We start from the raw sequence: 41462 nt of genomic DNA on the forward strand, positions 1-41462 counted from the left end.
GCCGCCACCTGCCTGCCCGCCCCGCCGTCACCGGGCTCCTCGTCGGCGGCCGTCCCGGCCTTCGGCAGCCACCGATCCGATCATCGGCATCGCCGTCGCGCGAATGCGTGGACCAGAACGTCTATCTCAGACGCTACGAAGCTGATGACGTAGATGGATCAGGCAGCTCGGCTGCCGGTCCAGCCGGTCGAGCCGGTCCAGCCGGTCGAGCCGGTCCAGCCGGTCGAGCCGGTCGAGCCGGTGCGTGGAGGTGCGTGGAGGTGAGTCACCTACGTCATCAGCTTCGTAGCAGGTTCTCACGCCATCGTTGTCCCCAGCGCCGGCCGTTTTCCACAGGCTTGCCCACAGGCTTTTCCACAGGCTCCCGGCGGGATTTGAAGGCGGATGCGGCGGAATGGAGCATGCCAGTGTGACGGAGTTCAGGCCACCGGTCGACCTCGGGGTGACGTTGCGGGCGTTGCGCCGCCAGGCCGACCTGAGCCAGCGACAACTCGCCGAGCGGTCCGGGGTGCCGCAGGCGACGATCGCCCGGATCGAGTCGGGCCGGACGGCCGACCCGAGCTTCCGTACCGTCGAACGGCTCGTGGACGCGGTCGGCGGCGTCGTCATCTCCGTCGCCGGGACCTCCTCGGCCGCCCCGACCGCTGCGGAGGAGGCCCGTTCGCTGCCGGCCGTGCCGCACGAGGAACTGCGGGACGCCGCGGGGCGGCACTGCCCGGCCCACCTGGACGCCCGAGAGGTACGCGAGCCGCGGGACTGGCCGGGCGCCTGGTGGGCGCACTGGCACGACCTTCCCCCTCAGCGGTGGCCGATGGCGTTACCGGCCGTGACCTACGTACAGGATCGGGGCGAGCGGGATCGGCGGCGGCGGGGCGAACGGGTCCGGCGGGAGGTCCGGGTCCGGCGCTTCACGGGCGGGGGCCTCCCCGCGACCTCGTGGGGGTTCCTCGCCGAGCTGCCCGACGGGGAGCTGGTCGGCGAGCTGCGGGCGCACGAGCGCAGCGTCGACCTGCTGCTCGGGTACGACCTGGACGACCGGCGGGAGCTCGTGCTCGACGGCGTCCTGGTCGCCCCCGGACGGCGCCTGCTGGGCATCGGGCGCCGGCTGGTGGAGGCGCTGCGCGCCGAGATGGACCGCGCCGGTGTCGCCACCGTCCACGAGGTCGCCGAGTTCGGCGGCGCCGCCTTCCTGCGGGCCTGCGGTTTCCAGGTCGAGTGGCACCGGCCTTCGGCGCTCCGGCTGGACCGGTCGGTCAGCGCAGGGCGGCGGCCGCCTCGGTGAGGGCCGCGAAGGCCTCCTTCATCCGCCAGGCGCCCCGGTCCCGGGGTCCGATCGGGTTGGACACGGTCCGGAGCTCGGCGAACGGCAGGCCGGCCTGGGCGGCGGCGACGGCGACGCCGTACCCCTCCATGGCCTCGGCCACCGCGTCGGGGTGCCGCTCGGCCAACGTCTCGGTGCTCGCGGTCGTGCCCGTCACCGTGCTGACCGTGAGCACTGCGCCGACCGTCGCCGCCGGCAGCGCCGTCCGCAGCGCCGCGAGCAGCCCGGGATCGGCGGGGACGGTCACGCCGCCGCCCAGCAGCTCCGCCGGCATGCCCAGCTCGTCGACCGGGATGAAGCCCTCCGGCGACTCGGCGCCGAGGTCCGCGGCCACGCTGCGGGTCGCCAGCACGGTCCCGCCGACCGCCACCCGACCGGCGAAGCCGCCGGCGATCCCGGCACTCACCACCGCCCGGTACGGGCGTCCGGCCGCCTCGGCCAGCGCGAGCAGCCGGGCGGTGGCGGCGCCGGCGACCGCCGGGCCCACGCCGACCGGGACGACGGTGACGGTGGGCTCGGTGAGGCCCGCCCGCAGGGCCGCCGCCTCGGCCGGTACGGCCGTCACCACGAGCAGACCGGTCACGCCATCGGTCCCCGGGGCTCCCGCCGGTTCTCGTCCTCGGTCCCGCCCGGCCCGCCGACGGAGGAGGACGGACGGTAGATGTGGTAGCCCGGCGGGGCCAGACCGTCGTCGTCGACCGGGGCCGGCGTACCGCCGGGGGCCGGCGAGGTGGGCGTGGGATCGGCGAACTCGCCCTGCGGGTTCCCGGTCCTCAGCGGCCCGGTCTGCTCGGCGGTCAGCTCGTCGTCGCCGAGCGGCCGCCCGACCAGCCGCTCGTTGCGCAGCCGACCGGCCACCACCAGTGCCCGCGCGGCGACCAGGGCCGCGACGCCGGCCACCACCGCGACCCCGATCCGGCCGGTGAAGGGGACGAGCCCGAGCCCGCCGCCGGCCACGAACGCGAGCATCAGCGCGGTCTCCGAGTGGGCGAACGAGCTCGCCCGCAGCCGCTCCGGGATCCGCTCCTGGATCGACGCGTCGACCGCGAGCTTGGCGATCCCGCTCATCAGGGAGGTCACCAGGCAGAGCAGCGCCACCATGGGCAGCGAGAACTTCAGCGCGGCGAGGACCGCGACGCCGCCCACGATGAGCGTGCCGCTGGACTGGATCGCGGCCGGCCGGTGGATGCGCAGCCGGGTGCCGACCGCGGTGGCCAGGAAACTCCCCCCGACCAGCGCGCCGCCGACCAGGGCCAGCGCGCCCTGGGCGCCGAGGGTACGGCCGAAGAAGTCGGTGGTCAGGTCGCCCGCCTTGATCGCGAAGGCGAGGAAGAGCAGCAGGAAGCCGTACACCCCGCGCAGCGCCGCCGCCCCGATCAGCGTGGCGATCACCAGCCGCCCGGCCGGGCGGCCCCGGCCCAGCGGCCGTTCCCCGTCCCGCCGGCGCAGCGCCCGCAGCGGCTGGGGCACCCGCTCCGGCGGCTCCGAGTCGGCGCGCGGCGGCAGGCGCAGCGAGATCACCATGCCGACCAGGAAGATCAGCGAGGCGACCCGGAGCGGCCACTGCGCCCCGAACCAGAACGCGGCCAGCCCGATCGGGGCGACCAGCGCCCCGGCCACCGTGCCGTAGACGCTGGCCCGGGCGCCGACCTGGGACAGCCCGATCCCCTCCGGCAGCAGCCGGGGCACCGCCGCCGAGCGGGCCACCCCGTACGCGCGGGACAGGGCGAGCACGCCGAACGCGGCCGGGTACAGGCCGAAGCTGCCGATGTAGTCCGAGATCAACCAGGCGAGGAAGGCCCGGCCCAGCATGGTCGCCGCCAGGGCGTACCGGCGGCCGTGCCGGAAGTGGTCGAGCAGCGGCCCGACCACCGGGGCGAGCATGGCGAACGGCACCATCGTCACGAGCAGGTAGAGCGCGACCTTGTTGCGGGCCTCGCCGAGCGGCACCTCGAAGAAGATCGTCCCGGCCAGGCCGATCGCGATCAGGGTGTCCCCGGCGCAGGAGAGGGCGTGCAGGTCGAAGAGCCGGACCATGCCCACCTCGTTGCCGGCGCTGCTCGCCCGGGCCGACCCGGCCCGGCGGGTCATCCAGCGTCCGCCGCTGACCGAGCCGCGGAGCAGCAGGCGGGTGGCGCGGATGCCCGTGCCGACGGTCCGCCCGAGGACGGACCGCCCGGAGCGGGAGGACAGCGGCATGTGCACCATCCTCGCCCATCTGATCCACGTGTGCCCCACCACCCGGTGAGAACGACTCCGGGGAGTGCCTGTCGGTCGACCGTGGGCATGGGGAACAATGGTCGGGTGACCAGGCCCGCCTCCGCCCGTGCCGCCCGCCTCGACCAGGTCTGCGCCGCCGCCGTCGAGGTGGCCCGCGCCGGCATCACCGAGGTGGATCCCGCCGACGTCGGCGACCACCTGCAGGCCGTCGCCGAGGGCGACCGGCTCGTCACGCACTACTTCGAGTGCCGGCTCGCCGGCTACCGCGGCTGGCGCTGGGCCGTCACGGTGACCCGGGTGCCGCGCAGCCGCCACGTCACCATCTGCGAGACGGTCCTGCTGCCCGGCCCCGACGCGCTGCTCGCCCCGGGCTGGCTGCCCTGGCAGGAGCGGCTCAAGCCGGGCGACCTCGGCCCCGGCGACCTGCTGCCCACCCCGCCGGACGACGAGCGGCTGGCCCCCGGCTACGTGCTCTCCGACGACCCCGCCGTGGAGGAGACCGCCTGGGAACTCGGGCTGGGCCGGCCCCGGGTGCTCTCCCGCGAAGGCCGCACCGAGGCCGCGCAGCGCTGGTACGAGGGCGACCACGGCCCCTCCGCCCCGATCTCGATGGCCGCGCCGGCCGCCGCCCGCTGCGGCACCTGTGGGTTCTACCTGCCGCTCGCCGGCGCACTCCGGCAGTCCTTCGGCGCCTGCGGCAACTTCTACGCGCCGGACGACGGCCGGGTGGTGAGCGCCGACCACGGCTGCGGCGCCCACTCGGAGACGCTGGTGGAGGCGGCCGAGACGCCGGTCGACGAGCTGCCCACGATCTACGACGACAGCGCGGTCGAGGCTGTGTCGGTCAGCCGGGCCCCGGGCTCGGTGGAGTCCGCCGAGCCGGCGGAGCCGTACGGCCACTCCTGAGCGTCAGTCCTGACCGGCGGCCGCCCGGCGGCGGCGCCGGTTGGCGTCGTGTCGCATCATCACCGCGAGACCGGGAAAGCCCCACAGGAATCCGGCCAGGCAGGTCCAGAGCCAGTTCTGGTGCCCGTGCTCGGTGAGCCAACCCCGGCAGAAGATCAGCAGGACGAGCCCGACCACCGCCCAGCCGACCAGCCCGGCGACGGCGATCGGCACCATCGGGGGGTCAAGGGGTTCGGGCCGCGGCGGTTGCTCTTCTGGCACGGGGAAAGGGTACGCGATGGCCCCTTCCCGCCGGCCGGGTGATCTGGGACGATGCCCGCGACCGACGGCAGATCATCTGCGAGGACCTGATGGCCATTGCCCCGCCGGACGGCGGCACCCCACCCGATCCCACGCACCCCCGCAACCCGGTCGACCGCTTCTTCGAGATCTCCGCCCGCGGTTCGACCACGGGCCGGGAGGTACGCGGCGGCCTGGCCACCTTCTTCACGATGGCGTACATCGTGGTGCTCAACCCACTCATCCTGGGCGGCGCCGTCGACGGTGACGGACGGAAGCTCGCCATCCCCGCGCTGGCCGCCGCGACCGCGCTGGTCGCCGGCCTGATGACCATCCTGATGGGGGTCGTCGGGCGGTTCCCGATGGCGCTGGCCGCCGGCCTGGGCGTGAACGCGCTGGTCGCGTTCGAGATCGCACCCGAGATGACCTGGGCGGACGCCATGGGCCTGGTGGTGATCGAGGGTGTGGTGATCGGGGTCCTCGTCCTCACCGGGCTGCGTACGGCGGTGTTCCGCTCGGTGCCGACCCAGCTGAAGACGGCGATCGGCGTGGGCATCGGCCTGTTCCTGACGATCATCGGCCTGGTCGACGCCGGTTTCGTGCGGCGGGTGCCGGACGTGGCGAACACCACCGTGCCGGTCGGCCTGGGCATCGGGGGCAAGCTCGTCAGCTGGCCGACGCTGGTGTTTGTGGTCGGCCTGCTGCTGACGCTGGTGCTGGTGGTGCGCCGGGTGCGCGGGGCGATCCTGGTCGGCATCCTCGCCTCCACGGTGCTGGCGATCGTCGTGGAGGCGGTGGGGCACATCGGTCCGTCCTTCGTGAACGGCCGGCCCAACCCGAAGGGCTGGGCGTTGAACGTGCCGACGCTGCCGGAGAAGGTCGTCGACGTCCCGGACCTGTCGCTGCTCGGCAACTTCGACGTGCTGGGTTCGTGGAGCCGGGTGGGCTGGCTGGTCCCGCTGATGTTCGTGTTCACCCTGCTGATCACGGACTTCTTCGACACCATGGGCACGATGGTCGCGATCGGCCAGGAGGGCGGCATGCTCGACGAGCGGGGCACCCCGCCGCGGGCGAAGGAGATCCTGCTGGTCGACTCGATCGCCGCGGCGGCGGGCGGCGCGGCCAGCGTCTCCAGCAACACGTCGTATATCGAGAGCGCGGCGGGGGTCGCGGAGGGCGCCCGGACCGGGGTGGCCAACCTGGTCACCGGCGGCCTGTTCCTGCTGGCGATGTTCCTGGCGCCGCTGGCGGTGATCGTGCCGTTCGAGGCGGCGTCGACGGCGCTGGTGGTGGTCGGCTTCCTGATGATGACGGCGGTGCGGACCATCGACTGGACCGACTACGAGATCGCCATTCCCGCGTTCCTCACCATCGTGCTGATGCCGTTCACCTACTCGATCTCGAACGGCATCGGCGCGGGCGTCATCACCTACGTGCTGGTGAAGTCGGCGCGGGGGAAGGCGCGGGAGATCCACCCCCTGCTGTACGGAGTGGCGGCGCTGTTCGTGCTGTACTTCCTGCGCGGGCCGATCGAGTCCGCGGTTCGGTAACTCATATTCCTCCTGGTGAGCCTGGTCATATCGCATGTCGTTAGCCAGGCTCATTAGTTAAGCTAACGATTGTGACGGAGCGGACGGTGACGGCGAGACGCGTGCCACCGGCGCAGCTGGCCCCTCAGCTGCGTGATGCGATCACCCGGTTCAACCGGCGGGTCCGACGGGCCCGACCGGTCGGCGACCTCACGGTCACCCAGCTCTCCGCGCTCACCAGCCTCAAGCTGGCGGGCGCGCTGACGCCCCGGGAACTGGCCGACATCGAGCGGGTGCAGCCGCCGACGATGACCAAGATCGTCGCGAAGTTGGAGGAGCGCGGCCTCGTGCAGCGCACCCCCCATCCGACCGACGGTCGACAGGTCATCCTGGCGGCGACCGAGGGGGGACTTGCGGTGCTCGACCAGTTCGAACGGGCCCGCAACGAGTGGCTGGCCAGCCGGCTGGCCGCGCTCACCGAGGAGGAACGCGACACGCTGCGGCGGGCCGCGGAGATCCTCCAGCAGCTCGCTCGCGCCTGACTCGAGCGTCCCGCGGTCCGCGCCGTCCATCGTCGATGACGCGTACGACCGCGAGGAGGCGCACCAAGAGTGCAGGCCAAGCTGAGCACGATGTTCCAGTCCCTACGAGTCCGCAACTACCGACTCTTCGCCACCGGACAGCTGGTCAAACTGATCGGCGTCTGGATGATGTTCATCGCCCAGGACTGGCTCGTCCTCGAGCTTTCCGACAACTCCGCCACCGCGCTCGGTGTGGTCACCGCGCTCCAGTTCACCCCCGTACTGCTGCTCACCCTGCTCTCCGGCCGCCTCGCCGACCGGTACGACAAGCGACTGCTGCTCTTCGTCGCCAACGCGTTCTGGACCGTGCTGGCGCTCGGGATGAGCCTGCTGGTGATCACCGGGCTGGTGCAGCTCTGGCACGTCTTCGCGTTCGCCGCCCTGCTCGGCGTGGCCAACGCGGTGGAGACCCCGGTCCGGCAGGCGTTCGTCTCCGAACTGGTCGGCATGCCGCTGCTGCCGAACGCGCTTTCGCTCAACGCGGCGGTGTTCAACTCGGCCCGGATCATCGGCCCGGCCCTCGCCGGCCTGGCCATCGCCGCCTTCGACGTGGGCCCGGTCTTCCTCTTCAGTGCGCTCAGCTCGATCGCCCCGCTGGTCAACGTGGTCCGGATGCGTCCCGCCGAGCTGCACCGCAAGGACCTCCTGCCGGTGGGCCAGCGCGACCAGGCGAAGGTGGTCGACGGCCTGCGCTACGTCTGGCGCCGCCCCGACCTGCTGTTGCCGATGGCGCTGATGTCGGTGGTCGGGATGAGCCTGTTCAACTTCCAGCTCACCCTGGCCGCGCTGGCCAAGACCGTCTTCAACACCGGCGCCGCCTCGTTCGGCCTGTTCAGCACCGCCCTCGCCTGCGGCGCGCTGACCGGCGCGCTGGCCGGTACCGGGCGGCGCAGCCGCCCCTCGGTCTGGCTGGTGCTCGGCGCGGCGGTCGGCTGCGCCAGCTTCGGCACCCTGGTCGGGCTCGCGGGGGCGTACTGGCTGGTGGTGGCGCTGCTGCTGCCGACGGGCTTCTTCATGGTCTTCTTCGCCCAGGCGGCCAACCAGCGGGTCCAGCTCGGCGTCGACGCCGCCTTCCGCGGTCGGGTCATGGCGCTCTGGGTGCTGGTGTTCCTGGGCACCAACCCGGTGGGTGCGCCGGTGATCGGCTGGGTGGCCGAGACCTACGGCGCCGGGGCGAGCATCTGGATCGGCGGGCTGATCTCGCTCGCCGCCGCGCTGCTCGCGCTCGCCTGGCAGCTGCGCCGCTCCGGCGCCCGGCTCCGGATGCGGGTGCTGCCCATGCCGCGTTTCTACGTGGTGTCGCCCACCGGCGAGTGACGCCCGCGATCGCCCTCGAAAGACCGGTTCCCGTTGCGGGGGCCGGTCTTTCCCCATTCATTCGCGTCCGGATACCGGCAATCGGGTGGCGGGCGGTCACGGCGGGGCTTAGCGTCGATGTGTGGGATTGGGGCGGGGTCTGCTGCTGATGTTGGCGATCCTCGCCGTCTGCTGCCTGCCCGCCGCCTTCGCGCTGCTATTTTGCGCCGACGAGATCATGGATCGGGTGGCCTGCCGGTGGGCCGAGTGGCGGGAGCAGCGGAGCGAACGACGCGCCATCGCCGGGCTGGACCGGGCCATCGAGGCGGACGCGCTCACCCGCGACATCGACCTGACCGAGTTCGACCGGGACGACCGGCGCCCGTTGGAACAGATCGCCGCCGACCTGCGTCGCCTCGGCGGGCACCGGCTCGCCGCCGTCGAGCGGTCGGTGGTCTGGCACGGCGCGGTCATCGACGCGTACGACGAGCGGCTGCGGGCCGCCTGCCGGGCGCTGGGCATCCCCGAGCACCTGGCCGAGCTGGAGGGTGTGGACCGGGAGATCGAGCGGGTCCGGGTGGAGGGGCTGCTGCACGCCGCCGGCATCACCCTGCCGACCGCCCGGCCGGGGCACCGCCAGCGGCACCGCTGAGCGGGATCCCGATGCGGCTGTTCGTCGCGGTCTACCCGCCTCGACCGGCGGTCGACGACCTGACCGCCCGGGTGGCCGAGCTCCGGGTGGGCGCCGCCTTCGCCGCCGGCACCAACGTCCGGCTGGCCGACCCGACCCACGCCCACCTCACCCTCGCCTTCCTCGGCGACGTCGAGGAGGAGCGGCTGGTCGACGTGGAGAGCGTGCTCGGCCTGGCCGCCGAGACGTTCCGGGACGGGCGGGACAGCTCGCCCCGGCTGCGCCTCGGCGGTGGGGGCAGCTTCGGGCGGGGCCAGTTCACCGTGCTCTGGGTGGACCTCCGGGGTGACGTCGAGGCGCTGGCGACGCTGGCCCGGCTGATCCGGTTCGGGCTGCGCCGGGCCCGGCTGCCGCACGACGAGAAGCCGTTCCGGGCGCACCTGACCATCGCCCGCCCCGGCGATCGGATCGATCGCGCCGACGTGCTCGCCGACCGGGAGACCCTGGCCGGCTACCTGGGGCCGGAGTGGCCGGCGAGCGAACTGGTCCTGGTCCGCAGCCACCCGGGCCCCCGTCCGACGTACGACCGACTCGCCGCCTGGCCGATCTGACCACCCCACCTCATGACCCCGCCCCGGCGATCTTGCAGTTGCTGCCCCGCAGAAGCTACGGGAACGGGACTGTGGAGGAGTCACCACTGCAAGATCGACGGGAGCGGGAGCAGGGCTCGGATTGGCCTGCTCGGGGATGGTCTCACCCGAGCGGACAGGGCCCCCTGCTCCAGCGGAGCGTCAACAGGGGGCCCTGGGTACCGGTCAGGCGGGCAGGTGCCAGACCTGGTTGGCGCCGCCGAAGCAGTCCCAGATCTGCAGTCGGGTGCCGTCCGCGGAGCTGTTGTCGGTGGCGTCCAGGCACTTGTTCGCCTGCGGGTTGCGCAGCGTGCCGTTGGACTGGGCCTGCCAGACCTGCGCGCCGGTGCCGTTGCAGTCCCAGAGCTGGACCTTCGCGCCGTTGGCGGTGGAGCCGCTCGTCACGTCGGCACACTTGCCGAGCGCGCGCAGGGTCCCGTCGCTCGCCACGGTCCAGCTCTGCGCGGCGGTGCCGTTGCAGGTGTAGAGCTGGATGGCGGTGCCGTTGGCGGTGCCGGCGGCGGCGACGTCGACGCACTTGCCGCCGATGCCGGTGATCGGGCCGGTGCGGCCGCTCGGCGGCGGGGTGGTGCCGCCCATCACGGTGGTGTAGATCGCGCTGACCAGCGAGGTCGCGCCGGTGGTGTCCTGGGAGAGTTCCCAGTTCATCATCCCGCCGGCGTTGGCCAGTGCCCACTGGGTCTTGCGCTTGATGGTCGGGATGCCGTTGTAGCACTGCTGCGTCCCGCCGACCGTGGTGCAGTCCCGGTTGGCGTTGGCCGGGTCCATCCCGACCAGCGCGGAGTAGGTGTAGTAGCCGGGCCGGCTGTAGAAGGGCACCCCGAGCACCGCCTTGCCGGCGGGCAGGCCGCGCGACTTCCACCCGTTGACGCTGGCGATCGACCAGTCGTAGTTGGCGTGTGGGCTGCCGCCGTCGTACGCCATGATGTTCAGCCAGTCGACGTAGCCGAACACGGCGGTCGGCACGCCCTGCACGTAGTAGCCCTCGGAGACGACGGCGGCGGTGAGCAGCTTGCCCCGGCTGTGCAGGGCGCTGCTCAGTTGCTGCATCAGCAGGCTGTAGTTGGTGGCCGAGGCGCCCGGGTCGGGGTACTCCCAGTCGATGTCGACGCCGTCGAGGTTGTACTGGTTGACGAAGTTGACCACGTTGGTGACGAAGGCGCCGCGGCTGCCGGAGTTGGCGGCGAGCGCTTCGAACGCGGAGTCGTTGCCGTCGTTCCAGCCGCCGATCGCGATGGAGATCTTGACGTTGTTGGCGTGCCCGAGCGAGACCAGCGAGGAGAGCTTGCCGGGGTTCTCCACGGGGCGCAGGCTGCCGTCGTTGTTGGGCAGCGCGAACGCGTAGTTGATGTGGGTGAGCTTGCCGTACTGGACGGTGTTGACGTCGCCGCTCCAGGACGGCAGGTAGCCGACGCTCTTGAAGTTGTTCGGCAGTACGGCGGCCTCGGCGGCGGCCGGGGTCAGGGCGAGGGTGGCGCCGGCGGTGGCCAGCGCGAGCAGGCCGGCGGCGAGCGGCGAGCGGCGGCGGGGACGTGGTGAGGACATCGAGGGCCTTCCCGTGGACGGGTCGCGGCACCGTGCCGCCCGGCGGCGGTCGGATGGGCCGGCCGCCGCCGGGCGTACGGGGTGGGGACGGTTCCTCGAGGAAGCCAAATCTTAAAGAGTGTTAACTGTCACCGTCAATGACGGTTCTCGATGAAAGGGGGAAAGCCGCCGGCCCGAAAGCCGGGTGAGCGGGCGCAGGGGTGGGTCAGAAGGTGTGACGGAAGGTGCGGCGGTAGGTGGCGGGGGCGACGCCGAGGCGATGGTGGAAGTGCTGGCGCAGCGCGGCGGTGGTGCCGAAGCCGGCGTGGCGGGCCACCTGATCGACGGTCAGGTCGGTGGTCTCCAACAGCAGCCGGGCGTGCTCGGTGCGCTGCTGGAGCAGCCACTGCGCCGGGCTCAGCCCGGTCTCGGAGCGGAAGTGCCGGGTGAAGGTCCGTACGCTCATCCGGGCGTGCGCGGCCAGGTCGCGCAGCGCGACCGGCTCGTGCAGCCGTTGCCGGGCCCACTCCCGGGTCGCCGCGGTGCCGGTCTCCGCCGTCCGGGGGACCGGCCGCTCGATGTACTGGGCCTGGCCGCCGTCCCGCCACGGCGGCACCACGCAACGCCGCGCCGCCCGGTTGGCCACCTCGCTGCCGTGGTCGGTGCGGATGACGTGCAGGCAGAGGTCGATGCCGGCGGCCACCCCGGCCGAGGTGAGCACCCCGTCGTCGATGAAGAGCACCTCCGGGTCCAGGTCGACGTCGGGGTGCAGCCGGCGGAACAGGCTGGCGTACGCCCAGTGGGTGGTGGCCCGGCGGCCGTCGAGGAGCCCGGCGGCGGCCAGCACGAACGCCCCGGTGCAGATCGACATGATCCGGGCGCCCCGGTCATGGGCCGCCCGGAGCGCCGCCGCGACGTCCGGGTCGAGCGTGCCGTCGGTCAGCGCCGACCCGCCGTGGATGCCGGCGACGATAACCGTGTCGGCGGCCTCGATCAGCTCCAGGCCGTGGTCGGGATGCACCTGGAAGCCGGCGGTGCTGCGGACCGGCCGGCCGCCCGGAGTGCAGACGCCGACGGTGTAGAGCTGCTCGAAGTCGGCGGTGCGGGCGGTGCCGAAGACCTGGGCGGGGGTGCCGAGGTCCAGACCGACCACCTGGTCGAGGGCGAGCACCGCGATCCGGTGCGGGGCGAGGGACATGGCCCGATTATTGCGCACGATGGCTTTCCGGCCACTCGTCGTTCCGGCCGAGGTTGCCGAGACTCGTACCGTGACCCGATACCGCCGTCTCCACCCGGCCTGGTCCGTCGCCGCCGTCGCCTTCGTGGCACTGGTCGGCGCGGCCGGCTTCCGCGCCACGCCCGGGGTGCTGCTGCACCCGCTGCACGCGGAGTTCCGCTGGCCGCTGGCGACCATCTCCGCCGCCGTCTCGGTCAACCTCATGCTGTACGGGCTGACCGCACCCTTCGCCGCCGCGCTGATGGACCGCTTCGGCATCCGCCGGGTGGTGGCCGGCGCGCTGGTGCTGGTGGCGCTCGGCAGCGGGTTGACCGTCTTCATGACCGCGAGCTGGCAGCTGATCCTCTGCTGGGGCGTCCTCGTCGGGCTGGGCACCGGGTCGATGGCGCTGGCCTTTGTGGCGACCGTCACCGGGCGCTGGTTCGTCCGGCGGCGGGGGCTGGTGACCGGGGTGCTGACCGCGGGCGGGGCCGCCGGGCAGCTGGTCTTCCTGCCGCTGGTGGCGGTGCTGGTCCGCGACCACGGCTGGCGGGTGGCGGCGCTCGTCGTCGCCGGGGCCGCGCTGGCGGTCGTACCGCTGGTGGTCCGGCTGCTGCGCGAGCACCCGGCGGATCTCGGGCTGCCGGCCTACGGCGCGACCGAGGTGGCGCCCCCGGCGCCGCCGGCCGGCGGCGCGGCGGCCCGGGCGGTCGGCGCGCTGGCCCAGGCCGCGCGGACCCGGCCGTTCTGGCTGCTCGCCGGCGGCTTCGCGATCTGCGGCGCGACGACAAACGGCCTGGTCGGCACCCACTTCGTGCCGGCCGCGCACGATCACGGCATGCCGGAGACGACCGCCGCCGGGCTGCTCGCCCTGGTCGGGCTCTTCGACATCGTCGGTACGGTGGCCTCCGGCTGGCTGACCGACCGGATGGACAGCCGGCTGCTGCTCGGCATCTACTACGCGTTGCGCGGCGCGTCGCTGCTGATGCTGCCCGCCCTCTTCGCCGGTACGGCCGAGCCGAGCATGCTGGTCTTCATCGTCTTCTACGGCCTGGACTGGGTGGCCACCGTGCCGCCGACGGTGGCGCTGTGCCGGGAGTACTTCGGCGCCTCCGGTGCGGTGGTCTTCGGCTGGGTCTTCGCCGCCCACCAGGTCGGCGCGGCGGTCGCCGCCACCGGCGCCGGCCTGGTCCGCGACCGGCTCGGCGACTATGCCGTGGCCTGGTACGTGGCCGGTGCCCTGTCGATCGGCGCGGCCGGGCTCTCGCTGCTGCTGCGCCGCCGGCGGGGGCCGCTGCCCGTGCCGATCGCGCTGCCCGTCGCGGCGGGCGGCCGGGCCTGGAGCTACCGGGGCTGAGGCCATCCCGGTCCGGGCCGGCCCGGGGACGGAGCCGGTCAGCCGACCGCCCACTGCTGCTCGGGCGCGCCCGTGCAGGGGGCCTGTTCGAGCTGGTCGCCGGCCTCGGTGCCGGCGTCGTCGACCTGGGCGCACTTGCCGCTGTGCACGGCGACCAGCAGCACCGGGCCGGCCCCGGTCGGGGCGAGCCGCCACTGCTGGTTGGGCTGGCCGTTGCAGGACCACTGCTGCACGTCCACGCCGTCGTCGGTGCGCTGCCCGTCCACGTCCAGGCATTTGCCACTGGCCGCGCTGGTCAGGGTGAACACGTCGGCGGCGACCGCGGTCGCCACCCACTGCTGCTCGGGCCCGCCGGTGCAGTCGGCCAGTTGTGCGTCCGCGCCCTCGGGGTCGTCGTCGGTCACCCCCACGCAGAGCCCGGAGGCGGTGGCCCGGAACACCTTCGGACCGGCCGCCGGCGCCGGCGGGGTGATCGGCGCGGCGGTGGGCGACGGCGCGGCCGGGGTGGTCGGCGCGGCCGCGGTGGTCGGCGCCGCATCGGTCGGCCCGTCGGCCGGCGGGGTGGGCGCGGCCGCCGCGGGCAGCACCGGCTCGTCGTCGCCGCCGCCGAGCACGCCGGTGGCGAAGAACGCCCCGAGCAGTACGCCCACCAGCGCCACCCCCAGCGCGATCCGCAGGAGCGGGTCCCGCGGCAGGCCGGGGCGGGCCGTGCGGCGCGCGCCGTACACGGTGCCGGGCGGGTCGGTGTGTGGGTCGGACATGGGGGCATCCTGACCCACCGCGACCGCCGATGGCCAGCCGCCCCGGTGTCGGGGTGACTCAGTCGACGACCCGGACGTCCTTCCAGAAGGCCACCCGGTCACGCACCATCGCCGCCTCCGGTTTCGGGTCCGGGTAGTACCAGACGGCGTCGGCGCTGGTCTTCCCGTCGTGTTCCAGGCTGAAGTACGAGGCGGTGCCCTTCCACGGGCAGACGGTGTGCGTGGCGGAGTCGCGGATCAGGTCGTCACGCAGCGCCGCGCGGGGGAAGTAGTGGTTGCCCTCGACCACCACGGTGTCGTCGCTCTCCGCGACGATCAGGTCGTTCCAGACGGCTTTCGGCATGGGCCCCACGCTATGCCGCCCACGCGCCGGCGGCCAGCGGTCAGCGCGCGGGCTCGGGATCGGTGACGTCGGCGACCGTGGCTCCCAGCCACATGACGGCCGCGTCGGCGTCCACCGCGACGGCCACCCCGGGCTCGCCCGCGCCGAGCGTAATCTCCCGGCCGCGCAGCCGCTCGTCGGCGACGACCGGCCAGGCGGTGGTCGAGCCGAACGGGGTGATCGTGCCGCGCTCGTAGCCGGTGGCGGCCCGGGCGGCCTCGGCGTCCGGCATGGACAGCCGGCTCACCCCGAGCAGGGCCCGCAGCTTGGGCCAGGAGACGACCCGGTCGCCGGGGGTGAGCACGAACAGGTGGTCGTCCTCGCCCCGGCGTACCACGATCGTCTTGACCACGTCGGGGACCGCGACGCCGCGGGCGGCGGCGGCCTCGGCGAGGCTGGTGACCGGGCCGTGCCGGATGACCCGGTAGGGCAGGGCGGCGGCGTCGAGCGCGGCGAGCGCGGGGGACGACATGACCGCAACGCTAACCCGATGGTCGGATGTCTGACGCGAAATGGCCACCGTGGACATCCCACGGATCCGGTGCGTCGGGCGTAATGTGATCTCATGCACGCTGTCCGTGATCATGAGCGGGCGGTGGACACGCTGCGGCGGTCGTATGCCGCGGTGCCCGCCGGCGAGCCCGTACGGCTGGCCAAACGCACCTCCAACCTGTTCCGGCCCAGGTCCGCGCCCCGCGCCCCGGGGCTGGACGTCAGCGGCCTGACCGGCGTGCTCGCCGTGGACCCGGCCGCCCGCACGGCCGACGTGCAGGGCATGTGCACCTACGAGGACCTGGTCGACGCGACGCTGCCGCACGGGCTGATGCCGCTGGTGGTGCCACAGTTGCGCACCATCACCCTGGGCGGCGCGGTTACCGGGCTGGGCATCGAGTCCACCTCCTTCCGCAACGGCCTGCCGCACGAGTCGGTGCGGGAGATGGACCTGCTGACCGGGGCGGGCGAGATCCTCACCGTCCGGCCGGAGGGCGAGCACGCCGACCTGTTCCGGGCCTTCCCCAACTCGCTGGGCAGCCTCGGCTACGCCACCCGGCTGCGCATCGAACTGCAACCGGTCCGCCGGTACGTGGCGCTGCGCAACATCCGGTTCAACCGGCTGGAGGAGTTGACCGACGCGATCCGCGACGTGGTCGCCAAGGGCGAGTGGGCCGGCGAGCCGGTCGACGCGATGGACGGGGTGATGTTCAGCCCCGGCGAGGCGTACCTGGTGCTGGGGACGTTCACCGACGACGCGGAGCGGCCCAGCGACTACACCGGCCAGGACATCTACTACCGCTCGTTGCGCAGGCGCACCCGGGACGCCCTCACCACGTACGACTACCTCTGGCGCTGGGACACCGACTGGTTCTGGTGCTCGGCGGCGTTCGGGGTGCAGCACCCGGTGGTCCGTCGGCTCTGGCCGGCCCGGTACCGGCGCAGCGACTTCTACCACCGGCTGGTCCGGCTGGAGCACCGCCACCAGGTGGCCGCGCGGGTCGACCGCTGGCGGGGCCGGCCGGCCCGGGAGCGGGTGGTGCAGGACGTGGAGATCCCGCTCGACCGCACCGCCGACTTCCTGCGCTGGTTCACCCGGCACGTCGGGATGACCCCGGTCTGGCTCTGCCCGCTGCGGCTGCGGGAGCCGGCCGGCCCCGGATCCGCCCGGGCCTGGCCGCTGTATCCCCTCCAACCGGGCGAAACCTATGTGAACATCGGCTTCTGGGGAAGCGTGCCGATCGCTGAGGGCGCCGCCGACGGCGACGTCAACCGGGCGATCGAGCTCGCCGTGTCGGAGGCGGGCGGGCACAAGTCGCTCTACTCGGACGCGTACTACGACCGCGCGGCGTTCGACCGGCTCTACGGCGGCGAGACCTGGCGCGCGGTGAAGGACCGTTACGACCCGGACCACCGGCTCACCGGACTCTATGAAAAGGCGGTAGCACGGCAATGAGCCTCATCGACCGTGAACAGGGGGCGGCGAACGCCCCGTCCAGCCCGCCGGCGGGAGGCCGGCGCACGAGCCCGACCGTGGCGGACGTGATCCGCGCGGTCACCACCGGCGCGCTGCCGGTCCGGGTCACCGGGTACGACGGCAGCGCCGTCGGCCCCGCCGACGCCGGGATCACCCTGTCCATCCGCACCGAGCGGGGCCTGTCGTACCTGCTGACCGCCCCGGGTGACCTGGGCATGGCCCGGGCGTACGTCAGCGGCGACCTGGGGCTGGACGGCGTCCACCCGGGCGACCCGTACGAGGCGCTGCGGGTGCTCAAGGACGAGATGCCGCTGCGGTTGCCGTCGGTGGCGGAGGCGCTGGCCCTGGTCCGGGGGCTCGGCTGGGAGAAGCTGATGCCGCCGCCGCCCCCGCCGCAGGAGGCGTCGCCGCGTTGGAAGCGGGTGATGAACGGGCTGCGGCACTCCCGCATGCGGGACAGCACGGCGATCTCCCACCACTACGACGTCTCGAACGCCTTCTACGAGAAGGTGCTCGGCCCGTCCATGACGTACACCTGCGCGGTCTTCCACAGCCCGGACGACACGCTGGAGCAGGCGCAGCAGGCCAAGTACGACCTGGTCGCGAACAAGCTGGCGCTGAAGCCGGGTATGCGGCTGCTGGACGTCGGCTGCGGCTGGGGCGGCATGGTGCGGCACGCCGCCCGGGAGTACGGCGTGAAGGCGCTGGGGGTGACCCTGTCGAGGGCGCAGGCGGAGTGGGCGCAGGCGGCGATCGAGCGGGAGGGGCTGGGCGAGCTGGCCGAGGTGCGGCACCTGGACTACCGGGACGCCCCGCGCGAGCAGTTCGACGCGGTCTCCTCGATCGGGCTGACCGAGCACATCGGGGTGCGCAACTACCCGGTCTACTTCGGCTTCCTGCGGGACCGGCTGCGGCCGGGCGGCCGGCTGCTCAACCACTGCATCACCCGGGCGGACAACCGGGCCCCGCACCGCTCCGGCGCGTTCATCGACCGGTACGTCTTCCCGGACGGCGAGCTGGCCGGGCCGGGCCGGCTGGTCGGCGAGATCCACGACGCCGGGCTGGAGGTGCACCACGAGGAGAACCTGCGGCAGCACTACGCGCTGACCCTGGCGGGCTGGTGCCGCAACCTGGTGGAGCACTGGGACTTCTGCGTCGGCGAGGTGGGCCACGGCACGGCCCGGGTGTGGGGGCTCTACATGGCCGGTTCGCGGATGGCGTTCGAGCGCAACGGCATCCAGCTGCACCAGGTCCTCGCGACCCACAACGGGCCGGACGGCGTCAACGGCTACCCGCTGCGTCCCGACTGGACGCCGTGACGATCTGACGAGAGGGGCGGCCGCGCGGCCGCCCCTCTCGTCATTCCTATTGACAAAGAAGTTTTGTACGTACAAACTGATTTTGCCATGAGAGACGTCCTGTACCTGGAGCAGATCGAGCAGGCCGAGGCCCTGCTGAAGCCGCAGCGCGTCGAGGTGCTGCGGCACCTGGCCGAGCCACGCACCTGCACCGAGGTCGCCGCCCTGCTGGGGCAGACCCCGCAGCGCGTCTACTACCACGTCAAGCAACTCGCGGCGGCCGGCCTGGTCGAGCAGGTAGCCACCCGCAAGGTGCGCGGCATCAGCGAGGGCATCTACCAGGCCGCCGCCCGGTCGTACTGGCTCTCGCCGCGGCTCGTCGGGCGGATCGGCGGGCTGCGCCGGGCCCGGGACGAGCTGAGCCTGGGCTACCTGCTCGACCTGATGGAGGAGGTCCAGGCCGACGTCGCGGCGCTCGACCGCACCGCGCCGGAGCTGCCGTCCATCGGCGTCTCCGGCGAGATCCGGGTGCCGACCGAGCGCCGCCAGGAGTTTCTGCACGACCTGCAGTCGACGCTGCAGGACCTGTTCACGCGCTACGGGGGTGCCGAGGGAGACGCCTTCAAGCTCGCCGTGGCCTGCTACCCGAAAGGCGACAACCATGAGTGACCTGCTGACCGTGCGGGCCCGCCTGGCCGCGCCGGCCGAGGCCGTCCGCCACGCCCTGACCGACCCGGCCGAGCTGCGCGTCTGGCTGGCCGAGCACGCCGAGGTCGAGCTGCCCCAGCGGTACGCGTTCTGGGGCCGCTTCACCCCGGAGGGCGACAGTCCGCGGCAGCGCCTTCTCCACGTCGACGAGCACATACTGCGCTTCGCCTGGTTGCTCGACGGGGTGGAGACCACCACCGAGTTCGAGCTGACGCCCGAGGGCGAGAGCACCGTCCTCACCCTGCGGCAGAGCCACTTCGACTTCGCCGAGGCGATGAGCGGCAGCAGTATCCGCGGCGTCCTGCAGACCTACTGGGCCCTGGGGATCGCCAACCTGGCCGCCCACCTGGAGGGCCGGCCGCTGCTGCCGCGCACCGACTTCACCTCCGCCGACCTGCGCGGCGAGCTGACCATCGCCGCGCCGGTGGACCGGGTGTGGGAGTCGCTGACCGACTCGGCGCAGGCCAGCGCCTGGTTCGGGTACCCGATCGGCATCGAACCCTGGGTCGGCGGCCGGTACGCCATGGGCGGCTTCGAGGCCGGCCACGCCGCCAAGGTGGTCGACCTGGAGCCCGGCCGGAAGATGTCCGTCGACTGGGGACCGGTCGGCGTCAGCACCTGGGAGCTGGCCGAGTCCGGCGGGAAGACCAAGCTGACCTTCGTGCAGAGCGGCTTCGACGAGGGCAACCCCCCGTACGCGGCGTGGAGCGGGTCGGTCGCCGGGCTGGCCGAGCTGCGCCGCTACCACGAGATGGCGGACTGGCAGCCGATCTGGCTCTCGGTCGAGATGCCGACGGCTGACGCGACAAGCTGACCACGGATCAGCAGGCCAGGGGTTCCCGTCCCTTCGGGCGCGCCCGGCAACCAGGGCCTTGACCAGCGGAAACGGTGCCACGGCCCTGGTGCTTCCCTGGGCGGTGGAGCCCGGCGAGCGGGCGGCCCTGGGGTTCATCGCCGGTGGTGCGCCGCCAATCTGCTCGACCGGCTCGTCCGCGCCCCGGGAGTGGGCCATGGTGAGTTAGTGGACTTCCTGTGTCTCGACTGGTGGCCGACGCTCAACCGCGCCGACACCGCCGGCGGCCGCGTTGGGCGCTAAGGTCGAGACCACCGTCACCGGTCGGGGCGCCGGGGCTCGTATCGCCCTCGCGCTGGCGGTCGCCGCCCCGGCAGTGATCATGCGGCTGGCCGGGGTGGAGTTGGCGCCGGTGGCGGCGGTGGCAGTTTTCGGCGCCGCCGTGCTCGCCTCGGTGGCGCTGCTGATGTGGGCCTCGGAGGCCGCGCGGGTGGACATCTCCGGCAGCCTCGCGCTGGCCATCCTGGCGTTGATGGCGATCCTGCCCGAGTATGCGGTGGACATCTTCTTCGCCTACACCGCCGGTCACGACCCGGCGTACGCCGCCTACGCCGCGGCGAACATGACCGGCGCGAACCGCCTGCTCATCGGGGTGGCCTGGCCGCTGCTGGTCGTCTTCGCGATCGTCGCGGTACGCCACCGCGGCGTCCGCGGCGAACGCAACGCCGTGACCTTGCAGGCGCACCGCCGCACCGAGATCCTGTTCCTCGCCGTCGCGACCAGCTACGCCCTGGTCATACCGCTGACCGGCCGGCTGGCCTGGTACGACTCGCTGGTGCTCGCCGGGCTGTTCGCCGCCTACCTGTGGCGGCTCCGCGGCAAGGAGGAAGCCGAGGAAGAACTGGCCGGCGTGGCCGCCACCATCGCGGTTCAGCCGGCCACCCGCCGCCGTGGCACCGTCGCCGCACTGTTCGTCGCCGCCGGGATGATCATCCTGGCGACCACCGAGCCCTTCGGCGACGCCCTCGTCGGCGCGGGCGCCGAGCTGGGCATCGATGAGTTCCTGCTCGTCCAGTGGCTGGCCCCGATCGCCTCCGAAGCACCCGAGGTCATCGTCGCGATCACATTCGCCCTACGCGGACGCGCCGACGACGGCATGGGCGCACTGCTGGCCGCGAAACTCAACCAGTGGACCCTGCTGATCGCCTGCCTGCCGGTCGCCTACTACCTCGGCGGGGGAGAGTTCGCCGGGTTGCCGCTGGACGCCCGGCAGACCGAGGAACTGGTGCTCACCACCGCCCAGACGCTGCTCGGCGTGGCCGTCCTGACCGACCTGCGACTGACCCGCAGTGAAGCCACCCTGCTGTTCGGCCTGTTCGCCGTCCAGTTCGTGCTGCCCGCACCGAACATCCGCTACGTCATCGCCGTCGCCTACACCGTGCTGGCCATCGTGCTGTTCATCCGGCAGCGACGCCACCTCCCCGAGCTGATCAAGTCCCGGTGACACCGGTCCGGGCGGCTTCGGAGCGGTAGCAGGCACTGACGATGGGGGATTTGGCGCAAGACCCCGTACTCCCCTAACGCCAAACGCCAGCCATGCCCTAACCCGGCCCGATAAGGCTGGGGTACACCCCCGATGTCCGATACCGCTGTTTCGGCCTACGGTCGATCCCGGGTCGGGCGATCTTGTCCCAGACCACGTGCCAACAACACCTATCGAGGAGACCGGCAACATGAATGCAGGCGCCAGCACCAATTCCACCGCCGACGTGAACTCGACCTCTGCCGCCGATTGGAACGGCAACACGGAGGTGACCGCCGATACGAGCGCGACCACCAGTGCGGATTCCGCCCCCACTGCGGGGTCGACCGCCGACCTGGGCGCAGCCGCTGGAGTGGTGTCGCCGCAGAGCCTGCAGGACTTCGTATTCGGCCTGCTCACGAACGTCGACGCCCGAGCGGCGTACGAGGCGGACCCGCAAGGCGCGCTGGACAACGCGGGCCTCAACGGCGTGACCCTGGCCGACGTGCAGGACACCGTTCCGCTGGTCGCCGACTACCTTCCAGTTCAGGGCCTCACGGCCGTTCTCGCCGGGGACAGCCTCGGCGTCAGCGCGGGGGCCACCGTCGATGGACTGGGGCTCAGCGGCGTGACCGGTACCCTCGACAGCACCCTCGGCGGACTCGGTCTCACCGGCGTGACCGGCGACGTCGGCGCCACCCTCGACAGCGTGAGCCTGAGTGGCGCGACCGGCACTGTCGACGGCACTGTCGGCGGGCTGGGTGTCAGTGGCGTGACCGGCGATGTCGGGGGCACCGTGCACGGTGTCACGGGCCTGGCGGGCGGCGTGACCGGGGACGTCGGTGGCACTCTCGACGGTGCCGTCGGCGGCCTGGGTGTCAGCGGCGTGACCGGCGACCTCGGCGGCACCGTGCATGGTGTCACGGGCCTGGCCGGCGGCGTGACCGGGGACGTCGGTGGCACTCTCGACGGTGCCGTCGGCGGGCTGGATGTCAGCGGCGTGACCGGCGACCTCGGCGGCACCGTGCATGGTGTCACGGGCCTGGCCGGCGGTGTGACCGGCGACGTCGGCGGACTCGGTGTCAGTGGCGTGACCGGCGACCTCGGGGGCACCGTGCACGGCATTGGCGGCGTCACGGGTGACCTCGGTGTACATGGCGACGCGTTCGCCGGCATGGACGGTGGACTCCTGGGGGCCTGACCGTTGGCCCCCTTTCAGCTGGGGCTCTGCTTGAGGCGGAGGCCGGGCCGAGCGGAAACGGCTCGCCCGCCGGGCGGGAGGCGGCGCCGTCACGGGCCCCCGGCGGTCAGGTCGTCGGCGCGCTTGAGCAGCGCCCTGCGTTCGGCGGCGGACTGCACCAGAGCGGCAGCGGCCCGGAACAGCGCGGCGGCCCGGACCGGGTTGCCCGTTCGGGCGGTGAACTCGGCCTCCGCCGTCAGCGCCGGCGGGTAGCGGTCGAGCGCACCGCCCGCGCGGGCCTCGGCGAGCAGCCGCAGCCCGGCCGTCGGGCCGTAGGCGAAGCCGTGGGCCACCGCCCGGTTGAGCAGGATCACCGGGGTCGGGCGGAGCCGCACGAGCTGGTCGTACCGTCCGGCGATGGCCGGCCAGTCGGTGTCGGCGGCGGTCGGCGCGGTGGCGTGGCAGAGGGCGATCCGGGCCTGGAGGGCGTACTGGCCGTCGCCGGCCCGGTCCAGCAGCGACCGGCCCTCCGCGATGGCGGCGTGGTCCCAGCGGGAGCGGTCCTGCACGTCCAGGGCGAGCAGGTTGCCGTCGGCGTCGCGGCGGGCCGCCCGGCGGGACTCGTGCAGCAGGAAGAGCGCCAGCAGCGCGGCCACCTCGGGCTGGTCCGGCATCAGCCGGTCGAGCAGCCGGGCCAGCCGGATCGCCTCCGCGGCGAAGGCGGGCTCGCCGTCGGCGTCGTACCCCCGGGTGAAGAGCAGGTAGAGCACGGCCAGGACGCCGGGCAGCCGCTCGACCAGCGCGGGCCCGGTCGGCACCTGGTACGGGATGCCGGCGGTGGCGATCTTCGTCTTGGCCCGGGTGATCCGGCGGGTCATGGTGGACTCGGTGACCAGGAAGGCGCGGGCGATGTCGGCGGTCGGCACCCCGGCCACGGTGCGCAGCGTCAACGCGACCCGGGCCTCCAGGGCCAGCGCCGGGTGGCAGCAGGTGAAGATGAGCCGGAGCCGGTCGTCCACCACGTCCCCCTCCGCCTCGGGCGACGCCGGCTCCGGGTCGGTGAGCCGCGCCAGCTCGCGCAGCTTGCGGCGTTCGACGCTGGCCCGGCGCAGCACGTCCACGGCCCGGTTCCGGGCGGCCGTCATCAGCCAGCCGCCCGGATTCGCCGGTACGCCGTCGCGCGGCCAGCGTTCCAGCGCCGTGGCCAGCGCCTCCTGGGCGCAGTCCTCGGCGAGCGTCCAGTCGCCGGTGACGCGGATCAGTGTCGCCACGATCCGCGGGTACGCCTCGGCGCCCGCTTCGGCGACGGCTCCGGCCACATCTCCCATCCGGTCAGGCCAGGTCCACGAGGGGCCGCAGCTCCAGCCGGCCGCTGTACGCCATCGGATGGGCGCGGGCCACCTCGATCGCCTCGTCCAGGTCGGCGCACTCCAGCAGGTCGAAGCCCACGATCACCTCCTTGGTCTCGGCGAACGGGCCGTCGGTGAGGAGCAGTTCGCCGTCGCGGACCCGGACCGTGGTGGCCGCGGACGCCGGCCCGAGCACGCTGCCCAGCACCCGCTGGCCCTTGCCGTCCCGCTCGGCCACCCACTCCTCGATGTCGGGGGCGGCGGTCGGGTCGGTGTCCGGCGCGGCGTCGGTGCAGACGAACATCAGGTACTTCATCGGTGCGCTCCTCCGTGTCGTGGTTGCAACAGCCTGACGAACGGCACGAGTGGATCCGGACACCTGCCTACCAGAAATCTTCGGTGGTGATATTCCCGGTCCGGCTGGGTACTGCCGGACGATGTTCTTCATCTTCGGACTTCGTACCAAGGTCGACCGGTCCGGTGTCGTCACCCAGGTCTGCCGCAACTGCGGCAACCAGGCCGCGCAGGTGATCACCCGCCGGGCCACCAAGTTCACCCTCTTCTTCATCCCGCTGATCCCGGTGCGGACCCGGTACACCCAGCAGTGCACCTTCTGCGGCGCCGAGTACGACATCGCCCGTGCCGAGGCGCAGCACCTCCCGGTCGGCTGACCATGGCCCGCTTCCTCTGCTGGCTGATCGGCCGGCAGCCGGTCGTCCCGGCCGCCGCCCCGGTGCACACCGTCTCCCGGCCGCCGTGCACGCCCGGCCCTCGGCGCAGCCGCCGCAGCCGGCCCTCGGCCGGCGCCGAGTCACCCCGCTCGCCCTGGAACCGCTCCGCCGGCCGCTGACCGGCGTGTGATCTTCAACCCGGTACGGACCCCGCTCCGACCTGTGCGAACTACGCTGGGGCCGCCGTCCGAACGGGGAGAACCGTGCGCAATCACCCGGCCGTCGTGCTGGTGACCGTCCTGCTGTCCACCGTCGCGCTCCCGGTCTCGCTGACCGGCGCGTCCGTCGCGCTGCCCGACATCGGCCGGGACCTGCACGCCGGGCTGGCCGGCGTCCAGTGGGTGGTGAACGGCTACAACGCCACCTTCGCCAGCTTCATGCTCGCCACCGGCGCGCTGGCCGACCTGTTCGGTCGCCGCCGCGTCTACGCCCTCGGTGTCGCGGTCTTCGCCGCCGGTGGGCTGCTCGCCACGGTCGCCGGCGGCATCGTGCTGCTCGACGTCGCCCGGGCCCTCGCCGGCGTCGGCGCGGCCGCCGCGGCGACCAGCGCCTCCGCCCTGCTCGCCGGGGCGTTCACCGGCCGTGCCCGGGCCCGCGCGTTCGGTCTCTTCGGTACGGCGATCGGCGTCGGCCTGGCCTTCGGCCCGTCGATCGCGGGCCTGCTCATCGAGGGCTTCGGCTGGCGGGCGGTGTTCGCCGCCCCGGCGCTGGCCGCCTGCGCGGTCCTGGCCCTGGTGCCGCTGCTGCCGGAGTCCCGCCAGCCGCACCCGGGACGGGTCGACTGGGCGGGCACCGTCTCGTTCACCGGTGCGCTGCTGCTGCTCATCTTCGGTTTCGTGCAGGGCCCCGCGTACGGCTGGGGAGCCCCGGCGATCGTCGGCGCGTTCGCGGCGGCGGCCGCGCTGCTGGTGGTCTTCGTCCGGGTGGAACGCCGCCGCGCCGACCCGATGTTCGACCTGGCCCTGCTGGCGAGCCCCCGGTTCCTCGGCATCTGCCTGGCGGCCGCCACCATCGTCGCGGTGCTGGTGCCGCTGCTGGTCTACCTGCCGTCGTACCTGACCACGGTGGTCGGGCTCAGCCCCGGCGCGGCGGGCGCGACGATGATCCTGCTGACCGCGCCCACCCTGGTGCTGCCGCTGCTCGGCGGGGCGTTGACCCGGCTGGTCCCGGCCACCGCGGTCACCGTCGTCTCCGTGGTGGTGGTCGCCGCCGGCGCGGCCTGGGCCACCGTGCTCGGCCCGGACGCGGACACGGCGACGCTGGCCGGGCCGCTGCTGACCATCGGCGTCGGGGTGGGGCTCTCCATCGGGCTGCTCGACGCGATCGCGATCGGCAGCGTCGCGCCGGCCCGCGCGGCGACCGGCGCCGGGATGATCAACACGGCCCGGTTGACCAGCGAGACCGTCGCCATCGCCGTGGTGGGGGCAGTGCTGGCCAGCACCACCGCCGGCCGGCTCGCCGACCCGGGGTTCACCGGCGGCCTGCGTACGGTGCTCTGGTCACTGGCCGGGCTGGCCCTCGCGGCCGCGGTGGCCACCGCCGTGCTGGTCCGCCGCGGCGCGCTCTCGGTCGCACAAGCGGAGAGCGCCTATCCTGACGGATCATGACGAGCAGCGCGCGGCGACTGGCCGGCATCCGCGGCGGGGTGCCGCCCCGCCGGCACAACGCCCGGACCATCGCCGCGCTGACCGGCAACCCGGGCTGCACCCGGCGGGCGGTGCTGGACAGCGCGGGGGTGGACAAGCCGAAACTGGCCGAGCGGATCGGCTTCCCGGCCCGGTTCGGCCAGTCCCGCTTCGCCATCACCCGGGGCAACGCGTTCGAGGCGCAGGTCAAGGCCGACGGCGGGGTGGAACTGCTGCGGTTGGTCGCCGAGCGGCTGGGCGTACCGGTGCCGGCGGGGGCGAGCTGGACGGACCTCGGCGGCGCCGACGACCTGCCGGACCGGCACGAGCGGTCCCGGGCGGCGCTGACCGACCCGGGCGAGGGCGCCGCGCTGTTCGACCACCCGCTGCTCGGCCTGGACGTCGCCGGCCAGCGGGTGCACCTGGAACCGGACCTGGTCGCGGCCCGGCTCGCCGGCCGGTTCCACGTCGTGGAGATCAAGTCCTTCCCGGTGATCGACGGGCAGGCCGACCCGGCGAAGGTCGCCGCCGCCGCCATCCAGTCCGCCGTCTACGTGCTGGCGCTGCGCGAGCTGCTCGCCGCCGAGGGACACGACCCGGAGCAGGTGTCGCACGACGTGGTGCTGGTCTGCCCGCGCGACTTCGCCAACCGCCCGGTGGCCAGCCTGCTCGACGTCCGCAAGCAACTGCTGGTGCTGCGCCGCCAGCTCGACCGGATGGCCCGGATCGACGCCCTGCTCGCCGACGTGCCGGCGGACTTCACCGCCGACCTGACCGCCGACCCCGCCACCCTGGTCGCCGCGCTGTCCACCGTGGCGGCCCGCTACGCGCCGGAGTGCCTGGCCGCCTGCGAGCTGGCGTACTTCTGCCGGCACGAGGCACGCGGGCACACCACGGCGCTGGGCCGCCCGGTCCGCGAGGCGCTGGGCGGGATCAACGAGGTGTCCGAGGTGCTGGCGCTGGCCGCCGGCGAACGGGCTCCCGACCCCGAGCAGGCGGAGGCCGCCGCGCTGCTGCGCGCCGCCGCCCGCCTGCGCGCCGACGCCCTCGCGGGAGACCCCGCATGAGTACGCCCCGCCGGCCCGCCGCCGTCCGGCCCGCCGCCTCCCGGGCCGGCAACCCGCCACGCCGGGGTGCCCGGCCCGGCAGCCGGCGGAGGCTCCGGTGAGCACCCTGCGTGCCCTGGCCAAGGCGCAGGCCCTCGCCGCCGGGGTGGCCCAGCCGGTCGCCACGGTCCGGCACCTGCACCTGGCGGAACGCCCGCTGGTGCTGGTGCCGCTCGCCATGGCCGGCGAGGCGAACGCCCCCCTCGCCGCCCTGGTCGGCGCCGCCCCCGACGAGGCACGGCTGCTGATCGTGCCGCAACCCCGCAACCGGCAGCAGCGGTTCGCGTTCGCCGCCGAACTGGCCGGCATCCTGCTGCCCTACCTGGACTCCTTCCGGGGCGTCACCGAGGCGGCGCCCACCGACCGGGGCCGCGACGTCCGCCACCGGTACGCCGACGCGCCGCAACTGCTGGTGCCCAACCCGGCCGGGGTCACCTTCCTGCGGCTGCTCGGCCGCTCCACCCGGTTCCGGCGGCCGGACGGCGACCACCCGGTGCACCCGTCGGTGCCGCTGCTCGGCCGCTGGCTGACCTTCTTCGCCGAGCGGGCCGAACACCCCGGCTCGGCGGCACTGCTGGCGATGACCGAGGCGCTGACCCTGCACTGGGCGACCGGGCAGAGCGCGGTGGAGGACCTGCACCTGCCGGCGCTGCTCGGCTGGATCGACCCGCCGGCCGGGCTGACCGGCGCGGCGGCGGCCGCCCGGGCCGAGGACCCGACGATCTGCCCACCGGCCGGCCCCGCCACCGACCCCGACTTCGACAACCGGCTGCTGGCCCCGACCATCGCCGCGTACGCCGAGGCCGAGGCGGACCCGGTCGCCCGCGCGGCGGCGTACGCGGAGCTGGAGCGCCTGCTGCGCGATCAGCTCGCGCCCACCTGGGAGCTGATGTGGCGCGGCGTGGGGCTGCTGCGCGCCCTGCCACCGGGGGGCCGGGTGGCCGGACGGTGGGACGGCGACAAGGACGCCTTCACCGGGTACGCCGAGCACCTCGACGCCGGGGGCGGCCCGCAGCCCCGGCGCGACGGGGCGGTGGCCGCCGCCGTCCGCCTGCACCGGCTGGAACGGGCGCTGACCTCGTACGCCGTGCAACGCGCCTACGACGACCCCCTGGTCATGGCCGAGCACCGGCTGACCGGGGAGGCGTTCGTCGGCGACGTGACCCTCGCCGACCCGAAGCGGGTGGACGACACCGGGAAGCGGCCGGTGCTGCGCCCCCGGATCCAGGTGGTCACCACCGAGCCGGTGCCGATGCCGGTCGGGGCGACGCTGTGGTCGCCGGCCCGTCCCGCACAGAAGGCCCGGGTGGTCTTCGTGACCCCGGGCGCGGACGGCAAGACCGAGGTGGTGCTGGAACTCTCCGGCGGGATGGGCCGCGGCCTGACCGCCCCGCCGGGCACCGTGCCGGAGGTGGGGGAGCGGCTCTGCCTCACCACCCTGTCGGACGCCTTCCTGCCGGCGGGTAACTTCCCCGCCCCGGAGGAGACCCCCTGGACGCACGGCGGCCCGCCGGCCGCCGCGCCCCCGGTCGACGGGGCCGGCGTCGCGGAGGGTGGCGCCGCCCCCGGCAGCGACGGTGACCCGACGGAGGAGTGGACCTGAGGGCCCGGCAGGGCGACAGCGCGTCACCGTCCTGATCGGGCGGGTGACGGGTGCCGGTCGGCTCTGGCGGCGGCATCGGCCGGGTGACTACGCTTGCGCCGTTCGCCGCCCGTGACCGGTCCTCATCGTCGAGGGTGCACATCTGAGAGAGAGCCGGAGCGAATCGTTGTGGTGCCGCAGGACGTGAGCCGCGTCGTCGTGGCCCGTCCCACCCTGTCCGGCCGCGTCGGTCTCGTCGCGGCCGCGGTCGTCGTACTCGGGGAAACCGTTTGGCTGGTGGCCGCGCTGCCCGGCGCGGCCGTGGTCAGCGACCTGGGTGCGGTGGCGGTGGCGGCCTGGGCGGCGGTCGCCTGCGTCGGCGCGTCCCGCCGGCATCCGCTGGCGTTGCGCCGGTTCTGGCGGCTGCTCGCGGTCACCATGGCGCTCGCCGCGATCGGTCGGGTGCTGTGGACGGTGCAGCGGCTCGACGGGCACCAACTGCCGCACACCCCGCTGATCGGCGGCGTCTTCACCGCCGGCATCCTCACCGGCACCGCCGCGCTGCTCTGCTCGATGGCCGCCCCGCGCAGCCTGGTCGGGCAGGCCCGAACCCTCCTCGACGGTGTGATCGTCGGGCTGGCCCTGATCCCGATCGGCTGGGTGGTGGTCTTCCGCGACGTCGCCGCCGCCGACCTCGCCGACCCGCTGCGCACCCTCGGCCTGCTCTACCCGATGTTCGACCTGATGCAGCTGACCATCCTGGTCGCGGTCGCCGGGCCGTCCCGGCCGAGGTGGCGGCCGTTGACCGTGATCGGGGCGAGCCTGGCCGTCCGGGCCACCGCCGACACGGCCTACGTGTCGCTCATCGCGCACGGCAGCTACACGCCCGGCCACCCGATCGACGTGTGCTGGCCACTGAGCTACCTGCTGATCGGCGCCGCCACCACGTGCCCGCCGCCGCCCGGCGGCGACGGCGGCGACGAGACGGCCGAGTCGCCGCTGCCGCCCTGGTGGCGGGTGGCGCTGCCGTACCTGCCGGTCGGCGGGGCGATCGTCGCGGTGGTGCTCGCCCGCCGGCCCACCGGGCAGACCCCGCACCTGATCTTCCTCGGCATCATGGCGCTGCTCGGCGTGCTGGCGCTGCGCCAGGGGCTGGCCGCCAACGAGAACCTGCGGCTGGTGGCCCGGCTGCGCCGGCTCGCGTACTCCGACCAGCTCACCGGCCTGCCCAACCGGCTGACCTTCAACCGGCGGCTGCGCCGCGCCCTGCGCGACGACGCGCCGGTCGCCGTGCTGCTGCTCGACCTGGACGGGTTCAAGCAGGTCAACGACCGCTTCGGGCACCCCACCGGGGACCGGCTGCTGGCCAGCATCGCCGAGCGGATGCGGGACGCCACCGGCGCCGACGGGATGATCGCCCGGCTCGGCGGCGACGAGTTCGCCGTGTTGGTCCACGGCGACCGGCCGGTGCCGCCGGAGCGGCTCGCCGAGCGGCTGCTCACCGCCCTGGAACCGCTGCCCGGCGAGGAGGACCTCGGCCTCAACCCGTCGGCGAGCATCGGCATCGCCGAGTACGGCCCGCAGCACACCTCCCACACCGACCTGCTCCGCGACGCCGACATCGCCATGTACGCGGCCAAGGCGGCCGGCAAGTCCGCGTACCGGACCTGCACGTCGGCGCTGCGCGAGTCGGCGGTGACCCGCGCGGAGCTGATCGCCGACCTGCGCCGCGCCGTCGACGAGGGACAGCTCCACCTGGAGTACCAGCCCATCGTGGACCTGGCCACCGGCGCGGTACGCAGCGCCGAGGCGCTGGTCCGCTGGCGGCACCCCCGGCTCGGGGTGCTGGCCCCGGAGCGCTTCCTGCCGCTGGCCGAGGAGACCGGGCTGATTCTGCCGGTCGACCGCTGGGTGATCCACGAGGCATGCCGGGCCGCCGCGGCCTGGCGGAAGCGGGACCCCCAGGTGACCGTCGCGGTGAACATCGCCGCTGCGCACCTGCGCCGGCCCGACCTGATCGCCACGGTCACCGCCGCCACCGGCGGCGCCGGCCTGCCAGCCCGCGCCCTCACCCTGGAACTCACCGAGTCGGCGTTGATCGAGGGGAGCGACGTGGTGCTGGACCGGCTGCGCCAGCTCCGCGAGCTGGGCATCCAGATCGCCATCGACGACTTCGGCACCGGCTACTCCTCGCTGAGCTACCTGCACCAGATCCCGGCCACCGAACTGAAGGTCGACCGCTCCTTCGTGTCCCGCCTGGGCACCGAGGACGCCCGGGCGTACGCCACGGTGGACATGGTCAACCGGCTCGCCGCCGCGTTCGACCTGGCCGTGGTGGCCGAGGGAGTGGAGACCGACGCGCAGCACGCGGCGGTCACCGCGATCGGCTGCGTGCACGGCCAGGGCTTCCGGTACGGCCGCCCGGTCGCCCTGCCCGAGCTGCTGACCACGCTGACCCCGGTCGACGTCGCCCGCTGACCGGCAACCCGGCCCGCCCAGGGGAGGCCGAAGGTCCCGACCAGGACAGGGGGTTCGACCCTGCTCAGGGCGCGCGGCGACGGTGACGATGGGACGGTCACCGAAGAACGCGACCATCCCCTCAGGAGCCGGACATGAAGCGCCGGACGTTGGATCTGCTGTTCAGCATCGGCGGGCTGGGCCTTGCGGTCCTGCTGCTCGTCGTGGGCATCGTCCTCACCACGAACGCCAACTTCGCCAACACCTACGTGCACGACCAGCTCGGCGCCCAGCACATCAGCTTCAAGCCGGCCGACACCCTCACCGACGAGGAGAAGAAGTCCGACTGCCTGCGCGAGTACGCCGGCCAGGCCCTGACCACCGGCAAGCAGGCCGAGTGCTACGCCAACGAGTTCATCGGCCTGCACCTCACGGCGATCGGCGGCGGCAAGACGTACGCCGACCTGGGCGGCCCGCAGACCGCGCTGAAGGAGCAGGTGGCCCAGGCCGAGCAGACCAGGGCCGCGAACCTGGCCGACCTGCAGAAGCAGCTCGCCGACGTCACCGCGCAGCGGGAGACGGTCTTCAAGGGTGAGACGCTGCGCGGCCTGCTGCTCACCTCGTACGGCTTCAGCGAGTTCGGCCGCAAGGCCGAGCAGGGCGCCCTGGCCATGTACCTCGGCGCGGCGCTGCTCCTGCTGCTGTCGCTCGCCGGCCTGGTGCACGCCTTCCGGACCCCGGCCAGCGCGACGTTCGCCGCCCCGGATGAGGCTCGGGAGCGCGTCACCACCTGACCCGACCAGCCGCACCCGGCGCCCCCGGCCTCCCACCCGCTCGGGAGACCGGGGGCGCCGTGTTCCCGCTCACGTCCGTCGGCCCGGTCCCAGAATTGGGGTTGACCCTCACGCAACGGCAGGCGGGAGCCTTGGTCGCGGAAGGGAGGGAACCATGGCGTACACGGTGGGTCAGGTGGCGAAGCTGGCCGGGGTGACGGTGCGGACGCTGCACCACTACGACGAGATCGGGCTGCTCTCGCCGAGCGGCCGGACGGCGGCGGGCTACCGCCGCTACGACGACGCGGACCTGGAGCGGTTGCAGCTCATCCGCTACTACCGGGAGCTGGGGTTCCCGTTGGACGAGATCGCAGCGATCCTCGACGGCCCGGGCGCGGACCCGGCGGCGCACCTGCGCCGGCAGCACGAGCTGCTCACCGGGCAGATCGGGAAGCTCCAGGAGATGGTCGCCGCGATCGAGCTCGCGATGGAGGCGAAAAGGATGGGGATCCAACTGACCCCGGAGGAGCGGTTCGAGGTCTTCGGGGACTTCGACCCGGACGCGCACGCCGAGGAGGCGGAGCAGCGGTGGGGCGGCACCGACGCGTACCGGGAGTCGACCCGGCGCGCCGCCCGCTACTCGAAGGAGGACTGGCTGCGCAACAAGGCCGAGAACGAGGACTGGGGGCGGCGCGTCGCCGCGGTCATGGACTCGGGCGCGCCGGCCGACAGCGCGGCGGCGATGGAACTGGCCGAGGAGCACCGGCAGCTGATCAGCCGCTGGTTCTACGAGTGCTCGTACGAGATCCACACCGGGCTGGCCGACATGTACGTGGCGGACCCGCGGTTCACCGCGTACTACGAGAAGATCCGGCCGGGGCTGGCCGCGTACCTGAGCGAGGCGATCCACGCCAACGCGATCAGCCGGGCCTGACGTGCCACGATGGCCCTGACGGGTCGGGCTCACCGCAGGAGGCCAGAGTGTTCATCGTCGCCGGCAGTCTCTACGTCGACCCTGACGGCCGGGACGCCTACCTGGCCTCCTGCGTCGAGACCGTCCGACAGGCGCGCTCCGCCCCGGGCTGCATCGACTTCGCGGTGAGTGCCGACCTGATCGAGCCGGGCCGGATCAACGTCTACGAGCGGTGGGAGACCGACGAGCAGTTGCTCGCCTTCCGCGGGTCCGGCCCGTCGGAGGAGCAGACGGTGGCGATCCTCGGCGCCGAGGTGCACCGGTACCGCATCTCCGGCGTCGAGGCCCCCTGATGCCGTCTGCTCAGCGGGGCCTGACCTGCCCGACGGGGGCGCGACGGGCGGCCCGGGCCTGCCGATAGAAGCCGTGCGACGCTGGCAGCACCAGGCAGACTAGGGCCGCCACGGCGGCCAGCGGCAGCACCACCGCGTCCACGCCGAGCACCGGGAGGACCCAGCCCGGGCGGCTCATGGTGTGCAGGCTGGACAGCGCCGCACCGAAGCTGCTGGAGTCGATGCCGTGCCCGCCGCGGTCCTCGGAGACGATCAGCGCCGTCCCGCCGACGAAGAACGCGCCGCCCGCGGCCGAGCCGAGCGCCGCTAGCACGGTCAGCACCCGGGCCCAGCCGTACCCCAGCCAGGAGAGCAGCGTGAGCACGGCCAGCACGGCCGCGCCGGCGACCAGCAGCGTGATGAAGGCGTAGGTGAACGTCCAGTACAGCCCGGGTCCGCTGTCGGGCAGGTCCGGGACGCGCGCCTCGGCCTCGGCGACGTCTTGTGACAGCCGGACCGCGTCCTCCAGTTCGATCGCGACGTACGCGAGGATGCCGAGCACCACCACCGCGAGCAGGACGACCGCCGCCATGACCGAGGCCGGCCGCCGCGGCCGTCCGAGCGGGCCGCCCGGGACCGCGTCCGGGTCCGACGGCCCGGTCGATGGCGTCCTGGTCAGCGACATGCGGCGCAGTCTAGGCGTGGGCGGCGGCGACGTGGGGGCAGGTCAGGGGACGGTGGTCACGTAGTCGTAGACGGTGTGGGCGAGTTGCCGGACCACCTTGTCGCCGGTGGCGGCGGGACCGGCCGGTGGCCGCCGTCGTCCGCTGCGGCCGGGCCCGACGCCGCGACCAGCGCCAGCGCCGCGGCGGCGACCAACGCCGTCCCTTCCGTACACACGGACGCGGCCCGGCTGGCCGGAAGGTGAACGGCTTTTGTCTCTTATATCCACTTCGCACGGTAAGTGGAGCAGCCCTCGCCGGGGTCTGGCGCGCCGGCCATCACCCGTCAGGGCGCGGCGAAGCGCGGCGCGGTTCTCAGTCCGGGTCGGGCAGGGTCGGGTGGTCGGTCGGGTAGAGGCCGGCGACGAAGCCGTAGACCGTGTCGCCGGAGCGCGGCAGCTCGGTGAACTCCCGGATGAGCGCCTCGACGCGCCGCCAGAACTGGGCCGCGCTCTCCTTGGGAATGCGGGCGTGGCGGATCGTCGAGTAGAGCGTGTCCGCCTCGTGGGCCGGCACCGACTCGGCGGCGGCGACGGACAGGCCGTTGACGCACACGGGTGTCGTCGTGTCGCCCGGGCGCCGGACCACGCCCACGTGGATGGTGCGGCCCGTCCGTCCGTAGTACCGCTCGTCGATGGCGCGCACCCGCCGGGTGCGGACGACGCGGAGCATCCCGGCCTCGAGCAGCACTTTGACGTGGTGGGCGACCGTACTCTTCGGACGGCCGACGGCGGTGGCCAGCTCGGCCACGGTGGCGGCCCGCTCGAGCACCAGGTCGAGGATCGTGGCCCGCAGCGGGTCGGCGATCGCGCGCAACTGCCCGGGTGTGGACACCTCGACGGTGTCGGGCAGGTCGTAGTCCGGGATTCGGGTATTGCTCGACATTTGTCGAACAGTCTAAAGTTTTGGAGTGTTCGCGGCAAGATCCCATCCGAGACCGGGGAGACCGCATGGCTGAGGTGTTGTTGTTCCATCACGCGCAGGGTCGGACGACGGGCGTCCTCGCCTTCGCCGACGAGCTTCGCCGAGCCGGGCACACCGTGCACACGCCGGACCTGTACGACGGCCACACCTTCGCGACGCTGGACGACGGCCTGGCGTACGCCCGGGAGGTGGGCTTCGGCAACCTGCTCGATCGGGGCGTGGGCGCGGCGGACGGGCTACCCGACGGGCTCGTCTACGCCGGCTTCTCGCTCGGCGTGCTGCCGGCGCAGAAGCTCGCGCAGACCCGGGCCGGCGCGCGCGGGGCGCTGCTGTTCGAGTCCTGCCTGCCCGTCTCGGAGTTCGGGACGGCGTGGCCGGCGGGCGTGCCGGTGCAGATCCACGGTGCGGACGCCGATCCGTTCTTCGCCGGCGAGGGTGACATCGACGCGGCCCGCGTGCTCGTCGAGTCGGCCGAGGACGCGGAGCTGTTCGTCTACCGCGGCGATCGGCACCTGTTCACCGACCCCAGCCTGCCGTCCTACGACGCCGACGCCGCCAAGCTGCTCACCCAGCGCGTGCTCGACTTCCTCGCCGCCCGCTGACCGCGACCGACGGAGACAGCCACCCTCGCGCTCAGGGCGTCACAAGATCAGGTCGAGCAGCAGAACGCCGACGAACCCGACCACCGAGATGATCGTCTCCATCACCGACCAGCTCTTGATGGTCTGCCCGACGGTCAGCCCGAAGTACTCCTTGACCAGCCAGAATCCGGCGTCGTTGACGTGGGAGAAGAACAGCGAGCCGCAGCCGATGGCCAGCGCCAGCAGCGCCACCTCCGGTCCCTGGAGCGTGGCCGCCAACGGCGCGACGATGCCGGCGGCGGTGATGGTGGCGACGGTGGCCGAGCCGGTGGCGACCCGGATGCCGACCGCGACCAGCCAGCCCAGCAGCAGCGGGGAGAGGTTGGCGTCCTTCGCCGCGTCGGCGACCAGGTTGCCCACGCCCGCGTCGACCAGCACCTGCTTGAAGCCGCCGCCGGCGGCGACGATCAGGATGATGCCGGCGATCGGCGGCAGCGACCCGCCGAGGAAGCCCGAGACCTGGGAGCGGCTGAAACCGGTCCGGTAGCCGAGGAAGATCATCGCGAAGATCACGCCGGCCAGCAGGGCGACGATCGGGGTGCCGACGATGTCCAACGCCTTGCGTCCCCCGGTGCCCTCGTCGAGGGTCAGCTCACCGATCGCGCGCAGCAGCATCAGCACCACCGGCAGCAGGACCGTGACGACCGCGGCCCACAGGGCGGGCGCGCGGCGCGCGCGTACCCGCTCGGTGGCGGCCTCGTCGATCAGCTCCCCGGGGCGGCCGGTGCCCGGGTTGACCAGGTCGTCCTCGGCGACCAGGTCCCCGTCGGCGTCGACCGGGCCGCGACCGGTGGCCGCCGGTCCCGGCCGGCCGGCGGGGGTCAGCGGCCGGCGGGTGGGCAGCAGCGCCTCCGGCGCGGTGGCGGGCACGTAGCGGGCGATGAAGTTGCCGAAGACCGGACCGGCGACGATCACCGTCGGAATGGCCACCAGCAGGCCTAGCGCCAGGGTCTGGCCGAGGTTGGCGCCGAGGGCGTCGATCGCGACCAGCGGGCCCGGGTGCGGCGGCACCAGGCCGTGCAGCACCGACAGGCCGGCCAGCGCCGGGATGCCGATCTTCATCAGCGGTACGTCGGTCCGCCGGGACACCAGCAGCACGATCGGGACCAGCAGCACCACGCCGACCTCGAAGAAGAGCGGCAGGCCGATCAGCGCGGCGACCCCGGCCATCGCCCACGGCAGCGCGGTGCCCGACACCCGGCTGACCACCCGTTCGACGATGCCGTCCGCGCCCCCGGACTCGGCGAGCAGGCCACCGATCATCGCGCCGAGGGCGATCAGCAGGCCGACCCCGCCGACGGTGGAGCCGACCCCGCCGCTGAACGAGGTGACGATCTTGTCGGGGGACACACCGGCGACCACGCCGAGCACGGCCGCGCCGAGGATCAGGGAGAGGAACGGGTGCACCTTGCCCCAGGCGATGAGCAGCACCACTGCGGCGATGCCCAGCAGGGCCGCGATGATCAGTTGGGTGTTCCCGGCGTCGGTGAGCGGTGCCGCCGGTGCGGCGAGCACTGTGACCACGGCTATCACGACCTTCGGTAGTCGTCCGTGCCTCGGGACGGGCGATCACATGGGAGCAGCGGTGGGTGGTGGCTCCGGCGGCAGGCTCGGCGCCAGCCGTCGCAGCGACGCGAACGTCGGAACGAGCGCGTCGTACAGCTCGGAGAAGAGCGGCAACAGGGCGGCGTACGTGGCCGCCGAGGCCGGGTCGGGGCGTACCGTCTCGTCGATCTGCACCAGGTCGGCGGCGACGTCGATGGAGCCGATCAGGCCGAGGGCCTGCATGCCGAGCAGCGCGGCGCCGAAGCTGGACCCCTCGTGCCCGGCGGGGAAGCGCACCGGCATGCCGAGCGCGTCGGCGAGGATCTGCCGCCACAGCGGGCTGCGGGCGAAGCCGCCGCTGCCCCGGATCTCCCGGACCTCGTTACCGGCCGCCCGCACCGAGCCCAGGACCAGGGCGAGCTGCTGGCAGACCCCCTCCAGCGCGGCCCGGACCAGGTGCTCGCGCCGGTGGCCGTGGGTCAGCCCGACGTACGCGCCGCGGGGCAGCGCGCTCCAGTGCGGCGCCCGCTCACTGAGCAGGTACGGCAGCATGATCAACCCGCCGGAGCCGACCGGTGCCCGGGCGGCCAGTTCGAGCAGCTCCCCCTCGGCGTGCTCGCCCAGCTCCGGGGCGAGCGCGTCGCCGGCCCACTGCAGCACGATGCCGCCGTTGTTGATCGCCCCGCCGACCACCCAGCGGTTCTCGGTGAGCGCGTAGCAGAACACGCCGCCGAGCGGGTCGACGGCGGGCCGTTCGACGGCCACCCGCACCGCCCCGGAGGTGCCGATCGAGCAGGCCACCACGCCGGGCTTGACCGCGCCGAGCCCGAGGTTGGCCAGCGGGCCGTCCCCGGCGCCGACGACGAGCGGGGTGGCCGCGGGCAGGCCGGTCGCCGCGGCCGCCTCGGTGGTGAGGCCGGGCAGCACGGTGGTGGTGGGGACCAGCTCGGGCAGCTGCTCCTCGGTGATCCCGGCGACGCCCAGCGCCTGCGGGTCCCAGGCCAGCCTGTGGATGTCCATCAGGCCGGTGGCGGAGGCGACCGAGTGGTCGGTGACCAGCGCCGCGGCCAGCCGCAGCAGTACGTAGTCCTTGATGCCGACCCAGTGCGCCACCCGCTCGAAGAGCCTCGGCTGCTGCTCGGCGAACCAGACCAGCTTGGGCAGCGGCGCCATCGGGTGCACCGGCGTGCCGGTGCGGCGGTGCAGGGCCAGCCCGGACGGCGCGGCGCGCAGCCGCTCGGCCTGCCCGCTGGCCCGGGAGTCCGCCCAGGTGACCGACGGGGTGAGCGGGTTGCCGTCGGCGTCCAGGCCGATCAGGCTGTGCATCGCGGTGCTGAACGACAGCCCGGCGATCGGCTCCGGCAGCTCGGCGACCACGGCCCGGACCGATTCGACCACCGCGTCGAGGATCAGCCGGGGGTCCTGCTCGGCGTAGCCCGGGTGCGGCTCGTCGAGCGGGTAGCCGACCGAGTGCATGGCGAGCCGCCGCCCGTCGGTGTCGTACGCGACGGCCTTGGTGCTGGTGGTGCCGATGTCCACGCCGACCACGACGGTGGAGGTCGTGTCGCTCACCGGTCCACCTCCCTCCCCCCGAGGCCCAGGCGCACCCCGGCTTGTGGCTGACGTTACCGACGCCGGGACCCCCTCGCATGGTGAAGCGGCTCGACCCGGAGCACCCGGGGCCGGCCGGGAATCGACGCGGCGGACTCCGCCGATTGTGCGGGTCAATCCGCCGATCGGTCAGATTAACGACTTTCGCGTGTCTTGTCGGCCTTCCGTCGCAGTTGATGTGCATGACACCCCGATTGGTGGGCTCGCGCGGCGGAGGAGTCGGCGTGGCGAAGACTGATTCGACGGGTTCCACATGGCGGTACCGGTGGGCGCACCGGCAGAACGACCGGCGGCAGCGGACCTTCCGCGACGCCGACGAGGCGTGGCGACGGCGCGACGACGAACTGCGCCGGCTGCGTACCCTCGCCGGCTCCTTCCAGGGCTCGGCGGAGGCCGGCGTCGGCCTGCCGATCGAGCTGGCCCCCGGCGAGGTCGTCTTCTGGACGCTGCCGGCCGCCCAACTGGTCGAGGTGCGGCACACCGCCGTGCTGCCGGCCCCCGAACTGACCGTCGACCCGGACCCGCCGGCGCTGCGCCCGCGCCGCCCGGAGGGCCTCAAGGTCACCGACGCCGGACTCGCCGTCCTCACCAACCGCCGGCTGGTGCTGCTCGGCGGGCGCGGCCGGCGCGACTGGGCGTACGGGCGGATGACCGGACTGGCCCACGACCCGGCGGCCCCGGTCACGCTGATCCAGGTGCTCGACCGGCGGCGCACCTCCGGGCTGCTGCTGCCGACCGGCGCGGTCGCCGACTTCCGGTTCAAGCTGACCCTCGCCTTCGCCGACGCCATCGAGCAGCGCGCCGCCGTGGTCGCCCAGCTCGACGAGCTGATCGCCGAACACGCGCAGGTCCAGCCGTTCCGGCCGGGCATCGTCACCCCGGCGCAGGCCCGGCTCTCCGCCCGGGTGCCGGGCGGCCGCCGTACCGTCGCGGTCGCCGCGGCCCTCGCCCTGGTCGTGCCCGCGATGCTCTTCGAGTCCGACCCGCCGGTGCGGCCCGGCTCGGACGTCGCCTCCGCCGCCACCCCGGCGGCCACCGCGACGCCCGCGCCCCGACCGGTCGCCCCCGCCGTGCGGGTGGAAACCACCCTCGCGCCGAAGCCACGGAAGAAGAACAGCCCCGCGCCGACGCCCTCGCGGTCCCGCACCGCCGCGCCGCAGCCCGCCGGGGAACCGCGCTGCGGCGCCCCGGCGAACCCCTTCGGGTACGACTTCTGCGGCGACGGCTACCGGGTCCGCCGGCCCGCCGCGCGGACCTGCGAGTTCTTCGACTGCGCGCCCGGCTTCTGGTCCGGCAGCGGCTACCTCGTCCAGTGCCGCGACGGGATGCTCAGCCTGACTGGCGGACAGCGGGAGGCCTGCGCCGGCCAGGGCGGCGTGCGCCGCATCGTCCACACGTGACCGGTCAGCCGCCGAAGTCGGGGACTGTGAGCGTGCCGTCCTCACCCAGGGGCAAGCCGGGGTTCCAGGCGATCTCCCACAGGTGACCGTCCGGGTCGGTGAAGCAGCCGGCGTACCCGCCGTAGAAGGTTTCCCGGGCCGGGCGGGTGATGGTCGCCCCGGCCTCCACCGCCTCGCGCAGGATCGCGTCGACCTCCTCGCGGCTGCGTACGTTCTGCGCCAGGCTCAGCCCGCCGAACCCGTCGGCGCCCCGGTCGGTCAGGCCGGCGTCGTCGGCCAGCTTGTCGCGCCCCCAGAGCACCACGGCCAGCCCGCCGGCCTGGAAGAAGACGGTCTGCTCGACCTCCTGACCCCGCCAGCCGAGCCGCTCGTAAAAGGCGCGGGCCCGGGCCAGGTCGGCCACGCCGAGGGTGACCAGACTGATGCGTTGCTCCATGCCCGGACCGTACCCGCCGGTGGTGCCCGGCGCGACGATCAGCGGGCGGGCCGGGCGAGGGGGAAGAGGCCGGCGAAGACCAGCGCGGCGCCCACCGGCAGCAGGTCCAGCTCGACCCCGATCGCGAGGAAGCCGACCAGGACGAGCACCGGCCCCCAGGCCGGCAGCGGCCGGGGCCGGACGACGGCCGCGCGGACCAGCAGCGTGAGCAGGCCCAGCTCGAACAGCGCCGGCCCGCCGATCAGCACCGGGTCCGGCGGCGGCACCGCGTCGGCGAAGCCCGGGAACAGATCGCCGAGGATCACCCAGCCGAACGCCGCCGCACCGACCAGCCCGGCCACGGTCGCCACGTCGGTGAGCACCCTCTGCCGCGGCGACGTGGCGAGCAGCAGACGGCGCAGCCCCACCACGAGCACGGCGAACAGGACGATGCCGAGCAGGAACAGGGTGTGCCCGGCCAGCCAGGGCCACGCGGACTTGTCGCGATGCCCGTCCAGACCGTCAAGCAGACGCAGGACGCCGTAGCCGAACAGCAGCGTGACGCGGTCACGGCCACGGGCCGTAACCACCGGTATGGCACGCGTGCCAACATTCGCGTATCGGTGGCGGTCATTACTGCAGCCTGACAGTACAGCCGGGTCGCAGCATCGGGGTCTTTCCAGGAGCGATCCCGGAGCTGCAAACCCCGAAAGGACCCGGGGATGTCGTGCCGCGGCACGTCACCGTGCAGGGCCGGCCGGCGGCAGACCAGCCAGATGCGGCGCGGGTGTGGCAGACCGCTCAGCGGTGGTGGGCGGTGCTGTCGTCGCCGGGCCGTGCCGGAGCAGCGCCAGCAGCGCCGAGATTCGCGAGTTACGTACCGCGTGGCCGTCACGTCTCAACTGGTCGGCCAAGGTGTCGCGGGTCAGCGGCAGACCTTGCCGCTCCAGCGCCTTCCGGGCGGCCTGGGCGACCGGCAGGAGATCGTCGACTGCCGCGTCTCGGGACGCCGGCCTCGACCGGGAGCGTGGCGTGGCGCTCCGAGGCCCGGAGCCGCGTTTCGGTGCAGTCATGCTGCCGGCACGTTCGTGATCGTCCCGATCGGGCGGGGGACGCACTTCGGCGCTGCGTCGTGGACGCGAGCTCCGTCCGGCAGCGGGGACGGGGACGGCGGCGAGGACGGGGACGGCGGCGGGGACGGGGACGACAGGGT

Annotated in this window: 41 protein-coding genes; 24 read left to right on the forward strand and 17 right to left on the reverse strand. The window is 73.7% G+C overall.

The features are described from left to right. Positions 1–126: 126 nt before the first annotated feature. Positions 127–300 (reverse strand): hypothetical protein, encoded by a 174-nt coding sequence (locus tag DKT69_RS38210; protein ID WP_161557787.1) that lies wholly within the window; start codon positions 298–300, stop codon positions 127–129. Between the two features lie 109 nt (positions 301–409). Between DKT69_RS38210 and DKT69_RS08515 the strand changes: the two genes are divergently transcribed. Beyond that, a complete protein-coding gene (locus tag DKT69_RS08515) occupies positions 410–1282 on the forward strand; it encodes a GNAT family N-acetyltransferase (RefSeq protein ID WP_236647407.1) in 873 nt (290 codons plus the stop codon). Here the strand turns inward: DKT69_RS08515 and DKT69_RS08520 are convergent. Together DKT69_RS08520 and DKT69_RS08525 are read right to left on the reverse strand one after the other, a co-directional pair. Next, entirely contained in the window at positions 1254–1904 is a 651-nt protein-coding gene (locus DKT69_RS08520; RefSeq protein WP_109801035.1) for a futalosine hydrolase, read from the reverse strand. The genes DKT69_RS08515 and DKT69_RS08520 overlap by 29 nt on opposite strands. Continuing rightward, complete coding sequence (locus DKT69_RS08525; protein ID WP_109801067.1) at positions 1901–3520, reverse strand: MFS transporter; 1620 nt, start codon at positions 3518–3520, stop codon at positions 1901–1903. Before DKT69_RS08525 ends, DKT69_RS08520 begins: the two co-directional genes overlap by 4 nt. An 87-nt stretch (positions 3521–3607) precedes the next feature. Here DKT69_RS08525 and DKT69_RS08530 point away from each other — a divergent pair, with 87 nt between their 5' ends. Beyond that, positions 3608–4447 (forward strand): DUF3027 domain-containing protein, encoded by an 840-nt coding sequence (locus DKT69_RS08530; protein ID WP_109801036.1) that lies wholly within the window; start codon positions 3608–3610, stop codon positions 4445–4447. Between the two features lie 3 nt (positions 4448–4450). Here DKT69_RS08530 and DKT69_RS08535 read toward each other — a convergent pair whose 3' ends face one another. Beyond that, positions 4451–4708, reverse strand: a complete 258-nt coding sequence (locus DKT69_RS08535) for a DUF2530 domain-containing protein (RefSeq protein WP_109801037.1) — start codon at positions 4706–4708, stop codon at positions 4451–4453. Positions 4709–4797: 89 nt separating this feature from the next. On the opposite strand from DKT69_RS08535, the gene DKT69_RS08540 reads away from it, so the two are divergent. From DKT69_RS08540 to thpR, 5 genes are all read left to right on the forward strand, one after another. Continuing rightward, the gene (locus DKT69_RS08540) at positions 4798–6276 is read left to right on the forward strand and encodes an NCS2 family permease (RefSeq protein ID WP_109801068.1); all 1479 of its coding nucleotides are present in this window, start codon (positions 4798–4800) and stop codon (positions 6274–6276) included. A 71-nt stretch (positions 6277–6347) separates the two neighbouring features. After that, positions 6348–6797: a MarR family winged helix-turn-helix transcriptional regulator gene (locus tag DKT69_RS08545; protein ID WP_201749544.1), complete on the forward strand. Its 450-nt coding sequence runs from the start codon at positions 6348–6350 to the stop codon at positions 6795–6797. 69 nt (positions 6798–6866) lie between these two features. After that, positions 6867–8153 carry an MFS transporter gene (locus tag DKT69_RS08550; protein WP_109801038.1) on the forward strand — a complete coding sequence of 429 codons (1287 nt, stop codon included), beginning with the start codon at positions 6867–6869 and terminating at the stop codon, positions 8151–8153. Positions 8154–8274: 121 nt separating this feature from the next. After that, on the forward strand, positions 8275–8784 hold the full coding sequence (locus DKT69_RS08555; RefSeq protein WP_109801039.1) for a hypothetical protein: 510 nt from the start codon (positions 8275–8277) through the stop codon (positions 8782–8784). 11 nt (positions 8785–8795) lie between these two features. Then, complete coding sequence (gene thpR, locus DKT69_RS08560; RefSeq protein ID WP_109801040.1) at positions 8796–9374, forward strand: RNA 2',3'-cyclic phosphodiesterase; 579 nt, start codon at positions 8796–8798, stop codon at positions 9372–9374. A gap of 204 nt (positions 9375–9578) precedes the next feature. Here thpR and DKT69_RS08565 read toward each other — a convergent pair whose 3' ends face one another. After that, complete coding sequence (locus DKT69_RS08565) at positions 9579–10958, reverse strand: glycosyl hydrolase family 18 protein (RefSeq protein WP_109801041.1); 1380 nt, start codon at positions 10956–10958, stop codon at positions 9579–9581. A 205-nt stretch (positions 10959–11163) separates the two neighbouring features. After that, a complete protein-coding gene (locus tag DKT69_RS08570) occupies positions 11164–12135 on the reverse strand; it encodes a GlxA family transcriptional regulator (protein WP_201749545.1) in 972 nt (323 codons plus the stop codon). A gap of 70 nt (positions 12136–12205) precedes the next feature. On the opposite strand from DKT69_RS08570, the gene DKT69_RS08575 reads away from it, so the two are divergent. Continuing rightward, on the forward strand, positions 12206–13510 hold the full coding sequence (locus tag DKT69_RS08575; RefSeq protein WP_109801070.1) for an MFS transporter: 1305 nt from the start codon (positions 12206–12208) through the stop codon (positions 13508–13510). Positions 13511–13548: 38 nt separating this feature from the next. On the opposite strand, the gene DKT69_RS08580 is transcribed toward DKT69_RS08575, so the two are convergent. The 3 genes from DKT69_RS08580 to DKT69_RS08590 are packed head-to-tail and all read right to left on the reverse strand — an operon-like array spanning position 13549 to position 15125. Further along, positions 13549–14271, reverse strand: a complete 723-nt coding sequence (locus tag DKT69_RS08580) for an RICIN domain-containing protein (protein ID WP_109801043.1) — start codon at positions 14269–14271, stop codon at positions 13549–13551. Positions 14272–14329: 58 nt separating this feature from the next. Then, entirely contained in the window at positions 14330–14614 is a 285-nt protein-coding gene (locus DKT69_RS08585; RefSeq protein WP_109801071.1) for a DUF427 domain-containing protein, read from the reverse strand. 40 nt (positions 14615–14654) lie between these two features. Then, the gene (locus tag DKT69_RS08590) at positions 14655–15125 is read right to left on the reverse strand and encodes an aminoacyl-tRNA deacylase (protein ID WP_236647408.1); all 471 of its coding nucleotides are present in this window, start codon (positions 15123–15125) and stop codon (positions 14655–14657) included. A 93-nt stretch (positions 15126–15218) separates the two neighbouring features. Here DKT69_RS08590 and DKT69_RS08595 point away from each other — a divergent pair, with 93 nt between their 5' ends. The 6 genes from DKT69_RS08595 to DKT69_RS08620 all read left to right on the forward strand — a co-directional run bounded on the left by DKT69_RS08595 (position 15219) and on the right by DKT69_RS08620 (position 22144). Further along, positions 15219–16601, forward strand: coding sequence for an FAD-binding oxidoreductase (locus DKT69_RS08595; RefSeq protein WP_109801045.1), 1383 nt, complete (start codon positions 15219–15221; stop codon positions 16599–16601). Then, complete coding sequence (locus tag DKT69_RS08600; RefSeq protein WP_109801046.1) at positions 16598–17941, forward strand: class I SAM-dependent methyltransferase; 1344 nt, start codon at positions 16598–16600, stop codon at positions 17939–17941. The genes DKT69_RS08595 and DKT69_RS08600 overlap by 4 nt, the downstream gene beginning before the upstream one ends. An 87-nt stretch (positions 17942–18028) precedes the next feature. After that, positions 18029–18589 (forward strand): winged helix-turn-helix domain-containing protein, encoded by a 561-nt coding sequence (locus tag DKT69_RS08605; RefSeq protein ID WP_109801047.1) that lies wholly within the window; start codon positions 18029–18031, stop codon positions 18587–18589. Beyond that, entirely contained in the window at positions 18582–19442 is an 861-nt protein-coding gene (locus DKT69_RS08610) for an SRPBCC family protein (protein WP_109801048.1), read from the forward strand. The genes DKT69_RS08605 and DKT69_RS08610 overlap by 8 nt, the downstream gene beginning before the upstream one ends. 271 nt (positions 19443–19713) lie before the next feature. After that, positions 19714–20925, forward strand: a complete 1212-nt coding sequence (locus DKT69_RS08615; protein ID WP_109801049.1) for a calcium:cation antiporter family protein — start codon at positions 19714–19716, stop codon at positions 20923–20925. A 229-nt stretch (positions 20926–21154) separates the two neighbouring features. Next, the gene (locus DKT69_RS08620; RefSeq protein ID WP_146231005.1) at positions 21155–22144 is read left to right on the forward strand and encodes an IniB N-terminal domain-containing protein; all 990 of its coding nucleotides are present in this window, start codon (positions 21155–21157) and stop codon (positions 22142–22144) included. Between the two features lie 89 nt (positions 22145–22233). Here the strand turns inward: DKT69_RS08620 and DKT69_RS08625 are convergent, their stop codons facing one another. After that, positions 22234–23451 (reverse strand): RNA polymerase sigma factor, encoded by a 1218-nt coding sequence (locus tag DKT69_RS08625; RefSeq protein ID WP_109801051.1) that lies wholly within the window; start codon positions 23449–23451, stop codon positions 22234–22236. Between the two features lie 4 nt (positions 23452–23455). After that, the gene (locus DKT69_RS08630; RefSeq protein ID WP_109801052.1) at positions 23456–23788 is read right to left on the reverse strand and encodes a YciI family protein; all 333 of its coding nucleotides are present in this window, start codon (positions 23786–23788) and stop codon (positions 23456–23458) included. A 121-nt stretch (positions 23789–23909) separates the two neighbouring features. Here DKT69_RS08630 and DKT69_RS08635 point away from each other — a divergent pair, with 121 nt between their 5' ends. The 8 genes from DKT69_RS08635 (at position 23910) to DKT69_RS08670 (ending at position 33012) form a co-directional block, all read left to right on the forward strand. Next, positions 23910–24143 carry a zinc-ribbon domain-containing protein gene (locus DKT69_RS08635; RefSeq protein ID WP_109801053.1) on the forward strand — a complete coding sequence of 78 codons (234 nt, stop codon included), beginning with the start codon at positions 23910–23912 and terminating at the stop codon, positions 24141–24143. 263 nt (positions 24144–24406) lie between these two features. After that, positions 24407–25810: an MFS transporter gene (locus DKT69_RS08640; protein WP_109801054.1), complete on the forward strand. Its 1404-nt coding sequence runs from the start codon at positions 24407–24409 to the stop codon at positions 25808–25810. Then, a complete protein-coding gene (locus DKT69_RS08645) occupies positions 25807–26895 on the forward strand; it encodes a hypothetical protein (protein WP_109801055.1) in 1089 nt (362 codons plus the stop codon). The genes DKT69_RS08640 and DKT69_RS08645 overlap by 4 nt, the downstream gene beginning before the upstream one ends. Positions 26896–26992: 97 nt before the next feature. Beyond that, on the forward strand, positions 26993–28537 hold the full coding sequence (locus DKT69_RS08650; RefSeq protein ID WP_109801056.1) for a hypothetical protein: 1545 nt from the start codon (positions 26993–26995) through the stop codon (positions 28535–28537). Between the two features lie 183 nt (positions 28538–28720). Continuing rightward, positions 28721–30994, forward strand: a complete 2274-nt coding sequence (locus tag DKT69_RS08655) for a putative bifunctional diguanylate cyclase/phosphodiesterase (protein ID WP_201749546.1) — start codon at positions 28721–28723, stop codon at positions 30992–30994. 134 nt (positions 30995–31128) lie between these two features. Continuing rightward, a complete protein-coding gene (locus DKT69_RS08660; RefSeq protein WP_109801057.1) occupies positions 31129–31767 on the forward strand; it encodes a hypothetical protein in 639 nt (212 codons plus the stop codon). A 154-nt stretch (positions 31768–31921) separates the two neighbouring features. Continuing rightward, positions 31922–32680, forward strand: a complete 759-nt coding sequence (locus tag DKT69_RS08665; RefSeq protein WP_109801058.1) for a MerR family transcriptional regulator — start codon at positions 31922–31924, stop codon at positions 32678–32680. Between the two features lie 47 nt (positions 32681–32727). After that, positions 32728–33012 carry a putative quinol monooxygenase gene (locus tag DKT69_RS08670; RefSeq protein ID WP_109801059.1) on the forward strand — a complete coding sequence of 95 codons (285 nt, stop codon included), beginning with the start codon at positions 32728–32730 and terminating at the stop codon, positions 33010–33012. A gap of 10 nt (positions 33013–33022) precedes the next feature. On the opposite strand, the gene DKT69_RS08675 is transcribed toward DKT69_RS08670, so the two are convergent. Then, positions 33023–33676 (reverse strand): hypothetical protein, encoded by a 654-nt coding sequence (locus tag DKT69_RS08675; RefSeq protein WP_109801060.1) that lies wholly within the window; start codon positions 33674–33676, stop codon positions 33023–33025. Between the two features lie 352 nt (positions 33677–34028). Beyond that, the gene (locus tag DKT69_RS08680; protein ID WP_109801061.1) at positions 34029–34598 is read right to left on the reverse strand and encodes an ArsR/SmtB family transcription factor; all 570 of its coding nucleotides are present in this window, start codon (positions 34596–34598) and stop codon (positions 34029–34031) included. Positions 34599–34663: 65 nt separating this feature from the next. On the opposite strand from DKT69_RS08680, the gene DKT69_RS08685 reads away from it, so the two are divergent. Beyond that, positions 34664–35239 carry a dienelactone hydrolase family protein gene (locus tag DKT69_RS08685; RefSeq protein ID WP_109801062.1) on the forward strand — a complete coding sequence of 192 codons (576 nt, stop codon included), beginning with the start codon at positions 34664–34666 and terminating at the stop codon, positions 35237–35239. Positions 35240–35278: 39 nt separating this feature from the next. Here DKT69_RS08685 and DKT69_RS08690 read toward each other — a convergent pair whose 3' ends face one another. Together DKT69_RS08690 and DKT69_RS08695 are read right to left on the reverse strand one after the other, a co-directional pair. Then, positions 35279–36802 carry a GntP family permease gene (locus tag DKT69_RS08690; protein WP_109801063.1) on the reverse strand — a complete coding sequence of 508 codons (1524 nt, stop codon included), beginning with the start codon at positions 36800–36802 and terminating at the stop codon, positions 35279–35281. A gap of 45 nt (positions 36803–36847) precedes the next feature. Then, a complete protein-coding gene (locus DKT69_RS08695; protein ID WP_109801064.1) occupies positions 36848–38395 on the reverse strand; it encodes a gluconokinase in 1548 nt (515 codons plus the stop codon). A gap of 263 nt (positions 38396–38658) precedes the next feature. Between DKT69_RS08695 and DKT69_RS08700 the strand changes: the two genes are divergently transcribed. Further along, positions 38659–39834 (forward strand): hypothetical protein, encoded by a 1176-nt coding sequence (locus tag DKT69_RS08700; RefSeq protein ID WP_109801065.1) that lies wholly within the window; start codon positions 38659–38661, stop codon positions 39832–39834. 4 nt (positions 39835–39838) lie between these two features. Here the strand turns inward: DKT69_RS08700 and DKT69_RS08705 are convergent, their stop codons facing one another. Both DKT69_RS08705 and DKT69_RS08710 read right to left on the reverse strand, forming a co-directional pair. Continuing rightward, complete coding sequence (locus DKT69_RS08705) at positions 39839–40270, reverse strand: VOC family protein (protein WP_109801066.1); 432 nt, start codon at positions 40268–40270, stop codon at positions 39839–39841. A gap of 38 nt (positions 40271–40308) precedes the next feature. After that, a complete protein-coding gene (locus tag DKT69_RS08710; protein ID WP_236647409.1) occupies positions 40309–40839 on the reverse strand; it encodes a hypothetical protein in 531 nt (176 codons plus the stop codon). Positions 40840–41462 lie beyond the last annotated feature (623 nt).

The sequence above is a fragment of the Micromonospora sicca genome, assembly GCF_003172935.1.
In the GTDB taxonomy this organism is placed as follows: domain Bacteria; phylum Actinomycetota; class Actinomycetes; order Mycobacteriales; family Micromonosporaceae; genus Micromonospora; species Micromonospora sicca.

Bases quoted from the DNA above. Each gene is read 5' to 3' on its own strand.
- DKT69_RS08645 (WP_109801055.1), top strand. From the start codon at position 25,807: ATGACGAGCAGCGCGCGGCGACTGGCCGGCATCCGCGGCGGGGTGCCG.
- DKT69_RS08585 (WP_109801071.1), bottom strand. From the start codon at position 14,614: ATGCCGAAAGCCGTCTGGAACGACCTGATCGTCGCGGAGAGCGACGAC.
- DKT69_RS08590 (WP_236647408.1), bottom strand. From the start codon at position 15,125: ATGTCGTCCCCCGCGCTCGCCGCGCTCGACGCCGCCGCCCTGCCCTAC.
- DKT69_RS08610 (WP_109801048.1), top strand. From the start codon at position 18,582: ATGAGTGACCTGCTGACCGTGCGGGCCCGCCTGGCCGCGCCGGCCGAG.
- DKT69_RS08540 (WP_109801068.1), top strand. From the start codon at position 4,798: ATGGCCATTGCCCCGCCGGACGGCGGCACCCCACCCGATCCCACGCAC.
- DKT69_RS08630 (WP_109801052.1), bottom strand. From the start codon at position 23,788: ATGAAGTACCTGATGTTCGTCTGCACCGACGCCGCGCCGGACACCGAC.
- thpR (WP_109801040.1), top strand. From the start codon at position 8,796: ATGCGGCTGTTCGTCGCGGTCTACCCGCCTCGACCGGCGGTCGACGAC.
- DKT69_RS08605 (WP_109801047.1), top strand. From the start codon at position 18,029: ATGAGAGACGTCCTGTACCTGGAGCAGATCGAGCAGGCCGAGGCCCTG.
- DKT69_RS08565 (WP_109801041.1), bottom strand. From the start codon at position 10,958: ATGTCCTCACCACGTCCCCGCCGCCGCTCGCCGCTCGCCGCCGGCCTG.
- DKT69_RS08675 (WP_109801060.1), bottom strand. From the start codon at position 33,676: ATGTCGCTGACCAGGACGCCATCGACCGGGCCGTCGGACCCGGACGCG.
- DKT69_RS08620 (WP_146231005.1), top strand. From the start codon at position 21,155: ATGAATGCAGGCGCCAGCACCAATTCCACCGCCGACGTGAACTCGACC.
- DKT69_RS08525 (WP_109801067.1), bottom strand. From the start codon at position 3,520: ATGCCGCTGTCCTCCCGCTCCGGGCGGTCCGTCCTCGGGCGGACCGTC.
- DKT69_RS08660 (WP_109801057.1), top strand. From the start codon at position 31,129: ATGAAGCGCCGGACGTTGGATCTGCTGTTCAGCATCGGCGGGCTGGGC.
- DKT69_RS08570 (WP_201749545.1), bottom strand. From the start codon at position 12,135: ATGTCCCTCGCCCCGCACCGGATCGCGGTGCTCGCCCTCGACCAGGTG.
- DKT69_RS08595 (WP_109801045.1), top strand. From the start codon at position 15,219: ATGCACGCTGTCCGTGATCATGAGCGGGCGGTGGACACGCTGCGGCGG.
- DKT69_RS08580 (WP_109801043.1), bottom strand. From the start codon at position 14,271: ATGTCCGACCCACACACCGACCCGCCCGGCACCGTGTACGGCGCGCGC.
- DKT69_RS08625 (WP_109801051.1), bottom strand. From the start codon at position 23,451: ATGGGAGATGTGGCCGGAGCCGTCGCCGAAGCGGGCGCCGAGGCGTAC.
- DKT69_RS08705 (WP_109801066.1), bottom strand. From the start codon at position 40,270: ATGGAGCAACGCATCAGTCTGGTCACCCTCGGCGTGGCCGACCTGGCC.
- DKT69_RS08680 (WP_109801061.1), bottom strand. From the start codon at position 34,598: ATGTCGAGCAATACCCGAATCCCGGACTACGACCTGCCCGACACCGTC.
- DKT69_RS08600 (WP_109801046.1), top strand. From the start codon at position 16,598: ATGAGCCTCATCGACCGTGAACAGGGGGCGGCGAACGCCCCGTCCAGC.
- DKT69_RS08665 (WP_109801058.1), top strand. From the start codon at position 31,922: ATGGCGTACACGGTGGGTCAGGTGGCGAAGCTGGCCGGGGTGACGGTG.
- DKT69_RS08635 (WP_109801053.1), top strand. From the start codon at position 23,910: ATGTTCTTCATCTTCGGACTTCGTACCAAGGTCGACCGGTCCGGTGTC.
- DKT69_RS08530 (WP_109801036.1), top strand. From the start codon at position 3,608: ATGGGGAACAATGGTCGGGTGACCAGGCCCGCCTCCGCCCGTGCCGCC.
- DKT69_RS08685 (WP_109801062.1), top strand. From the start codon at position 34,664: ATGGCTGAGGTGTTGTTGTTCCATCACGCGCAGGGTCGGACGACGGGC.